This is a genomic window from Collinsella sp. AM24-1 (assembly GCF_003470325.1).
Taxonomy (GTDB): Bacteria; Actinomycetota; Coriobacteriia; order Coriobacteriales; family Coriobacteriaceae; genus Collinsella.
This window is the reverse complement of the sequence record NZ_QRHM01000008.1, coordinates 1-57,671: the sequence shown is the minus strand read 5'-3', so window position 1 is coordinate 57,671 and position 57,671 is coordinate 1. Positions and strand designations below refer to the sequence as shown.

Sequence of the window (57,671 nt, the reverse complement as noted above, 5' to 3'; positions counted from 1 at the left end):
TTGCTGCAAAGTGCGAAAAGGTGGATTTAAGGCATGTTCCAAACATTTACCGGCAGTCGGGGCAGAGACCCTCGAAGATGGTGTAGTGCGACGTGACGTGCCAGCCGATTTGCTCGGACGCCTTGGCGTCGATCTGGGCATCGAAGGGGAGCGGTACGTCGATGACGCGGCTGCACGAGGTGCAGATGATATGTGCGTGCGGCTCGATGGTGCGATCGAAGCGACTTCCGCCCGGCGTCTTGATGGAGAGAATCTCGCCGGCGTCGGCCAAGAGATTGAGGTTGCGGTAGACCGTACCGCGGCTGATTTTGTCATCCTGCGCGCGCACGACGTTGTAGATTTCGTCGGCGGTGGGATGGTTATAGCTTTGGCGCACGGCGTCAAGAACCAACTTTCGCTGCCTGGTATTCCTTCTTTGCACCGCCATGCGCCTCGCCTCTTTTCTATCAACGGTCGTAGGTAAATGATACCGTATTTAGCACACAATACTAATAACGAGGCGTGAAACCGTCTTCATTGGCAAGTGGGGCTCGGGCCTGGGCGTCTACGAGGCGAAAACGCGTACCCATGCGCTCGTAGGAGGCATGAAGCGCTTCGAGATGAGATAGGATATTTGCCGGAGCTCCCTGTATCTCCATCTCGACTGAGCCGTCTTCCATGTTACGCACCCAGCCGGTGAGCGCGCGTGCCTGCGCGAGGTTGGTGTTGGTAAAGCGAAAGCCAACGCCCTGGACTTGCCCCGCCCAGCGCAGGAAATAGCGCAGGGGAGTGTCTTGAGTGGCCTCGTCGCTTGCGAGCACAGTAAGCCTGCGGCGCAGCTCGAGCTCGACGTTTGATGGTTTTTGAGGTTCTCGACTGCCGCCGGTGACGCTGGAGAAGAACGTATCGAAGAGGCCCATCGCTATGCCTGCTTGCCTGCGTCGGCCGGGAAGGTTATGCCGGCCTGCTGGCGCACGGCATCCATGATGCGCAGCGAGACGAGCGTGACATCGCGGTAGTGGCCAAGCTCGTGGCGTCCCGCCGGGGTCTCCCAAATCTCTTCCTTAACGTTATCGATGCCGCAGATGGCGGTGATAAAGTCTGTGAGTTCGTATTCCATAGTGTTGCTCGATTTGGGCAGGTCGAGCACGCGGCCGTTGTCTCCCTGTTCGCGCGGTGCCTCGGTCGCCGAGCCGCGTACGACGTCGCCGCGATAGTCGATGCGGACTTTGCGGGGCGTGGACAGATGGTCGATCTGGATAGTGCCACGCTCGCCTTCGATTTGCGAGGGCAGCAGGTCGTTCGTAATTTTGGAGTGCGCGAGCTCGACGGAGATACGGCCACCGCCGTAGCTGGCGAGGATGGAGCCGCAGCCATCGATGGGGCCGTGCGTGAGCTGTTGCGTGGTGGGGTCGAGCAGAGTAGCCATGCTCGTAAGGCCGGAGGGCATGCCGAAAATCTCGACCATGGGCTCGACGGTGTAGACGCCAATGTCCATGAGGGAGCCCGATGCCATATTGCAGTCGAAGATATTGGTGGCGCGTCCCGCGAGAATCTCGTTGTAGCGCGAGGAATATTTGCCAAAGCGCAATGAGGCGCGGCGGATGGGGGCGATCTCGCCCAGGGCGTCCTCGATGGCGTGGAAGGCGGGATCGTGGAGGGGACGCATGGCCTCGAGGGCCACGACACCTGCTGCCTCGGCAGCGCGGAAGACTTCCAGCGCCTGCGCTTCGGTGGCGCAGAAGGGCTTCTCGACGATGACATGCTTGCCACCGGCGATGCAGGCAAGGGCCTGCTCGTAGTGAAGCGCATTGGGGCTGCCGATGTAGACGGCGTCGACGTCGTCGGCGGACGCAAGCTCGTCAAGTGCGGTGAAGTTACGCTCGCCGCCGTGTTCGGCGGTAAAGGCGGCGCCGCGCTCGGCATCGCGCGAGAGCGTGCCCACAAACGCGGCTTGGTCGTTAGCGTTGACGACCTGGATAAAGTCGTCGGTAATCATAGATGTGCCGATGGTCGCTATACGCAGCATGTATCCCCCTCGTTCCGTTCGGTTTACAGGATGAGTGTAGCGCGAGGGGGCAGGAAATAGCGTGCGAAAACGCCGTTACAGGTCGCTCTCGTTAAAGCCGGTATCGATATCGAGGTTGCTGCCGTCGGCCGCCGTGGTGGCGAGCTCATCGCAGCGCTCGTTGAGCTCATGGCCGGCGTGACCCTTAACCCAGATGAACTCAACCTTGTGCTTGCTTTTGGCGGCGAGTAGGCGCTCCCACAGGTCGCGGTTCTTGACGGGCTGCTTGTTGGCGGTTTTCCATCCGCGCTTTTTCCAGCCGTCAATCCAGTGCTTGTTGAAGGCGTTGACGACGTACTGCGAATCGGAATGGACCTCGACCTCGCAGGGGCGGTTAAGTGCCTCGAGCGCCACGATGACCGCCATGAGCTCCATGCGGTTGTTGGTGGTCTTGGCGTAGCCGCGCGAAAGCTCGGAGGTGAAGGTCTTGCCGGCGGGGTTGGTGTATTTGAGCACGGCGCCGTAGCCGCCGCGTCCCGGATTTGATCGGGCCGAGCCGTCGGTATAGATGATGACCTTCACGGGCTTCCTTTCGTTGGGTACGTTTCGTGTGAGTGACCATTGTAGCGCCATGCCCGCCGGGGGCTAGCAATCTACGATTTCTACCCCGTCTTCCGACAGTTAGTTGGCACGGATGATGCGGTTGAGCTCGTCGAGGTATTGCTGCAAGAGGGGAGAGGGCTTGCGCTCGTCGTGCATGATATAGCCTACGTGCATCGTTGGGGCGTCTGCTAACGGGATCGATGCCATACCCCATTGCATTTCATTGGAGAGGACACCGGTCGACAGGGTGTAACCGTTCGACGTGATAAGTAAGTTAGTAAGTGTTCCGCGGTCCGAGATTCGTATGTTGCGGTCGCAAAGGATATAGCTAAAAGGTTCCTCGGCGTAATAGAAGGAGCTCGAGGTGCCTTGCTCAAAGCTGTAGCGCGTATAGGGTGTAAGGTCGGCAAGGGACAGCTGCGGGCGGCGTGCGAGCGGGTGGCGCTCGCTAACGAAGACGTGGACCGTCGCGTCGAAGAGGGGATGGAAGCTTGCGCGGGCATCGGCGAAGGCCTTCTGCAGAATGCGGGCGTTAAAGTCGTCCAGATAGAGGATGCCGATGTCGCTGCGAAACGCGCGGACGTCATCGATGATCTGCGACGTGGTGGTCTCGCGCATGATGAATTCGAACTTGCTGTCCCGGCAGCGCTCGACGACGTTGACGAAGGCCTCGACCGAAAAAGCGTAATGCTGGGCCGAGATGGCAAGGCGCGCCTGGGGCGTGCCGCCGTCCTCGTAGCGGGCCTCGAGCATATCGGCCTGCTCTACGACTTGACGCGCATAGCCCAAAAGCTCGGTGCCGTCGTTGGTGAGCGTGACGCCGCGGCTGGAGCGCGTAAAGATCTCCAGATGGAGCTCCTGTTCCAGGCTTTTGACGGCGTTTGAGATGTTGGACTGAGCGGTATAGAGGCGCTGAGCTGCGGCGTTGATTGAGCCGGACTCTGCCACGGCAATCAGAAAACGAAGCTGCTGGAGGGTCATCGACGCAATCCTTTCGATTGTTATCTATAAAAACGATAACAGGTTAGCGCTTTTAAGTGATTGACCGAAGGAAATAATGCTCGTACTATTCAAAACACACAAAGGCGGTAGGTAATTAAGCCAACCACGGAACCGGGATGCGAAAGGAGGCCCGCATATGAATTGCTTACCAAGACGAATGCCGGGCTCCTGTTTGCGCCCGTTGGCGTGATCAGGAGACAGCGACTTACTTCTCTCTTTTTATTTACTTTTGTTCGATCAAGGAGATCATCATGAGCCAGTTCATCAACAACCCCGAGCACACCTTTGGTTTCGATACCCTGCAGCTTCACGTTGGCCAGGAGAGCGCCGATCCCGCATCCGACTCCCGCGCCGTGCCTATCTACCAGACCACGAGCTATGTGTTCCGCAACTCCCAGCACGCCGCCGACCGCTTTGGTCTTGCCGATGCTGGTAACATCTACGGCCGTCTGACCAACTCCACCCAGGGCGTCTTCGAGGACCGTATCGCCGCACTCGAGGGTGGCGTGGCGGGTCTCGCCGTCGCCTCCGGTGCTGCTGCCATCACCTATACCCTGCAGGCTCTTGCCCAGGCCGGTGACCACGTGGTGGCTCAGAAGACCATCTACGGTGGCTCCTACAACCTGCTGGAGCATACGCTCTCCCAGTTTGGCGTCGAGACCACCTTCGTCGATGCCCATAACCTGGAAGAGGTCGAGGGGGCCATCAAGGACAACACCACGGTCATCTACCTCGAGACGCTCGGCAACCCCAACTCCGACATCCCCAACATCGACGCCATCTCCGAGATCGCCAAGAAGCACGGTCTGCCGGTTGTCGTCGACAACACCTTCGGCACCCCGTATCTGTTCCGTCCGCTGGAGCATGGTGCCAACATCGTCGTCCACTCCGCAACCAAGTTCATCGGCGGCCACGGCACCTCGCTGGGCGGTGTGATCGTCGACGGCGGTAACTTCGATTGGAAGGCGAGCGGAAAGTACGCCCAGATCGCCGAGCCCAACCCCTCCTACCACGGCGTTTCGTTTGCCGAGGCTGTCGGTCCCGCCGCCTTCGCAACCTATGTCCGCGCCATCCTGCTGCGTGACGAGGGTGCCTGCATCAGCCCGTTCAACGCCTGGGTCCTGCTCCAGGGCACCGAGACTCTGTCGCTGCGCGTTGACCGTCATGTCGAGAATACCAAGAAGGTCGTTGAGTTCCTGACCGGTGACAGCCATGTTGCCAAGGTGAACCACCCGAGCCTGCCTGAGCACCCTGACCATGAGCTCTACAAGCAATATTTCCCCAACGGCGGTGCCTCGATCTTTACCTTTGAGATTAAGGGTGGCCAGGAGGCCGCCTGGAAGTTCATCGATCATCTGCAGGTGTTTTCGCTGCTCGCCAACGTGGCCGACGTCAAGTCGCTCGTCGTGCACCCGGCTACCACCACGCACTCCCAGCTCTCTGCCGAGGAGCTCGCCGAGCAGAACATCACGCCCTCCACGATCCGTCTTTCCATTGGTACCGAGAACGCCGAGGATATCATTTGGGATCTGAAGCAGGCCTTCGCCGCGCTGGACGAGTAAGGCGACTTGTGCAAGGACCCCTTGCGACCCGATAGGTATAACTGCATAAAATGCCTGCTCAAGGTGCCTGTGCGAACAATGGTTGCACAGGCGCCTTTTTTGCATAGAGCGGGTGCAAAAACAGGGTTTTTGACACGCTTTATGCATTCGAGTTGTGGAAAACTCCTGTTGAGAGGATGTGAGTTTTACGCAATTGACGTGCGCCTTTTGAGTAAAGCCGCAGGTCGCGATTTGCTCGGGGTACTATGCAGCGCGATTGAATCATACGCAGCTCAAACGCAGCAAAAACGCACTACGGAGGTTTCCAGCTACATGAGGATCGATTCACGAAAACCGAAAGCCGCCGCCCTTTCCGCCGCTCTGACCGTGGCACTTTTGGCGGGCGCCGGCGCAACTGATGCCCACGCCGCAACACTGTCCGATACGGTTGGATCTACACCGTCCGAGACGACGCTGGTACAGCCCGTTGACTATCGCGGCGATGGTTATGGTTCCATGCAGGAGTGGAACGCCTCGATGGAGGCTAAGCGCGATTCCCTGGAGATGCGCGCTCAGATCATCATGAACATGTACGGTGACTATGCTACCGATGACGAGCGCGCTGTGCTGCAGGGTTGTATCGACGGTGCGGGCAGTCTTTTGACGATGGAGGAGGTCGACGCGAAGTCGACCGAGCTCGATGAGCTGCGCACTGCACTTGAGGATGCCAAGCGCGAAGCGCTCGAGGTTGCTGCCGCCGAGGCGGAGGCTGCCGAGGCCGCCCAGGCTTCGTACCATAACGCCGGTTACACTCCGTCCTACGCGTCTGCCGCGTCCTACGCGAACGGATCGGGCCTGACGCGCTCTACGGGTGTCAATAACTACAACGGGCGCCGCGAGACCTATTACAGCAGCAATGTGCTTTATCACTATCGCACGGGCGAATGGACTCAGGATTCTGAGGGCTTCTGGCGCGATTCCGACGGCTACTACGTCGTGGCCGCGGGCGATAAGGCCCAAGGCTCCACGTTTACCGGTTCCAAGGGCGAGTGCAAGGTCTACGATTCGGGCTGCGCAGCCGGAACGACCGATTACTACACCGGTTGGTAATCTGTTCGCGCTATAGACATATGATGGGCGGGCGTCTTTACCGAGCTTTCGGGCAACGTAAAGACGCCCGTTTTATATATGCATTTGGGTTAACAGAACCTTTACCGTGGCGCTACGTTGGGCATATGGGCGCGGGGCACACTAAGCCATGAGAAGCAAGGTCTTTCCCGTGGAGGAAGTGGTCTCATGAACGCTCGAGATATCGCTATTGCCGTCGTCGCATTGGTACTTGGTTGTCTTGGCCCCACGGCCGCGCTGGTCGCGGGCATGCAGGGCGCGTGCGGAGCTGCTCCTATCGTTGTTGGGGCCTTAATTGCTGTCGCTGTGCTGGGAAGTGCCGGTGTCGTCCTTTGTCGTGATGATGAGGACGAGATCGTGGGGTCTTAAAGATGGCCTCAACTCTGGTTTTGCCGGAACATGTCGCATGCGCCGGGTGGTCGTATTTAGAAGAACAAACGCATGGGAACTTATGACGCGGGGCAGACCGCAAAGACGCGCGTGGGATATCCAACGCCATCGCGCACCTTGGGGAAGGTGCAGAAGATGACAGCGCCCGTGGCGGGAAGCTCCTTTCATCGGGCTTTTTGCTGATGTTAATGCGGTGCCGTGACAGCTCGATTTCTGCTGCGTTACGATACGTTCTCGATTGCGATTCCACGATGTTTCGGCTGCGTGACCATTGTGTTTCGCCTTGCCGGGGCGCTGATGGCGAAGGGAGGGGCCGTGCAATACCGCGTTGACCCCAAAAGCGGCAACCGTATCTCGGCGTTGGGGCTGGGCTGCATGAGGTTTCCCGGTGCGCCGGGACGCCCGGATGCGAAGACTGCCGACGCCATCATCTCCCGTGCGGTGGAGCAGGGGATTAACTACCTGGACACGGCCTATCTCTATCCCGGCAACGAGGCGTGCGTGGGGGCGTCGCTTGAGCGCCTGGGCTTGCGCGACCAGGTTTTGCTCGCAACCAAGCTGCCGCATGCTTCGTGCAAATGCGCGGAGGATTTCGATCGGTTCTTCGACGAGCAGCTGCGTCGCCTGCGGACCGACCGTATCGACTATTACCTCATGCACAACATTACCTCGCCCGCCCAGTGGGAACGTGTGGTGGCGTTGGGCATCGAGGACTGGATTGCGCGTCAAAAGGTGGCGGGGCGCATTCGCCAGATTGGTTTTTCGTACCACGGCAGCGCGGCGGATTTCATGACGATGCTCGATGCATATGAGTGGGACTTTTGCCAGATCCAGTACAATTACGCTGGAGAGCGATATCAGGCGGGAACAGCAGGACTCATGGCGGCCGCGGAGCGCGGGCTCGCGGTGTTTGTGATGGAGCCGCTGCTGGGCGGGCGTCTGGCGGGCAAGCTGCCGCCGCGGGCTCGCGCTGTGCTCGACGACGCCCGTGACCCGCACCTGCGTACTCCTGCCGCCTGGGGGCTTTCGTGGGTGTGGAACCATCCTCAGGTGACGATGCTGCTTTCGGGCATGACCGATACCGCGCAGGTGGACGAGAATTCGTCACTGGCAGACCTCGCGTTGCCGAATTCGATGACTGCCAACCAGCTCGACACGATTGCGCGCGTGTTGATGGAGTTTGAGAAATCGAACCGTGTGCCCTGCACGGGATGTGGCTACTGCATGCCATGTCCCAAGGGTATCAACATTCCCGGCTGCTTTGCCGCCTACAACGCGAGCTATGCGCACAGCTGGTTTACGGGGCTGTCACAATACTTTACGGCGAGTGCGGTGCGCACGAGCGAGTCCAAGTTGGTGAGCAATTGCGTCAAATGCGGCAAATGCGCGCGGCATTGTCCGCAGCACATCGATATCCCCGGGCGCTTGGACGACGTACGCCGCCGTTTTCAGCCTGGTCCCGTGACGGCGGTGCTTAAGGCCTTCAACAAAACGCGCTCCTCATGACCCTTTTATAAGTTGCGGTGGAATACGGTCTGTTTGCGCCAAAATAAGGCACCAATAGACCGTATTTCACCGCAACTGATGAGGGGGAGTTGGAGATGCTGACGATCGGGTGTCATCTTTCGACGACGAAGGGCTATCGGGCGATGGGGGAGACGGCGTTGTCCATTGGCGCCAATACCTTTGCGTTCTTTACGCGCAACCCGCGTGGTGGCAAGGCGAAAGACCTTGATATGGATGATGTGGCGGCCCTGCGCGAGCTTATGGAGCAAAACGATTTTGGCCCGCTTGTGGCTCATGCCCCGTATACCTATAACCCCTGTTCGGCTAAAGAGCGGGCGCGCGAGTTTGCCTTGGAGGCCATGGCCGAGGACTTGCAGCGTCTGGAAGCGCTGCCCGGCAACTACTACAACTTCCACCCCGGCGCGCATGTGGGGCAGGGGACTGATGCCGGCATTCAGATGATCGTCGACACCTTGTGTCAGGTGATGTTTGAGGGACAGCAGACGACGGTGCTGCTCGAGACCATGGCGGGCAAGGGTACCGAGGTGGGCCGTAGCTTTGAAGAGCTGGCGCGCATTATCGAGGGTGCTGCCGCCAGGCGTCCAGAGCTATCGGACAAGCTGGGCGTGTGTCTGGACACCTGCCATGTGAGCGATGCCGGCTACGACATCATCCATGATCTGGACGGCGTACTCGACGAGTTCGACCGCGTGGTGGGTATCGACCGCTTGCGTGCCGTACACATCAACGATTCGAAGAACCCCTGTGGTGCCCATAAAGATCGTCACGAGTGCATCGGCAAGGGATACCTTGGCAGCGAGGAGTTTGGCGGTGGTATGCAGGTTATGCAGATTATTGTATCGAATAGCCGTTTGCGTGCATTGCCGTTCATTTTGGAGACGCCGAACGAACTTGCAGGTTATGCAGCTGAAATCAAACTTTTAAGGTCGTTACAGCAGTAACGACTGTCACAAAGTGGAGTGTTCCATTCACGTTATGTGATTGTTTCAATCAGTTTTCTAATTGCAGATTCGCACTTACAGGTGCATAATAACCAACAGTTTTTGCAGACCCCTGAATCAAATGGGGTCACTGGAAGGAGACTGATTATGAAGCTCAAGAAGCTTGGTGCATTTGCCGCCACGGGCGCCATGGCGCTCGCTCTTGCACTGACGGGCTGCGGCTCGTCCAACGCCACCTCTGGTTCTGATGCCAGTTCCAGCAGCTCTGACGACGCTAAGGTCGAGAAGGTCGACGGCTCCAAGGAGTACGCGCTCGTCAAGGACGGTACGCTCACCGTCGGCACCTCTGCCGAGTACGCGCCGTTTGAGTACAAGGATGACAACGGCGACTACCAGGGCTTTGACCTTGAACTCATTAAGGCTATCGGCGATAAGCTGGGTCTGGATGTCGAGTACGTCAACAACGACTTCGACACGCTGGTTCCGGGCGTCGCTTCGGGCGCCAAGTACGACGTCGCCATCGCGGCTATCACTGACACGCCCGAGCGTGAGAAGGAAGTCACTTTCTCCGACTCTTACTACATGGACGATCAGGCTATCGTGACCAAGGTCGATAACACCGACATCACGGCCGACAACTTCAGCGAGAAGCTCAACAACGCCGACGCTACCATCATCGTCCAGTCTGGCTCGACCGCCGAGGCCTTTGCCCAGGAGAACTTCCCCAAGGCCAAGATTGTTCCCTACAAGGACGCCACCGAGTGCTTCAGCGCCCTGCAGTCCGATAAGGGCGACGCAGTAGTCACCAACCGCTCCGTTGCCAGCCAGCTGACCGCCGAGCAGTTCAACACCTGCCAGACCATCAAGCAGATTAGCACCGGCGAGGAGTACGCCATCGCCATCAACCAGGGCAACACCAAGCTCAAGGACGACATCAACCAGGCCATCAAGGACCTGACCGACGACGGTGCCGTTGACGCCCTCATGGCTAAGTACAGCATCAAGTAAATTAATGCTTGATTGCGTGCGGGCCCTTTCCGTTTTGCGGAGAGGGCCTTTGCGCTTCTCTCGACGGACCGCGTTTCCGTCTTGTTTTGCCGGCAACTTCTACGATAGGAGCCACCTTGTCTCGATTGAACAAAGGGGCCACGGAGCAGCGTTTTTCACTGTCCGCCTTGCTCCAAAAGCTAGCCTGCGTCATGGCCGTGGCGCTCGCGCTGGTGTGCGCGGGGGCATATGCGCCCACGACCGCCCAGGCGCTTGAGACCGCAAAGATTACCGCCCGACCCAACACCGGTTCGGGCAGCGCTGTGGTCGGCGGCACCGAGACGCGCATTACCTGGGAAGTTCAGGCCGATGCCGACGAGGAGCTGAGCGGTCTTTCGCTGACGTTTGTCGACGGCGCGACGTTTGGTACCGATGACACGCGATTGACGATGCTCTCGGGCGAGGACCTCATGGACCGTACGCCCATGAAGCCCACGTGCAAGGCCGATGGCCAGACGCTCAAGATCGACTTTGGCGAGACGGCGCCTGCCGGCGGCTTTTTCCGTGTCGAGGTTTACGGCGTGACGTTTCCCGTCGAGGGCGGCGATGAGGCCTTCAGCGGCACCTATACGCTCGCCGACGGTTCGACCAAGAAGATTTCTAAGATTCCTTCCGTCGAGATTAAGGGCGTGACGGCATTCGATAACTTCCTGGCCGACCTTAAGGAGCAGCCGTGGGTCGAGGCGTGGAATTCCAACATGTTCCTTCGCCTGTTCCTGAACCCGGTCATTTTGGTCCAGAGCCTGCCGATCGTCTTCAAAGGCTTCCTCATGTCGCTCTCGATCGTGCTCGTGGCGTTTCCGCTGGCAATTCCCTTTGGCTTTGCCTTGTCGCTCATGCGCATCTCCAAGTCGCGCATCCTGCGTTGCCTTGCCGGCATCTATGTGAATATCATCCGCGGTACGCCGGCGTTCCTGCAGATCTACATCGCGTTCTTCGGTCTGCCGCTGGCCGGCGTCAAGGTTGACGACTATGTGCTGGGCGTCATCGTCATGGCCATGAACTCGTCCGCCTACCTGTGCGAGATCTTCCGCGCCGGTATTCAGTCGATCCCCAGGGGCCAGAACGAGGCCGCGCGCTCGCTGGGCATGAACGCCTTCCAGACGCTGCTCTACGTTATGATTCCGCAGACGTTCCGCAATGTCCTGCCTACGCTGACCAGTGAGTTCATCCTGCTTTACAAGGATACGTCGCTGCTCGCGGCCGTGGGCGTGGTCGAGATCGTCATGAACGCCCGTACCATCGTGGCCACGACGGGTTCCATTACGCCGTATGTGGTTGCCGCGCTGTTCTACCTGGTCATCACCCTGCCGCTTGCTCGCTTGGTGAGCGGTCTTGAGGCGAGGCTTCTGGGGACGGCCGAAACCAAGAAGAAGCGTCCCGCCAAGAGCGCTGGACAGGTCGTCGCGACGCCCGCCGACCACATCGCCGGTCTGTAAGGAGGTCCTATCATGAGCGAAACCAATAACTCGAACGAGGTCGTCGTCAGCATCAAGAACCTCCAGAAGGCCTTTGGCGATAACGTGGTCCTGCGCGATATCGATCTGGATGTGCACAAGGGCGAGGTCGTCGTAGTTCTGGGTCCCTCGGGCTCGGGTAAGTCGACGATGCTTCGCTGCATCAACCGTCTTGAGCATCCCACGAGCGGCTCGATTGTCGTTGAGGGTGTGGACGTGTGCGCCAAGGGCGTCGATCTTAACAAGGTGCGCACGCATCTGGGTATGGTGTTCCAGCAGTTCAATTTGTTCCCGCACCTCTCAGTCAAAAAGAACGTCATGCTCGCGCAGCAGAAGGTGCTCAAGCGCAGCAAGGAAGAGGCCGAGAAAATTGCCGTCGAGGAGCTGACCAAGGTCGGTCTTGCCGAGCGTATCGACTTTATGCCGAGCCAGCTCTCGGGCGGTCAGCAGCAGCGCGTTGCCATCGCCCGCGCCCTGTCGATGAACCCGCACGTCATGCTCTTTGACGAGGCCACCTCGGCGCTCGACCCCGAGCTCGTGCGCGACGTCCTGGGTGTCATGCGCGACCTGGCACGCGACGGCATGACCATGATCGTCGTGACGCACGAGATGGGCTTTGCCCGCGATGTCGCCGACCGCGTCGTCTTTATGGACGGCGGCGTCATTGTGGAAGAGGGTACGCCGAGCGAGGTCTTCGACCACCCCAAGAGCGAGCGCACCAAGGCGTTCTTGGGAAATATCTCGTAGCCGGTTGATGTAACTGCCGTTACAAAAGAGCGGGGGCTGGACTTGAATCCAGCCCCCGCTCTTTTGTAGGGATGGGGATGCGCTGTGATACAGGCTCTTTTGGAGGCCTGGTTTCGTTACGCGAGCTCGGCTCCGAGGGCCTTGCAGGCCGCCTCGCCCTCATCGTCGGGCGCATCGTAGCAAATGACGGAGTCCACGACGTTGACGCCGGCCTCGTCGGCGTCGGCCTTCCAGTTGTCCATCCACTCGCCCTCGGCCCACGAATAGGAGCCAAAGAGGACGACCTTCTTGTCGCCGAGGGTCTCCTTGACCTCGTCCCACATAGGCTGAAACTCGTCATACTCAAGCTCCTCGGAGCCCATGGCGGGGCAGCCGAAGGCGAAGGCATCATATTCGGCGGCCTTGTCGGCAGAGAAGTCGGCGCAGGGGATGACCTCAGTCTCGGCCCCCGCGGACGTGGCGCTTTCGGCGACGAGGTTTGCCATGGCCTCGGTATTGCCCGTGCCGCTCCAGTAGACGACGGCGATCTTGCTCATGTTTTGTCCTTTCGGTCGTGCGGCGCTTGCCGCGGCTTGTACGTTCTATCGGGTTGCCTGGGCAAGTTGCGCCAGGCTGCAGCCCTGCTGATAGATAAAAGTGAAGTATTGGGTGCAGGCACGGTAGGCATCAAACGTCGCAAGCGCCTGCTCGACATTTGCGTAGACCTTCCAGGCCCCAAAGACCTTGTAGTTCTCGCCGCGCTGGACGATAAATTCGTGCACGTCGTCGTAGGGATATCCAAGGAAGTAGCCTATTTCATGCGGAAACTCGCAGGTGCAGTCTTTGCTGCAGCTAGCTTGCTGGGGTAGTGCGCATCGAGTCTGGCTGCAGGCGCATTCCGCGACGTTATTGCTCGCGAGCGTGATGCGTGATGCCAAATGCACAAGGCATGCCGAAAGGTCTCTCGTGTCGTAGCCTTCCGAGGTGAGCGCCGTTTGGACGCGAGGGTCTGCGAAATAGGTGGTGAGGCTTTTGGCTCGGTACGCGTACACGAGCGCTCCGCAGGGCCGCCAGACCAAAACACTCAGGTGGATGCCGAGCGGGTCAAGCTCGCGATTGCACTGGGCGATAACGTTGAGCAGGCGTGCTCGGCGTTCTGCAATGGTTTCGGTTGTGGTCGAGCCGTCCCCGTGGGCGTAGGTGCCTGGATAGGTAAAGAGCGATGCCGGCTTGATGCCCGCGAGCGTGGGAGAGCAGTTGCGCACGACTGCCGCCTGAAACGTTGGGATGTCTATGGTTCGAGTCACGGCGCTCCTTACGGATCTAAACTGTTAGCCTAGGAAAACTTATACACGAAAGTAAGCCATGGTCAACAAAAAAGTTTGAAGAGGGAAACTAATTGACCGAACAGACATGATTTTGGGTTAAGATGGGGGCACCCCATGGGGGTATCTAGATAGTGCTACTTGAAAGGGGAGCGCATGAGTGACTTGCTCAACCCTGCGAATCTCATCGTGCTGGCCGTCATTGCCGTCGGCATGTTTTTTGGACTGCGTCGCATTGCCGCTTCGACACACGGGAAGAGTTGCTGCAGCGATGGTACGAGCGGCAAGAAGGCCAAAAAGGTTGTTGTGGTGGATACCGATGCGTCACACTATCCCTATAGCGATGAGCTGCTCATCGGCGGCATGAGCTGTGACGGCTGCGCTCAGAACGTAGCCAATGCCCTCAATGCGCTGGATGGTGTGTGGGCTACGGTAACGTACGCGGACCACACAGCGCGTGTGCGCTCCAAGCGGCCGATCAATCGCGGTGTCCTTGAGACTGCCGTGAGAGATGCGGGTTACTACGTCATGACGCTGTAAGCGTCGCTCTGGGTGCGCTTCCTTGGCTAGGCTCGTCCGCGCAGCTCGATGTCTTGGATGTCGTCGAAGTCGATGGCGATGTCTCGGAGCTTGAGGAGCTTGAAGGCGGGGAGCGCCTCGTCGAGGATGCCGGTGCGGCTGCGATAGCCGTATGTATCGTAATAGGTGACACGAACCAAGTCGCTACGTTTGAGACCCTCGAGTTTTTTAGAGAGCACGAGGGCTTTTTCTTCCGTGAGCTCACGTTTTGGCTCGACGGTGATTTCCTGCTTGCGCACGAGTTCGTAGTATCCCGTGAGGGCGGCAAAGGGCATAAACTGCGCGGCACGGCCGGCACGGACGGCGCCGTTGGCGGTGAGCTTGGGGTCGGCGGATCGACGTCTTCCCTCGGGGTCCGCTAGACGTTCAAAAGGCGTCGGTGGCCGCATCGGCTGTTGTTGGGACTTAGGCACGATGTCCTCCTACCTGATCGTTGCGTTCGCGCGCGGTGGCGCCGGCGGTAAAGCTTAATCCCTTGACGAGCGCGTTCTTGCCGTACTTGTCTTTCACGGCCAGGACGGCGCGCGCCAGGTCGCGCTCGCGCTCATCGGCCTCGATATCGCTGAACAGATCGATGGTGGCAAATTCCTCGGGCATGAGGTTGCCAAATCCCAGGTTGATGCGCTTGACCGGTCGTTTGGGATCGACCGTTTGTGCCCAAAGGTCATCGAAATACCCCATGATTTTCTTAAACGAATTAGTGCGCTCGGGCAGCTTTCGCGAGGCGTTGGAGTGCGCAAAGAGTGCGGCATAGCCACCACGCGGTTTGCCGCCATGCTCTCCCACAAAGATGCCATCGATTGCCTGCGCTTCGCGCACCAGGCGACGCCTTTCGTCATCGCGCTGGACGGGCTTGGGAGCACGGGGCGCGAGCTCGGAGCCGTCGGTCGCTGCGGGTTCGATGCCCGAGGTACTCGAGCGCAGGTGTCCGCAGCCGTCTATATACTGCGCCGTGCCGCTGGCGTTGAGCCGGCGTATGTCGGCGCGCTCGCTTGCATAGCCCACAAAGAGCGAGATGCTGTCGCACACCACGTGCTTGTCGATCAAATCCAGCACGGCGGCATCGACCATTTCGCGCAAGACGGTGTAGGCCTGCTCGTAGGCATAGCCCTTCGAGAGCACCTGCCCCGTGGTGGTCGAGGTCGCTTGCGGGCGATAGGCTTGGATATCGGCGATGGTCGTTGGCTCGCGCCCAAAGGCGTGGTCGATAAGATATTCGGCATTGACGCCGAGCTCATCGTAAAGCAGGTTTTCGTCGAGCGCGGCGACGCCCATCAGATCGTAGACGCCGTACTTTTCGAGGCGGGCTGCCACGCCGGGGCCGATGCCCCAGATATCGGTAATGGGACGATGAGGCCAGATCTCTTTGCGAAAGGTCTCGTCGTCGAGTATGCCGATGCGGCTGGGTACGTGCTTGGCGGTAATGTCGAGCGCCACCTTGGCCTGAAATAGGTTGGGGCCGATCCCGACCGTTGCCGTGATGCCCGTGCGCGCGAGGACTTCGTCGCGTAACATGCAGGCGAACCCTTCCGCATCGGTGTGATAGAGGTCCAGATAGGGCGTCACGTCGATAAAGCATTCGTCGATGGAGTAGACGTGAATGTCTTGCGGACTCACGTATTCCAGATAGATGCCGTAGATTTTCGCCGACACCTCCATGTAGTGCTGCATGCGCGGTACGGCCTTGATGCAGTCGATGCCGTCGGGAATCTCGAACAGACGGCAGCGATTGTGTATCCCGAGGTCCTTCATAGCCTGTGTGATGGCGAGGCAGATGGTCGTGCGCCCGCGCGATTCGTCGGCAACGACCAGGCACGTAGTGAGTGGGTCGAGTCCGCGGTCGACGCACTCGACACTGGCGTAAAACGTCTTAAGGTCGATGCAGATATAGGTGTGACGCTCGTGCCCCACGCGTCCTCCCATCAAACACATGTTCTTATCGAATACATGTTCGATAATACCTGCTTGCGCGGACATCGTCAAAACCTGTCCCTCTTTGGCGGGTATGGTCGTGCGGTTGCATCGGGTTTTTTAACGCAGCTCTAAAGAGCGCGAAACAGCTCGGAAAACCTCGCTTCGTAGCATGAGCCTAACGATTGATACCGCCTATACGCACGGAAGGGTTGTGGGGATAATGGTCAACTATGGGTTTGGTATGCCGACGCGCTTGGTTGCGGATGGGGATGTGGCTCGCTGGTGCGGACGATTGGTCGCTCACTACGGTGGCACCAAGGCGCTGGTTGTGCTGGGCGGTGACAAGCATACGCGCGATGAGCTTGTCTCGGCGGCACTTGGCTCGCTTGATCGAGCCCTACTCGAGCGTGTGCTTTTCCGCTGCGGCTCGTTTGAGGGCGACGGGGGAGACGAGCTGATCGACGAAGCCGTGGCCCTGGCGACCGACGAAGGCGTAAACTTTGTCCTGGCGATTGGCGATGCCGATACTGCTGGCTTTGCGCGCGAGCTCGCGCGTCGCATGGCGGCGCTCGATGCCGACGAAGACGGCTTTGTGCCTTATGGATGCATTGTCTCGGAGGGCAAGGTGCCTGCTGTCGTGGGCACCGGCGAGGTCCCCGTTTTTGCCATTATCGCGCCCGAACTGCTGGAGGACATCGGGTCTCCTCTGCGTGAGTTGCTCGGTAGCGTCTGCGCTGCGGCCTAATATTTGCCATAAAGGGACGGGTTATTTTTGGTTGGTAAAGCGTTTGACCTGCCAAAATAAACCTGTCCCTTTTTGTTCGGTTGCCGTTTGGGGGCCGATTGGCAACGCTCGCTGATTGTAGTCTTGACCTGCGCTAGAATAGTGGCATCTGAATGTCCGGGCGCATGGAGGCGTGCGCCCGTATGCTGAGGAGGACTCTATGGCAACTGTTGCCGCACCTATCGATGCTACGTCGACTGCCGCTTGGAAGGCACTCGAGGCTCATCAGGAGAAGCTTGAGGCCGAGGGCATCGACCTCAAGGCCTGGTTCGCCGCTGACGCCGACCGCGTGAATAAGTTGAGCTTTGACGCCGGCGACCTTCACTTCGATCTGTCCAAGAACCTGGTGACCGATGAGACCGTCAAGCTGCTGTGCGATCTTGCCCGCGAGGTGAAGCTCGAGGAGCGCCGCGACGCCATGTTCTCCGGCGAGCACATCAACACCACCGAGGACCGCGCCGTCCTGCACACCGCGCTTCGCCGCCCGGCAAGCGAGAAGGGGCAGCTCATCGTTGACGGCCAGGATGTCGTCGCCGACGTGCACGAGGTCCTCGATCGCATGTATGCCTTCGCCGAGCGCGTGCGCTCCGGTGAGTGGAAGGGCGTTACCGGCAAGAAGATTGAGCACCTGGTGTCCATCGGCATCGGCGGCTCCGATCTGGGCCCGGTGATGGCTTACGAGGCTCTGCGCCCCTATGCCGACGCCGGTATCGACTGCCGCTACATCTCCAACATCGACCCCAACGACCAGGCCGAGAAGCTCCGCGGCCTGGATCCCGAGACCACGCTCGTGATCATCGTCTCCAAGACCTTCACCACGCTTGAGACCCTCACCAACGCTCGTGAGGTCAAGACCTGGATGCTCGAGCAGCTCAAGGCTCAGGGTGCCATCGACGGTTCCGATGAACAGAACGCCGAGGCTGTGGCAAAGCACTTCGTCGCCGTTTCCACCGCACTCGAGAAGGTCGAGGCTTTCGGTATCGACCCGGCCAACGCCTTCGGTTTTTGGAACTGGGTCGGCGGCCGCTACTCCGTCGACTCCGCCGTGGGCCTGTCGCTGATCGTCGTGCTCGGCCCCGAGCGTTTCCAGCAGTTCCTTGAGGGCTTCCACGCCATCGACGAGTACTTCTGCAACACCCCGCTCGAGAACAACGCCGTCGCGCTGATGGGTCTGCTCAACGTCTGGTACGTCAACTTCTTCGGTTCCAAGAGCCACGCCGTGCTGCCGTACTGCCAGTACCTGCATCGTTTCCCGGCCTACCTGCAGCAGCTCACCATGGAGTCCAACGGCAAGCATGTCCGCTGGGACGGCAGCGCCGTGACCTCCGACACCGGTGAGATCTTCTGGGGCGAGCCCGGCACCAACGGCCAGCATGCCTTCTACCAGCTGCTGCACCAGGGCACCGTGGTGGTTCCGGCCGACTTTATCGCTTTCGCCAACACTGCCAACCCCGCAACCGACAATGGGCAGGATGTCCACGAGCTGTTCCTGGGCAACTTTCTGGCCCAGACCAAGGCGCTCGCCTTTGGTAAGACGGCCGACGAGGTTCGTGCCGAGGGCACGCCCGAGCGGATCGTCCCGGCTCGCTGCTTTGAGGGCAACCGTCCGACGACCTCGATTTTCGGCGACACGCTGACCCCGTTCGCACTCGGCGAGCTCATCGCCCTGTACGAGCACATCACGTTTGTCGAGGGCACGGTCTGGGGCATCGACTCCTACGACCAGTGGGGCGTCGAGCTGGGCAAGCAGCTTGCCAAGCAGATCACCCCGGCCTTCCACGACGACGCCGCCAAGGCCGAGCAGGACGCTTCGACCCAGGCGCTCATCGAGTTCTACCGCGCTCACCGCAAGTAGTTTTTACGGCCGAGTTGGCTTATGGCTGAAAGGGGCCCGTATCCGTTGGGATACGGGCCCTTGCTATTTGGATAGGATGGAATGTATCGGGAGGCGCCTCGACGGGCATCGCAATCGTCGAAGGCGCGCCGTTCATGTTCGGGACAATATGACTTTTTACCCGTTGCAGACAGCGCCGCCGTGGGTGTTCTGTATGATGGCTCAGACAAGGTTGTTCAATGATAGGGAGGCATATATGGCAATCAAAGCCATCGCAATGGATATCGACGGTACACTCACCAACGACCAGAAGGTGATCAGCCCGCGTACGCGCGAGAAGCTGCTCGCGGCGCAGGAATCGGGTATTAAGCTCATCTTGGCTTCGGGTCGTCCCGCCTGGGGTCTTCACGCCTTGGCGCAGGAGCTCGACCTTCAAAACCATGACGGTCTGTTAGTTGCCTTTAATGGAGCGCATGTGGTCGACGCTCAGACCGATGAGGTCCTTTTTGACCAAGCCATGCCGGCTGACGAGCTGCACCGTCTGATTGATCATCTGCGCAATTTTGACGTGATCCCTATGATTTCGCTCGGTCGCGATTTGCACGTCGAGGACTCGTACCATTGCATGATCACGCTGCCTGACGGCTCTCAGAAAAACATCGTCAAGTATGAGCGCGATGCGTGCGATCTTAAGATCCGCGAGGTGGAAAGCCTGCATGAGGTCGTTGATGCTTATCCCGTGGACAAGCTGCTGACGGCGGGCGATCCGACCTACCTGCAGGCGCATTACGCGGAAATGTATGCGCCCTTTACCCAGACGCTTTCGGGCATGTTTACGGCTGACTGGTACTTTGAGTACACGGCGCCCGGTATCGACAAGGCCCGTGCGCTCGAGGGTGCCCTGCCCAAGCTCGGCATCGATGCCAGTGAGGTCGTATCGTTTGGCGACGGCCAGAACGACAAGTCCATGATTGAGTGGGCCGGCACCGGTGTTGCCATGGGCAACGCCGTCGATGAGGTTAAGGCTGTGGCCCAGATGGTGACCGCCAATAACAACGAAGACGGTATTGCGGTGGCGCTGGATAAGCTGCTGGGTTAGAATCGCCGATAATGCATGGTTCGGGCGCCTGCTTACAGGCGCCCTTTTGTTAGGGAGGGTGCCGTGTCTGCATTTCCGTTCGACGCCGTTATCTTTGACATGGACGGTGTCATTGTCGATACCGAGTATTACTACCTGGGCGAGACTGCCGCGTTTGCCAAGGAGCTTGGGTTGAACCTGACTCAAGAGGAGTTGAATGGGCAGGTCGGTACCTCGCATCAGTTCTTCCTGCATATGCTGGTCGATTGGTTTGAGCGTGCCGGTAAGGGGCATTTCACTGGCGAAGAAGCGTTGGCCCGTTGGGACGAGTGGGCGCATAAGCGTCTGCGTGACTACCAGGCTTTGATTAACCCGGGCGCTGTGGATACGATTCGAGAGTTGCCGCGCCGTGGCGTTCGCGTGGCGCTTGCCAGCTCGTCTCCCGTGGATAGCATCGAGGAAGTGCTCAACGCGTGTGGGTTGTCGGATGCCTTTGAATATGTGGTGAGCGGCGAGCAGTTTAAGGAGAGCAAGCCCGAGCCCGATATCTACTTGCATGCGCTGGACTTGCTGGGGCTGCCCGCGGACCGCTGCTGCTGCGTTGAGGATTCGGTGCCTGGCATCACTGCCGGCAAGCGAGCCGGCCTGACAGTCATTGCCAAGCGCGAGGAGCGCTTCGGCTTTAGCCAGGATGCCGCGGACAAGATCATCGACCAGCTGCCGGAGCTGCTCACGCTTTCTTAGGAGCGCGGTAGTTGCGCGTTTTTCGGGTCTGATGAGTAAATAGCCGACATTTTGGTGCGACACCTAGCATACTTTAAGCTAATGCGGGCTTAAGGACTTGTTGAATGCCCCTAAGTCCGTTTTAGACTTAATTGTGCTTGGAGAGGGTATATGCCACCGACTGAAGGGCTAACTGACGGTAAAGCAGCGATACCGCTGTACCAACAGGTTATCGATATCATCAAAAACGAAATCAACTCCGGTGCCTACAAGGCAGGCGCGCGGATACCCAACGAATTCGAATTGGCTGAGAGCTATAAAGTTGGCCGCGTTACCGTGCGACGCGCTATTGAGGAGCTCGTCCAACAGGGCTATCTAACGAAGCGACAGGGGAAAGGCACGTTTGTCAATGCCCCCAAGCTCAAACGCAAGATTCGCCAGAAGGATGACGTCCAGAGTTTTTCGGACGCATGCCGCGTAAACGGAATGGAACCGGGGGCGCGTGTCATTTCGAGAAAGATACTGCCGGCGGATTCCACCGAAGCACAGTTCTTTGGTGTTCCCGTTGGAACTGACTTGATTTGCGTTGAGCGCGTGCGTACTGCCGATGGCGTCCCCGTCATGCTCGAGAACAACATATATGTTTACGAGGACAACGCCTATCTATCAACGGCACCTCTATCTAACCAATCCATTTTTGAGTTCGTGCGCAACCGGACGGGTCGCACGCCCGCGTTTACCGACCCATGCACGCTTGAGATCGCGTGCGCGTCGCCCGAGGTCGCTCGGTTGTTGGCAGTTCCCGTTGGCGAACCCTTGTTTTATATGGAAGCCTTCTTTTTCGATGAGCAGCGGCGGCCGTTTATCATCGGTCGTCAGCGGATCGTTGGGTCTCGTTACGTTTTTGACATCTAGGACATTGCGAATGGAAACGCCCGGTGGATCATCTCACCGGGCGTTTCCATACCGTTCACAGCGCAAACGCAACCGTTCAACCGCGTTGCGGCAATCAGTTTGAAATTATCTTGATGACGAGAAAAGCTGCTGGTAACCTATAGAACGTCATAGAACGTTTGCCTTGTGCAAACGTTGAAGCGAGATGCGATGCAGTCTCGAGTTCTTTGGAGGTATCTATGTCAGATACGAAGGCGAAGAAGACAAACAGACGTTTTAAGTTCAAATTACCGCATGTCTATACGATCATGTTCTTGCTGATCGTTGTCTTTGCGGTCTTGACTTGGATCGTTCCCTCTGGTCAGTATCAGCGCAAGACGATTTCGACAGCGGCGGGCGAGCGTGAAGTCGCCGTTGCTGGAACCTATGAACAGGTCGATAAGAACTACACCGATTCCGAGACCGGCGAGACCATCAATTTGGGGCAGGATATCTTCGCGGTCCTGCAAGCGCCCACTAAGGGCATCCAGGAGGCTGCCGACGTCGTTGCGTTCGTCTTATTGATTGGCGGGTCGTTCGCAATCATCACCAAGACCAACGCTTTGAATGCCGGCATGAGCCGTGTGATCAAAAAGCTCAAGAACAAGGATATCCTCATCATTCCCATCACGATGACGTTGCTGTCCATTTGCGGCACCACGTTTGGTATGTCTGAGGAAGCCCTGCCGTTCTATGCCATCTTCATTCCCATCATGATGGGTATCGGTTATGACTCGATGACGGCATTCATCATCTGCTTCCTTGGTCCTAACCTGGGATATTGCGCTTCGACCATCGATCCGTTTAATGTTTTGATCGCCCAGGGCATCATTGGCATCGAGGGCAATCCGCAACTGTGGCTGCGCGCCGTTTCTTGGGTCATCTTCACTGCCGTCGGTATCGCATGGGCCATGCGCTACGCCATGCGCGTCAAGAAAAACCCCGAGTCGTCCATTACGTACGAGGACGATAAGCTCAAGCGTATCGAGTTTTCCGTGACCGATGCCTCCATCGAGGAAGAGTTCACTACCCGTCAGAAGCTCGTGCTTATCGATTTTGCTTGCGGTATGGGCATTATCGTCTGGGGTCTTGTTACCCAGGGTTGGTACATGAATGAGATTTCCGCCGTGTTCCTTGGCATGGGCTTGCTTGCCGGTATCCTGGGCGGTCTTGACCAGCAGACGATTGCTGAGGAGTTCGTTAAAGGTCTCGCCGACTTTGCGTACGCCGCCATCGTTATCGGTATCGCTCGCGGTATTCTGGTCATCGCCGAGGGCGGCATGATCATCGACACCATCCTCCAGGCGCTCGCTACTGCGCTCGCCGGTGCACCCGCCGCCGTCTACACCACGTTTATGTATATCGTCCTTGGCCTGCTCTCTTTGCTGGTTCCTTCGAGTTCTGGCCTGGCGGCACTCACCATGCCCGTTATGGGCCCCCTGACCGAGCTCATGGGCCTCAATCCCGAGGCGGCCGTTACCGCGCTCCAGTTTGCCAACCAGACCATCAACACCATCAGTCCCGTGGCGGGCATGACGGTTGCCGGCCTTGGCGTGGCTAAGATTTCGTTTGGCCAATGGTGGAAGACCATTTGGAAGTTCTTCATCTTCATGGTCGTCTTTGGCCTGATCGTAACTGCAATTTCTGGCATGCTTCCGGCGTAGGTGGTTGTGATGTCTGATCGTTTGACGGTCCTGACGTCTAAGAGCGTCTTTACCGGTACGGGGGACCTGCCGTTTGAAGGTTTCGTAGCGGTCCGTGACAATCGAATTGAGGCGGTTGGCACCAAGTGTGAGGCAGCTTCGTATTTGACCCAGGCGGACGAGGTAGTTGACCTGGGCGACCGCACCGTCATGCCTGGCCTGATCGATGTACATACCTTCTATACAGGCTGGGCGCTGCGGACGTTGGGGTCTGATCTGTCCGGCATCGCCGATGCCAAAGAGGCCGTGTCGCTCTTGCGTGCATGGAAAGAAGATCATCCGGATTGCGCGGCGGCTTTTGGCCGCAACCTGCCCGAAACGTTGGCATCGGATGCCGAGAACGCAGATACGTCAGCTGTGTTTGACGATTGTTTTGGCGATATCCCTGTCGTCTGCTTTACACCGGGTGCGGAGACCTGCGTTCTCAATGCTGCCGCCAGTGCGCGATACGGCTTCACACCCCAGGCGTGCTATGCCGAGAAGATCTGGCGCATGATGAGCGATTTCCTCGCGCTGCCCGAGGTACGTGCGGGGTATTCGGACTACATGAGCATGCTTAACGAGCGCGGCGTTACCGCCATCAAGGAGATGGCGTTTGATGACTACTACGGTTTTGCCGACGAAATGGCTCGCCGTGAGGAATCTGGTGAGCTGACGGTTCGCGTCTCTATGATGTCGCAGCCGGTGGGTGCCGGTGCAAATCTGTCGTATGCTCGCGAGGCACGAGAGCGCTTTCGGGGACCGTTCGTTCGTTTTTCTGGCTTCAACCGTATGACCGATCGCGGCGTATGGGCGGGGCTTGCCGAGATGATTGACCCCTATGAGGACACGGCCGATGCGGGAGCTGCCGGCAAGACGGTTGTCGAGGAGCCCGAGTGGGATCTGATTGAGAACGAGCTGCGCGCAATTGATGCTGACGGCTTCCGATATTCTTTGCATTGCCAGGGCGATGGCGCCGTTCGTCGCACCGTGGCGCTCTATGCCTCGCTGCCTCGAGACGAGCATGGACGGTTGCTTCGCCGCCATGCGATTACCGATCTCGAGAACTCTGACCCGACCGATCTTGTCGAGTTTGGCAAGATAGGTGGAATTTGCGAGGTCTATCCGCAGATTCTGACGCTGGACCGGCGCGAGGATTGCCTGTCGATGATGCGTCGACAAATTGGCGAGACGCGACTTTTGCACAGCTGGAATCGCCGCGGCATGGAAGATTCCGGATGCACGGTGTGCTGTGGTACGGATTTGCCACTGCTGATTCCGAGCCTGGGCGAGTCAATCTACAGCGCGTGCGGTGGATACTTCGACGATGGACTGCCCGTGAATGAGGCCAACGCGCTGACGCTTGTCGAGCTCTTGCGTGCTTGGACTGCCGGGGGCGCGTACGATCTGATGCGCGAAGACGAACTGGGTACGCTTGAGGTCGGCAAGCTTGCCGATATCTGCGTGCTCGATCGGGATGTGTTCGACCTTGATTATCGCGACGCACGCGATCTTTCGGTTGATATGACGATGTCGGACGGACAAATCGTGTTCGATCGAAATAAGGAGGCATAAGATGTCTGAATCCAAACCGACGCTGCGCCGCGAACAGATTGCGGGCATGAATATCCACTACATCATGTGGTCGCTCGATTACTTCCTTGATGTGCAGCAGCGTTTGGGCTTTGAGTCCATTGAGCTGTGGTGTGCGGAGCCGCATGTGACGCTCGACCACACGGGCTACTTTGAGGCTGAGGTCCTGGCGAAAAAGGCTGCAGGCCGTGGGCTTAGGTATCGTACTCTGTGCCCCGAGAATGTTGTCTATCCTTGGCAGTACTGCGCACGCAAACCGCTGCATGAACAGCGCAGCCTGGCGTACTTTAAGCACGGCATTGAGCTTGCCGAGGTACTTGGGTGCGACCGTATGTCCGTCAACTCGGGCTGGGGCGACTGGGACGAGGACCGCGAGGAAGCCTGGAAGCGCAGCCGCGAGCACTTGTCCATTCTGGCGGAGTATGCCGGTGAGCACGGTCTGGTGCTTACGATGGAAAGCCTGCGTCCCGAGGAGAGCAACCTTGTAACGACGGTTTCCGATGCGAAGCGCATGATTGACGAGGTCGCGAGCCCGTACTTACAGCCCATGGTTGATACAACCGCGATGGGCGTTGCGGGCGAGACGCTCGAGGACTGGTTTGCCGCCTTTGGTGATGGGGCAATTCACGAGATGCACTTTATCGACGGTGACCCGTATGGCCATCTGGTGTGGGGCGATGGCAAGCACGATATGGACGCCTTCGTCGCCACGCTTAATGCCCATGGTTTCGATGGCATGCTGGGCCAGGAAATCACGGACGGGCGTTACTACGATGACCCGGCGGCGGCAGATGCCAAGAACATGGCCGCATTCGAGAAATATCTGATTGACTAAAACAACTATCGGCCACGCAGCCAACGTCATTGATTGCGGACCAAACAAGAAAGGAACTGGATATGAACGCACACGATCTGATCAAAGAGGCAATTGCCGAGAAGGGCAAGTTCGACAGCGTCTACTGGATTGCTTGCGGTGGCTCCATGATCGATTTGATCCCGGCTCATGAGCTTCTGCAGCGCGAGGCAACCACCTTCACTTCGTATATCTATACGGCTCGCGAGTTTGATATCATGCGCCCGCGCCGCTTGGGTGAGAAATCCCTGGTCATTGCTTGCAGCCACAGCGGCAACACCCCCGAGGTCGTCGAGGGCTGTGAGATTGCCCTTGCTGCCGGCGCTACGGTGATCGCCCAGACCGACAACGCTGGATCCAAGATTGACTCCGGCAAGTGGACCACGTGGGTCTACCCGTGGGGCGAGGGCGTGCCGCAGGCCGAGGTCCCCGCTGGCATTTCGCTGTCGCTTGCGGCCGAGCTGCTCGATCAGCAGGAGGGCTACGCCGATCTTGCCGATATGTATGCCGGTATCGCCGAGATGGATAAGATTCTTCCCCCGGCACGTGAGAAGGTAAATGCCGAGCTAGGCGATCGTTTTGCCAAGCTTTGCCAGGAGCACGAGTTCTTCTACATTCTGGGCAGCGGTCCCAACTTTAGCCAGACCTACGGTTTCGCTATCTGCTCTCTTATGGAGATGCAGTGGCAGCACTGCAGCTACATCCACTCTGCCGAGTACTTCCACGGCCCCTTCGAGGCTACTCAGGATGGCGTTTTTTACTTCCTGCAGATGGGCTCCAGCGAGTGCCGTGCTATGGACGAGCGCGCCCTTGCGTTCCTTAAGACGCATACCGATACGCTGATGGTGCTCGATGCCAAGGAGTACGGTATGGAAGCCGTGCCGGCGAGCGTCCGTGCCTATCTGGACCCGGTGCTGTTCTACGCCATGAACTGCGAGCTGCGTGCTGCGCGCGGCAAGGTGTTTGATCACGATCCCGATTTCCGTCGCTATATGGGTGTTGTCGAGTACTAGAAGGGGCAAAGGCCATGGCATTTAACGTTAACGCGCTCGGATTTGGCGACAACGTCGTCGATCGCTACGAGCATATCCACACCATGTATCCCGGCGGCAATGCGGTGAACTTCGCCGTTTATGCCAAGAAATGCGGTGCCGCACGCTCTGCATACATGGGCATTTTTGGCAATGACGCCGCTGCCGAGCATGTCATTGCAAGCCTCGAGGATGAGGGTATCGAGCTTGACAAGTGCGAGCAGATGATTGGCGAGAACGGAGCGGCTCGCGTGACCGTCGTTGACGGTGACCGTGTCTTCCTCGGTTCCAACGAGGGCGGTATCCGTGGCGATGCGCGCTATGTTCTCGATCGCTTTGACCTTTCGTACATGAAGCAGTTCGATGTGGTTCATTCGGGCAACTATTGCTTCACCGAGCGCGAGCTGCCCAAGTTGAAGGCTGCGGGCGTCACGGTCTCTTTTGACTTTTCGGACGACTCCACCGACGAGTACTACGAGCAGATTGCGCCCTACGTCGATTTTGCTTTCTTTAGTGCGGCGGATGCCGCGAGTGAGGACGAGATTCGCGAGCGTCTGGCATGGGTGAAGGGTCTGGGTCCGCGTTTTGTGTCGGCTACGGCGGGCGCCGAGGGCTGCATCGCTTACGACGGCGAGCGTTATTACCGCCAGCTGGCTAAACCGGTAACGGACATGAAGGACACCATGGGGGCGGGCGACTCGTTCCTCACCTCGTTTTTGATGTGCTATCTCGATTCCGTCAAGCGTGGTGAGGGTGGCGCCGAGGCCATCGAGCGCGCGCTCGACTTTGCTGCCGGGTTTGCCTCGACCGTGTGCGGCATGGAAGGTTCTTGGGGCCACGGAGCACCAATCGTCGAATAGCTTAAGAAAGCGTACGGCGGTCTGGCTATGAGGCCTTGGACAGCCGATGCAAAACAATAAGCGAAACGCGAAAAGGGGGCTCGCCATGTGGTGGGTCCCCTTTTGAACATTGGAGAAGACCATGGGTATTAAAGCGTGTGCGGCTGGTTTTTGCTGTGCGGACGTCTATCAAAACATCGGCGTGTTCTATCCGACTGGTAATGGCATTGACTGGGGTATCCATCTTGCACGAATGGGCGTTTCGGTATCCGCCGTGTCGGTTGTCGGCAAGGACGAGTACGGAGACAAGATGGGAGAGGCGCTGGCCGCCGAGGGGTTTGATATCTCTCATCTGCGGGTGGAGGATGGCGACACCTCGGTGATGCTCCTGGCATTGAAAGACGGCGTCGATCGCGTGCATCTCGAGGCGATCGATGGCGTAATGGAGACATATCGTCCGAATGAAGATGACCGGGCGTTTATCCTAGAGCATGACATCATTCATACCGACCTGTTTGGCAATTGTTTGGACCTCCTGCCCGAATGGCATGATGCGGGCAAGACGGTGGTTATGGACTTCTCGGTGTTCAGCCAGGATCCCGAATATGCATGCGAGGCTCATTTTCCTTACGTAGATTATGCGTTCATGTCGTTTGAAGAGGACACTCCGGAGCTGCGGGACTGGGTACGCCACGTGCAGGAATTGGGACCGCGCGTTGCGGTTGCCACGCTTGGCGAGAAGGGGAGCATTGCCTATGACGGTGAGCGCTTCTATGAGTGCGGGATCGTACCGGCGGAGAGGGTCGTTAATACCGTGGGTGCCGGCGATTCGTATATTGCCGGGTTTACCAAGGGCGTGATCGATGGTCTTGATATTCCGGCGTGTATGAAGACGGGCGCTGAGCTGTCGTCCCGAGTGATTGGTTCGTTTGAGCCGTACTAGGGTCAAATGCCTGGAAAGGAGTACGAAATGGTTATCGACATGTTGGTCCAGCCCATGCTCTACGGCGAGATCTGTACGCCGGGTGATGAGCCTGATGGATTCGGTTTTTGGTCACGAGAATTTGGTATGGGGCATATGGGCCCTATGGATTGGGATGAGCTTCAAGTCGAGATGGACGTCTGCGACGTGCAGAAGAGCGTGCTCATGCCGCTCGATGTAACCACGGCATGCGGAGGGCGCTTTGGCACCAATGACCAGATTGCCATGCTGGTTGCCGCACATCCCGATCGTCTGTGGGGATTTGCGAGCGTAGACCCGCAGGTGAGCGGTGCCGCAGACGAATTGGAGCGCGCCTTTACCGAGTTGGGGGCAAAGGGGCTTTGCCTGCATCCTGCAAAGCAGGGTTTTGCCCCCGATGATGCTGTGGCCGAGCCGCTTTACGAACTGTGCGAGCGCTATAACAAGCCGGTGGTTTTCCATGCCGGTATGTCTTGGGAGCCGGGCGCAGAGCTCTCGCGCAGTAACCCGCTTGCATTTGAGCACACAATCGCAACGCATCCAAATGTGCGTTTTAGTTTGACCCATTTTGGCTAGCCCTGGGTGCGCGAGACCGTGGCGATGCTGCTCAAGTATCCCAACTGCTACGCGGACACCTCTATCACTTACATCGATTCGCCCGAGGAGATGATGCAGCGTCTTTTCACGGTCGATATGGGGCCGCTGTGGTATGAGCGCGCGCTATCGCACCAAGTGATGTTCGCCAGCAATACGCCGCGCTTCCGTGCATTCAAACTCAAGCGGGCGCTCGATACCGTGCCCATGCGCGATGATGCGCGAGAAAGGCTCTACTGGGGTAATGCCCTGCGTTTTCTTGAAGGGGATGAGTGAACACGGTGACGCTCGAGACATTGAGCTATCTATCGACTGCTCCGGACCAGTTCATCGATATTACCGAGGACGTGCACGCTGTCATCGAACGCAGCTCGGTGACCAATGGCTTGGCGGCGATTATTTTGTCGCATACGACCTGCGGAATCGTGGTAAACGAGGGGCTGCCCTGCGTGGAGACGGATCTTATGGAGACGCTTGATCGCATCGCCCCACTCGATGCCCCCTATGCGCATGCACACTTCCTGCCGAGCTATGGAGCCACCGGTAACAACTCCTGTGGGCATATCAAGAGCATGATTTGTGGAAACAGTTGCTTCTTTCCCGTCCAAGATGGCCACATCGTGTGCGGAAGTGCCCAGAACATCTATCTTGCGGAGTTTGACGGTCCGCAGAAGCGAAAAGTGTACGTCGAGGTGCTGGGGGAGTAACGTCCCTGCAATAACCCTATGAAGGAGCACGTTATGTCGTTTCTAACTTCGATGTTCAAGAACGAAAAGCCGGTTATCGGAATGCTGCACCTGCGTCCTCTGCCGGGCGATCCGCTGTATTACCCGGGCGGAAGCGTATCGCAGGTCGTGGAAGCCGCCAAGCGCGATCTCGAGGCGTTGCAGCAGGGCGGTGTCGATGGCATTTTGATTACCAATGAGCTCTCGATGCCCTATGAGCAGCATGTTTCTCCCTCAACCCTTGCATCGATGGGCTATGTAATCGGGGCTCTGTCCCATGATCTGTCGACTCCTTGGGGAGCTGAGGCAATTTACGATGGTGATGCCACAATCGAGCTGTGCGCTGCCGTCGACGCGCAGTTCACGCGCTGCAATTTTTGCGGTGCCTGGGCCGGTGATCTCGGGCTGATTAACCGAGATTTCGCTCACACCATGCGTCGCAAGGCGGCGCTGCGCTTGGACGACCTCAAGCTTTTTCACTTCATCACGAGCGAGGGCGAGGTTTATCTCAACGACCGCACGACCGCGGACATTGCCGATTCACTTCTCTTTAATTGCCTACCGGATGCGATGGTCATCGGCGGTTCGGCTGCCGGTCGTGGCGCTTCGGGCGAGCTTGCCGACGAGGTCCGCGAGCGTGTTGGCGAAGTGCCCGTGGTATGTGGCACCGGTTGTCGCGAAAATACCGTGGCTGACGTATTTGCTCACTACGATGGCGCGTTTGTCGGCACGTGCTTAAAGCGCGACGGAAAGCTGGATGCCCCGATTGATGTTGAGCGGGTGGTTCGTTTTATGGCTGCCGCTCGTACGGCGCGAGGGGAGTAGGCACCTATGGCGCTCTATCTGGGTATTGATATTGGGACAAGCGCCTCTAAAGGCGTTTTAATCGATGATCGATGCAACATCGTTTGCCAAGCCTCTTGTGGACATGAGACGGACAACCCGTGTGATGGATGGTACCAGCATGATGCTGAGGCAGTTTGGTGGGGCGATTTTTGCCGCTTGTCGCGCGAGCTGGTGATGCGATCGGGGGTTAACGCGGCGCAGATCGGATGCGTGGGCCTTTCCGCATTGGGTTGCGACTGTGTGCCGGTCGATACCGAGTGCAACGCGCTGGCGCCCGCGATTTTGTATGGAGTCGATGCACGTTCGAAGCCGCAGATTGACGAGCTCCTTTCCGAATATGGGTCAGGTCGCGCACGCGAACTTTTCGGGCACGATCCCTGCTCATCAGATATTGCTCCTAAGATCTTATGGTTTAAGGAGAATATGCCCGAGGTGCACGAACGTGCCGCGAAGTTCCTGACGGCATCATCGTTTCTATGCGCAAAGTTGACGGGGCGTTTTACGGTGGACCGTTACTTGGCGGAGGATTTTCTTCCCCTATACGACCGCTACACTTGGAGGGTTGATGCTCGGGAATGTGCTCGTTTCTGCCGGCCTGACCAGATGGCGGAGGTAATGTCGGCTACCGATATTGCCGGGGTGATTACGCAGCGCGCGGCTGAGGCGACAGGGCTCGCGGCAGGGACACCTGTCTTAGTGGGAACGGGCGACTCTGGTGCCGAGGCCATTTCGACGGGTGTATTTCGTCCCGGCGATATGATGGTTCAGTTGGGGAGCACGGCGTATTTCATCTACCTAGCTGATCATATGGTCGATGATGCCCGCCTGTGGCCAGGGACGTTTATCATTCCCGGAACTTACGGGATCTGCGCGGGGACCAATACGGCGGGTGCACTCACATCGTGGCTGCGCCAAGAACTGTATCGCGACGCCGTGGAGGCCGAGGGCCACGGTGGCCCCGATGCATATTCGGTCATGGCGCATGATGCCGCCGATGTGGCGCCGGGTGCCGATGGGCTCCTGTGCCTGCCGTACTTTGCGGGGGAGCGTACTCCGCTCAACGATCCCGAGGCGCGTGGCGTCTTCTTTGGCCTGACCGGAAGGCATACGCGAGCCCATATGGTTCGCGCCGCCTTGGAAGGCGTCGCGTATACCGTTGCATCCCATGTCGACATTATCGAGCGAGAGCATGGACTGCCAATTGGGCGCATTATGCTTGTCGGAGGTGGAACCAAGAATCCAGTTTGGATGCAGGCTATCGCCGACGTATGCGGGCGCGAGGTCTCGGTTGCCAAGGTTACGGTGGGCGCATGCTTCGGTGATGCCATCATGGCAGCTCTCGCAGGTGGCGCCTATGCATCATGGGATGAACTCGCCCAAGTCCTTGGCGTTGCACAAACAATCGTGCCCGATATGGCTGCCCACGAGCTATATGCGTCGCGTCGTCATATCTTTGACGAATTGTATGCACGCAACCGTGATCTCATGCACGAATTGGTGTAATGCTGCCGAATTGTACTGCCTGCCAATAGGGACTGCGTTGTGCGATTCGCATGTCCCTTGGCATTTTTGCCCACAGGGGTTAGCGAAGGTCAAAAACAGAGTGCGCAGTTGCTAAAACTACCGACTCGATGCGCTTTGCGTCACAGTTTTTGAGTGAGGCAATGTGCATCGAGGTCCTTGCGAGCGATCTGATGAGCGATTGCACACTTGTTTCTGTGTTTGGCTCGGCCGGCGCATCGGTCTCGAGCAGTAGACGGTCGAGTGTAATCTGTCGGGCATATTCGCGACCGCGCTTGGTGGCGAGCATACGCTCGTTCACGGAAAAATAGCAGCCTGCGTTTCGCGCGCGGACGAGTTCGTCCGAAGTGCCGCTAAACCAGTGGAAGATGATAACGGGGGAGTCGGAGTTTGGGATGAGTAGTCCATGCGATTCGAGGACGTTCAGTACGGTTCCCGCCGAACGAACGGCGTGAATTGATATCACGCGCCCGGTAAGAGGATGCTGCACGAGCGCATCGCAGAGCCGGTCAAATGCCTGTATTTGTAGCGGCTCACTTCCAGCAAAGCGCGCGGAAAAGTCGAGTCCGACCTCGCCGATCAAGCGTTCTTGTGCGGCGACTTCGCAAAGCAGATTGATTTCAGCGTTGCCACATCGTCCGTCGGCGAGCCACCAGGGATGGAGGCCGATGCCGGCAAAGATATTTGAACGGCCGCAGGTGCGCTTCTTGGCGCGTGCAAAGTCGTGCGGATCGACGCCGCAGTCAAATAGAACCAGGCCAAGCGCCGTTGCCTCATCGGCAACGGCGTCCGGGTGAGCCATTAGATCAAGATGGCAGTGTGCATCAAATAACCGGGGCTCCATCTCGGCGCGCTCCGCTAGTCTAGGCGCTGGCCATCGGCGCGCACGCGCTCGGTGCCGCGGCCACTGATCTGACGGATAACCTCGCCGGCGATCATCTGGCCCATGATGGGCGGCATAAAGCTGGCGGTTCCCAGCTCGGTGCGCTCGTGGATGTTGGAAGGATCGCGGGGCTGTGTCTTAACCGATTCCTCGCAGCTAAACAGTACGTGTAGGCTCTTGATTCCGCGCTTCTTACATTCTTTGCGCATAATGCGGCTCATGGGGTCACGTACCGTATCGAAGATGTCGGCAAAGCGGAGGCACTCGGGATGGAGTTTGTTGGCCCCGCCCATGGAGCTAACCAAACGGATGTCATGGTCCTGAGCATATTTGGCAATGGTGAGCTTGGCCGAGATGGTGTCGATGGCGTCGACGACGTAGTCGAGCTTGCCACCCGTCTGCTCCAAAACGCCCGCGAAGAACTCGTCGATGTTGTCGCTCAGCAGGTATTCGGTGCGCTTGATAACGCTGGCGGCGGGATTGATGTCGTGGATCATGGCTTCCATCACGTCAACCTTGCGCTTGCCGACGGTGCTGTGAAAGGCGATGGCCTGGCGGTTGATGTTGCTGGGCGCGATGATGTCCTTGTCCAGGATCACAAAATGACCGATGCCGCCGCGGGCGAGCGCTTCGCAGCAGTTGGATCCCACGCCGCCACAGCCCAGCACCAGCACCGTGGCGTTGGCAAGTTTATCGAGCGCCTCACGGCCCATGATGATCTCGAGCTTGGTGTCGCGTGTCTCGACGGGAGCTGCGGCTGCGGTTTCGGTCATAGATGTCCTCCGATGGGGAAGCGGATCGTGTTTGGGCTATCGCCATTATAGGGATTATCACGATTCCATTTGAGCCCTAGGGGCTTGTTGAAATGAGATCGGGATTCGCATAAGATGAAGCAGATGGCACCCGTTGCAGCGGGTTGGCCGACTCCAAAACACGTTTGTAGCGTGAGAAGTGGCCGTCTTCGCATTACGCGGAGGCGGCTATTTTTTTGAGTACAAGATTAGACAGTTAGACAAACATCTAAATATCGAGTATAGTGTGCGCGTCATGAGAGATGATGAGAGGAGGTCTTATGCCGGGAGAGGGTTTTAAGGCGCTTGCCGATCCAACGCGACGGCGCATTTTGGAGTTGCTGCGCGAGGGCAATTGCACGGCGGGGGAGCTTGCCGAGCATTTCGATATCAGTAAGCCGTCGCTAAGCCATCACTTGGCGACGCTCAAAAATGCCGGGTTGGTGACCGACGAGCGCCATGGCCAAAACATCGTATACAGCTTAAACACCACCGTCATGCAGGATTTAATTGGCTGGTTTATGGGCTTTACAAACACTGAAGGTGATAAGGATGAATAACGAAAACAAGGGCATTCACCCCACGGGGGTATCGTCGCGCGTGTGGATTGCGCTGGTCGCTCTGTGCGTCGCCAATGTCGTAGCGCACCTCATGGTGATGCCGAGCTTGCCTGCGCAGATTCCCACGCACTGGGGCGCGAACGGCGCCGTCGACGGTTGGGGTCCTAGCTGGATGGCCTCCGCGCTCGGCGCGCTGCCTCTGGCGCTTCTCGCAATGTTCTGCGTGGTGCCGCGCATCGACCCCAAAGGCGAGGCATATCGAACCTCGGGCAAGTTCTATCAGGGCTTCGTAATCGCCTTCACCTTGTTCATGTGCGCCATAAGCTGGCTGGGAGAGCTTACGGTCTGGGGCGTGGTGCCGGCGGTCGGTTCGGTTAACGTGCTGATTTCCGGTGTTGTCGGTTTGCTGTTCATCGGCGTAGGCAACTACTTGCCGCGTGTGAAGCAGAACTATACGCTCGGTATCAAGACACCTTGGGCGCTTGCCGATCCCGAGAACTGGCGCCGTACGCAGCGTTTTGGCGGCGCCTGCTTTATGGTGCTGGGTATTGGCCTGATTGTGATGGGCGTGGCAGGCAGCGTGCTTTCGAGTGAAGTCGTCGCCGCGGTGATTGCGGTTCTGGCGTTTGGTTCGGTTGGAGCCGTCTACGTCTACTCGTATCTGTTGTGGCGCAAATCGCAGCGAGCCGCTCGTTAAGGTTGCGGAAAACTAGCGTACGCAGTTCATAGTATGTTCCGGGGGACTTTTCCCAGGTAGTATTAGGGGGTGTGGGCAACCATGCCCCTTTTTCGTTACGTTTCAGAGCTGGTTTCCTCATTTCGTTTCTACTAAAGCGAATCAAGAATAGGGAAACAGCAGGTAGAAAGGATAGAACAGGCAAATGGCAGAGTTTATCTACCAGATGTATCAGGCTCGCAAGGCCCATGGCGACAAGGTAATCCTTGACGACGTGACCCTGAGCTTCTACCCCGGTGCCAAGATCGGCGTCGTGGGTCCCAACGGCATGGGCAAGTCGACCCTGCTCAAGATCATGGCCGGCATCGAGGAAGTTTCCAACGGCGATGCCAGGCTCACCCCCGGCTACACCGTGGGTATCCTGCAACAGGAGCCGCCGCTCGACGACGACAAGACCGTCATCGAGAACGTGCGCATGGCGTTTGGCGACATGATTGCCAAGGTCGATCGCTTCAACAAGATCGGCGAGGAGATGTGTGACCCGGACTGCGACATGGACGCCCTCATGGCAGAGATGGGCAAGCTCCAGGACGAGATTGACGCCGCCGACGGCTGGGATATCGATTCCAAACTCGGCCAGGCCATGGACGCTCTGCAGCTGCCCGATTCCGACATGCCGGTCAACGTGCTTTCCGGCGGCGAGCGCCGCCGTGTGGCCCTGTGCAAGCTGCTGCTCGAGGCTCCCGACCTTCTGCTGCTCGACGAGCCCACGAACCACCTGGACGCTGAGTCGATCCTGTGGCTCGAGCACTTCCTGCACAACTACCAGGGCGCGGTGCTTGCCGTCACGCACGATCGCTACTTCCTGGATAACGTTGCCGAGTGGATCTGCGAGGTCGACCGCGGCCACCTCTATCCCTACAAGGGCAACTACTCCACGTATCTGGAGACCAAGGCCGCGCGTATCGAGGCGCAGGGCAACCGCGATGCCAAGCTCGCCAAGCGCATGGAGGCCGAGCTCGAGTGGGTACGCAGCTCGCCCAAGGCTCGCCAGGCCAAGAACAAGGCCCGTCTGGCTCGCTACGAGGAGATGGAGGCCGAGGCCCGCGCAAGCCAGAAGCTCGACTGGACCGACATCCGCATCCCTGTGGGCCCGCGTCTGGGCAACAAGGTGCTCGAGGCCCATCACCTGCACAAGGAGTTCGATGGCCGCGTGCTCATCGACGACCTTTCATTCACCCTGCCGCGTAACGGCATCGTGGGCGTCATCGGCCCCAACGGTGTCGGCAAGACCACGCTCTTCAAGACCATCGTGGGTTTGGAGCCGCTGACTTCGGGCGAGCTCGAGGTGGGCGAGACCGTCAAGATTTCTTACGTCGACCAGAACCGTTCCGGCATCGACCCCGATAAGAACCTATGGGAGGTCGTCTCGGACGGCCTGGACCACATGATGGTCGGCGAGACCGAGGTTCCGAGCCGCGCGTACGTGGCGAGCTTTGGCTTTAAGGGCCAGGACCAGCAGAAGCGCGCCGGCGTACTCTCCGGTGGCGAGCGCAACCGTCTGAACTTGGCGCTCACGCTCAAGCAGGGCGGCAACCTGTTGCTCCTCGACGAGCCCACGAACGACCTCGACGTCGAGACGCTGTCCTCGCTCGAAGCGGCGCTGCTCGAGTTCCCGGGCTGCTCGGTGGTCATTAGCCACGACCGTATGTTCCTAGACCGCGTTGCCACGCACATCCTGGCGTGGGAGGGCACCGACGAGAACCCGGGCAACTGGTATTGGTTCGAGGGCAACTTCGAGGCCTATCAGGCCAACCGCATCGAGCGCCTGGGCGAGGACGCAGCCCAGCCGCATCGTATTCACCGCAAGCTGACGCGCGATTAGTCGAGCTCAGGTGACCTAATGAGAAAGGGACGATAACCTTGAGGGTTATCGTCCCTTTTTGTTACTTGGTAGAAGGTTCGACTTTATCGATGGTCCAGGCGGCTCCGAGACCGCCGGTGGTGTTGCGGCGGATGCGCACGGCAACCTCGCGACGCTCGCCGGCCTGCGTGTGGCGCAGGGGGAAGCTTGCGCGGTTTCGCGCGGCCTCGATGGTACCGCGCTCGCGGGCGATCCAGTAGTACTCGCCGACGATGCCGAGCGTGTCGGCGCCGTAGGGGAGATAGGTCGACAGCTGGTGCAGAAGCGGGCCGGGGCAGAAGACTTCGGTTGCGAAATCGATGGGGAAGTCCTCGGGGATGGTCGGTGCTGCGGGTGCGGGGGTTGGGGCCGCTGCGGGTGCCGAAGCCGGTGCGGATGCGGGTATTTGGTCGCAAGCAGCGACGGGCACGGATTCGATGACGGGTGCGGGCTCCGGCGTTACTTCCGGCTTGATCTCGGAATCTGCGGGCTTCACGGTGACGGGCGCGTCTGCAACTGCGGTTTCAACCTCAACCTGCGTCGCGTTCTCGTTCTCGACGCTCGGCTTTGCCTCGATGGGCGTGGATGCCATGGTGGTGATGCCGGCGTTGGCGTTCTCGGGGTCATAGACGACCGTAAGCGAGATGGCAGGCTGCGGCGTCTCGGGTTCCAGCGTCGACTCGGTAGCGTCTTGATCGGCGGACTCGTCGGGTTGATCGTCCTCGGCCTCGTCGCCAAAGACATCGCTGTTTTGGAACGCAGGCGTCTCGGGTTGGTTGGCGGCCTCTTCGGTTGTCGACTTGGGAGCCTCGTTGAGCTCCGCAGTGGCTTCCTGCTCTGATATGACTTCGGGATCGGTCGTGGCGGCGATTTCGGTTTCGGCTTCTGCTGTTACCTCAATAGCGACTTCGATCTCTGTCTCGGGCTCGGGCCCCGGCACAGCTTCAACCGCGGCTTCTGGTTCGGGACGCTTAACGTGCTTGGGGCGCACAGCCTTGAGGTCCTTCTCACTGCGCTTTTTCTTTTTGTAGGACTGCTTAGCGCCCTTGGCGGTCTTGGGCTTGTCCTCGCCCTTGGCAAGTGCGACATCCCAGGCCTCGTTGGCGATGACGGTGGCATACAGGCGACCGCCCTTAAAGACGGTCAGCTTAATGCAGTCGTCAAGCTCTTCGAGCAGCTCGCGCGTGGATTCGAAGCCCAGGTCATAAGCGGTCATGTCGCCAGCGGTGAGCGCCTCCTCGACCTGTGTCATAAACGTTTGCTTGCCACACCCAATCGCATCGCGCAGCAGGCGATACAGATAGATGTGGTTGCCCAGCGATAGCGTGGGCCTAACTATTGTCTTGCTCATGGCAAATCTCCTCTTTACACATGTAAAGCATCTTACCATCGCATGGCACTCGCCATGGCGGCGCCCAAGGCAAACGGGCGCGAACCGCTGTCGGTTCGCGCCCGTTGTACAGGTTGCCTATCTGGGGATGCAGTGCCTAGTTGCCCGATGTCGTGCCTTGGCTTGAACTGTCAGATGCCGTGCCGGACGCGGTTCCGCTCGAGCTGTTGGTGTTGCTGTTGTCGGTAGATCCCGTACTCGGTGTATTGCCATTCGCCTGGTCGCCCGTGCTCGGTTGAGAGCCGTCAGTCGTTTGGCTTGAGTCAGTCGTGCCGGATTGCGTGCCGCTGTTGTTCGCAGAGGAATCGACGCCCTGCGATTGGTTTTGGGTGTTCGAGGACGAATTGGCAGAGGTAGAACTGTCTTGCGTATCGTCCGTCTGTGCCTGCTGATCCTGCGACTGGGTGTTGCCATTTGCATCGCTCTCGGTCGTGCGCGACGACAGGATTGGCTCGGGACGCTCGCCCAGACCCTCACCGGCAGTGGTGATAAGGATGGCGCCGGCGCAGGCGATGACCGCGACGATGGCGATAGCGATCGAGAAGACGATGACCTTCTTTTGCGTCTGGCTGCGCTCAGCCGCCGCCTTGGCGCGCAGGCTGTTGGGAGCGACGCGCGCCGTGGTCGCGCGTCCCGCAACCTGGCGCATCTCCTGCGTGGTTGCGGCGCCACCTAGGTGCTCCTCGACATTGGGCTCAACGGGCTCGTAGGCGCCGGTAGGGTAGTCGACAGCGGCATGCGTGCCCTTGATTGCTTCGGCGCTGGCGGAGATAAAGTGGCGATAGACCTGCGAGGACACAACAGTGATGACTGAGCTCACAGCGGCACCAATCACCGAGCCGGCAATGCCAATCTTTGAAGCGAGCGCGACACTCGTGGCGGCTGCCGCGGCACCGGCGATGATTTGGGGAATGGAAATGTCATCAAAGAGTTTTTTCTTGGGCGCAATGGCCATGGTCTGGCCGATGGAATGGTTCTCGTGAACGCCGTTGTTGAGTGCGGCCGGCGTCATGACACGCGTGCGCGGCGCGTCGGTGTACTTGGTTGTCATACGGGGTCCTCCCGATGTAAATCTGCTTCGTTTCGTGTAGCCATCAGGGTACCCACCAGATGTGAATCGTACGTGTCATTTAACAGATACCATCAACTCATCAAGGGGGCCTGCTGTCTTTGGTGCAATAGCTTGATGCTAAACTGGATTTACTATTGCGAGGTGGTTTACGTGATGTACCCGTATATGACATTCGAAGATGGTACCGAGGTCATTCATTCTGACCTGATTACAGATGGCGATATCGAAAAGGTTATCGTGCATTTTGAGCGACCGACGGCAGAGGGCTTCGACTCCGCTCGTTGTGAGTTGCCTTCCTGTTCGTGGACTGACTGGGAAGGGCATTTTACTCAGAGTGAAAAACGAGCTTTCGAAGAGTGTCTGAGCAAATAATTTAGATTAGTTCGAGTTTAGTTCGAATAAAGAAGCTGAATGCGATGACCTAAAGCGTATGCATTTTTAGTATTAGATGCGTATGAAATGGAGGATGTGAATGGATGAGCTAATAGACTTTAAAAAACGATTTCTCAAGAATGGCGAGCTGGTTTCAATTCCAAAAAAGGAAAGCTATAAAAGAATCATGCTGCTATGGGCCGTCTCTTTCTTTGAATTAAATACAAGTTATACGGAGCTTCAGGTTAATCGTGTGCTGTCACAGCTCTATCCTGATTATGCCGTGTTGAGGCGGTACTTGGTTGATTATGGATTCCTATTAAGGGATGAACGAGGCCTGAAATACGAGGTTAATCGTGATGTTCACGGTATTGAGAGCTAGCCGTCCGGTTCGGGTCCTATATATTGCTAGAGGGATAAGCGAAATAGGCAATTGGTGTGCGAATATTGCTTTGCCAATGCTGATTTACGAGGTAACTCACGATGTTTCTGCAACTGCTTTGATGGTCTGCTGCAGATTTGCCCCCTCTCTGTTTTCAGTTGCGCTCGCGCAGCTGCCTCAGAAGATGGGTATCGGGACACTGCAGGCCATGAGATTGGCAGACTTAATTCGCGCGGGATTATTCGTTTGCTATATTTTTGTTGATAGTAAATGGAGTATGTTTGCTATTACGTGCGCGGTATCGCTTTGCCGAACGGTAGAAATGCCCTGCTTTTACTCGTTGTTAAGAGCCAATACGAATAGTATCAATCGCGACGTAATTAATAATTCGTTTGGGTTCCTGCAGAATTTGATGATGGTCCTGGGGCCAGTTGCCGGCGGTTTTGTTGTCGCTCAATTTGGGGCGGAGGCTGTTCTTGCATTAGACGCGCTTTCTTTTGCCGCGTCGTTCTGGTTGCTGCGAGATGTTCCGTCGGTTATCGAGGTTAATGATAAAGAGGGAATAAGCAAAAATGAAAAAAACAGGACTGCATTTAGTGATCTTAGCGCGAAGCACTTGGCAATTGGTTTCCTATTAATCGATATTTCTAGTGGCGTGGCATTCGGCTCTCTGAATTCTCTTTTGCCAGCTATAGCGCAATTGCAATTTGACTCGTCATCGATACAATATGGATTCCTTCAGAGTAGTCTTACAATCGGACTGTTGTTCGGAAATACAATATACGGTCGTTTAATCAGTGGTTCCGATTGCGTTAAATCATATTGTTTTGTGACGTATCTTGCGCTCGGTGCGTATCTGGCGTTTGGCTATCGCTATGCGTCTGGGATATCGTTTATTTTCCTTTTTATCGTCGGTGCCGGAAACGCCATTCAAGATGTGCTTCTCATAACATCGCTGCAGGATTTGGCGAGAGACGGATCTGAATCGATAAGCCTGTTTTCAATTAGGGAGTCTTTGCAATCGGTTGCTGTTGTTATTTCAACACTTCTTGTTTCGCTGTTCACGAGCATCGCGATGTTCTCAATTCTCGTTACAGGACTTGGTGTATTTTCAATTATGATGGTAGTTGTGTTTCAATTGAATTATTTGCGAAAGATGTGACGTTGATATGCCTAAAACGCTTTTAGTATTTCCCCCAGGATGGAGTCCAGTGGGGCCGTATCTTGCCTTGCCTGTTTTGAAGTCATATCTTCAAGAGGTTGAACAATACAAAGTTGACATTGTTGACTTAAACGTGGAATTTTACGATGACCTCCTATCTTTTAGACATGTCGAAGAGTGCTGTAAAAGGTATCGGGAATCAAAGGATTCGTTTAGTTCGAATGTTCAATTAACAATCGAGTTGATACAAAAGTCGGCACTTAATGTTGACGAGGCAAAAGATATTTTCAGATCGAAGAGATACTTTAATCTAAAAGAAAGACAATATGCTGAAAACATTTTTAGAAATGCACTCTATATCATAAATCACGTCTCATATGGAGTTAAATACACGTTCAACTCCATAGATCTGCCCTATGATTATTATTCGACACCAGAAATAATGAAATCGCTTGCGGATACCTTGCATAATCCGTTTATTTCCTTCTATGAAACTGCCTTTCTTAAGCGTATTCAGAGGGAAAAAATCGAGTTTATTGGGATTTCGGTGAGCGGCTGTTTCCAATTGATTTCTGCAGTTACGTTAGCGAAACTGATTAAAGAAGAATGTCCATCTGTTAAACACGTCTCATTGGGCGGCAATTACATTACTCGTTTAGCAGATGACTGCATGAAAGAATGGCATCCCTTTTTTGAATACATTGATTCGATAATGATGTATGACGGCGAAGAGCCGCTTGCACGTCTTCTTGAGGCTCTTGACTCTGGTGATGACAATCTCGACTGTGTTCCAAACCTTTGCCATGCTAAAGGTGGAAAGATATATAAAAACCATCGGATTGAGCAAACATTTATCAACGATACAGTTCCCGATTTCGATGGCTTCGCCCTTTCTAAATACTTCATGCCTGAGCTAATATTGCCGGTTTATTCCTCTAGGCAGTGTTTTAATCATTGCGCCTTCTGCACCATTCCCGGTGCTACCGGTGGTTGTTACCGAAAGATGCCTATATCGAGAGTATTTGAAATAATGTGTCGGTTAAATGAAAAATACGGCACGAGAGTTTTCTCTTTTGTGGATGAAACATTCGAAGGCAAAAGAATGGAGCAACTCGCGGATGAAATAAACGCATCGGGAAAAACGTTTTTCTGGCATGGAGAAACGAGGTTCTCTCCAACCCTAAGTACAGACGTTTTTAACAAGATATACCAAAGTGGATGTAGGCAGATTCAGTTTGGCCTCGAGTCATACAACCAAAGAGTTCTTGATCTAATGAAGAAGAACACGAGAGTTGATTGGATTGATCGCAATATCCATGATTGTCTCAATGCGGGTATTCCTGTTCATCTATTTTTTATGATTGGCTTTCCGACCGAAACTAAAGAAGAGGCTCTGAACACCTTAGCTTATACAGAGAATGTTTTGAATTATTCAAAACAGGTATGTGGTGTTCCATATTCCACGAGAGGATTTACGAATTTTGGTCTCGTTATGGGGTCGGATGTTTGGAATCATCCCGATAAGTATGGTGTCTCTGTAATGCCGAAGTCCCAATATGAGGATTTGCGCCTCGAAGTGGATTATGTTTCAGGCACTGGTTTAACTTTAAATGAAGCAAAATCCTTATCTGATGAGCATCATATTGATTTTTATATGCAAGAGGTCATAAACGGTAGTGACACAATTGACTTGCCCCAGCGGCTTCATATTTCAGAGGTGACCTGGATCCTAGATTCTATTCACGCTGTCAGGTATAAGGGACATTTGACCAAAGTAAAGCGACGGCTAACTAGTCTAAATCCAGCTGATCGAATCTGGCTGGATTCCAAGACCTCTGTCGTGCTCGTTGAGCCATTTGCCTACTTCTATAATTCTGAATACCATCATGTCTATGCTGTTTCCCAGTTGGTATACCTTAAGTTGGCCCGTTTATTGGAGGCCGATTGTAGCATTTCTCTTATTCTTGATCAGGGCGACCTCGAGCTGACAAGGGCGATAGAAGAACTGTTGCATTATGGATTGCTGAATACAAATATCGATGCCGATTATGTAATGCACGATAATGGTTTTCAATTGGTTAAAAGTTCGTTTGTTAAAGAAGTCGGACGCTCAAAAGAGGGGTTAAGAGTACTGCTGAGTTGTGCCACCCATAGAATGTGTGCGGTTAATGATTATTCGTTCGCTTTGCTTTCGTTGTTTGAAAAGCCGATTACTAAGAACGAGCTGCGCGACATTTTGAAAAAAGAGGGACTATCGGCAAACGAGGAGCAATTAAACAAGTTGGTTGATAATTGCATGAAAGCAGATATACTACAATTGATTAGATAGAGGAGGTTTCTGCATGGACGTTATTAACAAAGATCTCTTGGAGCAACTGAAAGAGTCTCAGGAAGAGGGCGTCGTGGTAGAAGTGTTCGACTTTGAGGACTACATGGATAAATTCTGCCATTAGTTTCGGAATTTACTTGCCTCGCTTAAAGGAGAAGTCGATTATCGATTTCTCCTTTTTTAATTAAAGATATTTTTGGAATACATGCTCTTAGCACAGGTTGGCGTCTCAGTAAACTGGGAGGTTGCTTTGGCTAGTTAGAGATATGTGAACGTCCGTTAGACTGAATCTCAGGGTAGAAGGGGCCTCCAGTGTCCAGATCAACAAGGCAATGCTGCGTTTCGGCTAATAAGAACGACGGCTTTTTGCGTGTGGCGGCGGCGTCGCCGCGGATTCGCGTGGCCGATGTCGAGGGCAATGCCGAGGTGGCGTTGGCTGCCGTGCGTGAGGCTGCCGAGCGTGGCGTTCGCGCGCTGGTGTTGCCCGAGCTTAACCTAACCGGCTATACCGCGGCCGACCTGTTCCATAACCGCACATTGCTGCATGCCTGCGAGGCTGCTCTGGTGCATATCCTCGATGAAACCCGCGAGCTGCCGATTGTCTTTACCGTCGGCCTTCCCGTTGCGGTGGCCGAAAACATCTACAACTGCGCGGCCGTGTGCTGTGCGGGCGAGCTTTTGGGCCTCACGGCCAAGAAGTATTTGCCCAACTATGGCGAGTTCTATGAGCGCCGTTGGTTTGCTCCGGCGCCTGCGGATCCCGTGTGGGTTGAATTTGCCGGTCAGGGTCCGGTCCCGCTGGGTTCGGGGCTTGTCTACCGTTGCTGTGATGAGGGCGCCGAGGACCTGGTGCTGGGCGTTGAGGTCTGTGAGGACCTGTGGGTGCCGGCGCCCCCTTCGACCGAGATGGCGCTTGCCGGTGCGACGGTGATTCTCAACTCGTCGGCTTCGGACGAGATTATCGGTAAGGCAGATTATCGCCGCAGTCTCATCTCCAATCAGAGTGCGCGCCTGTACTGTGCCTATGCCTACGCGGATGCGAGTGAGGGCGAGTCCACGACCGACATGGTCTTTGCGGGCGAGAACCTTGTCTACGAAAACGGCTCCAAGCTCACCGCGACCAAACTGCTTACCTGTGATATGGCCATCGCCGACGTTGACCTTGACCGCCTGGTTGCCGAGCGCCGTCGCTCGACGACGTGGACGCGCGCGGACGATGCGCCGGAGGCCACGACCGTTGAGTTCTCTTTTGAGGGCGTGCTGACAGACGAGCCTGTCCTGCGCGATGCGCTCGGCATCGACCGTGTCTTCTCCCGCGCGCCCTTTGTGCCGGCCGACCATGGTGACCTTGCCGAGCGTTGCGAGACCATCCTCGACCTGCAGACCGCCGGCCTCAAGACCCGCCTGGCCCATACGGGCACCAAGGCTGCAGTCATCGGTCTTTCGGGCGGCCTGGATTCCACGTTGGCGCTGCTTGTGACCGTGCGTGCCTTCGATGCACTGGGGCTGCCGCGCACGGGCATCACTGCCGTGTCCATGCCCGGCTTTGGCACGACGCATCGCACCAAGTCCAACGCCGAGTCGCTCGCGCGCGACCTGGGCGTGAGCTTCCGCGAGGTTTCGATTCACGCGGCCGTGGAACAGCACTTCAAGGACATTGAGCACGATCCGGCCGTGCAGGACGTGACCTACGAGAACAGCCAGGCTCGCGAGCGTACGCAGATTCTGATGGATCTGGCCAACCAGGCCGGCGGTTTTGTCATCGGCACGGGCGACCTGTCGGAGCTGGCGCTCGGCTGGGCTACCTATAACGGCGACCACATGAGCATGTACGCCGTCAACGCGAGCGTGCCCAAGACGCTTGTGCGCCATCTGGTGCGCTATGCGGCTGATGTCTTTGGCGGGCGTATTGCCGAGGTCTTGCTCGATATCCTCGATACGCCGGTGTCCCCCGAGCTTCTGCCGCCCACGGGCGACGGCGAGATTGCGCAGAAGACCGAGGACCTGGTGGGCCCGTACGAGCTGCACGACTACTTCCTCTACTACCTGCTGCGTTTTGGCTTTGAGCCGGGCAAGATCTACCGCATGGCGCTCAAGAGCTTCGAGGGCGTCTACGACGTCAAGACCATTCACACGTGGCTACGCACGTTCTACCGTCGCTTCTTTGCCCAGCAGTTTAAGCGCAGCTGCCTGCCCGATGGCCCCAAGGTGGGCTCGGTCACGCTCAGCCCGCGCGGCGATTGGCGCATGCCGAGTGACGCCAGCTCGCGCCTGTGGCTCGCCCAGATTGACGCGCTCAATCCGATGGACTAAGGTTGCCAAATTGAACCAAAACAGCGGGTGCAAGCGTTACACTTTTGCAATCTGATGGCCCGTATCGCGCGGCGCTCTTGTCGGAGCGCCGCGTTTTTCATATCGAAAGGTGGCACCATGCAGGCATCGCAGCGTCTCGACCGCTTTGGCGCGGAGGTCTTCGCCTCGCTCAACAACAAACTTCTCGCGCTGAAGGCTCAGGGCAAGACCATTTACAACATGAGCGTGGGCACGCCCGACTTTAAGCCGTACGACCATGTGGTCGAGGCGCTCACGCATGCAGTCCAAGATCCCGAGATGTGGAAGTATGCCCTGCGCGACCTGCCCGAACTCAAGCAAGCCGTGTGCGATTACTATGAGCGTCGCTTTGGTGTCTCCGGCATTACGCCGTCTATGGTGCAGTCGTGCAACGGCACGCAGGAGGGCGTGGGCCATTTGGGCCTGGCCCTGCTCGATCCGGGTGACACCATTTTGGTTCCCGATCCGTGCTACCCGGTCTTTGAGGCGGGCGCCAAAATCGCCGATGCCAAGCTCGAGTACTATCCGTTGGTCGCCGAGCATAATTACCTGCCCTATGTGGCGGGTATCGATCCCGAGGTGGCCGATCGTGCCAAGTATATGATCGTGTCGCTGCCCGCAAACCCGGTCGGCTCGGTGGGCACGCCCGAGGTCTACGAGGAGATCATCGCTTTCGCCCGCGAGCACGACCTGCTCATCGTCCATGACAACGCGTACTCCGACATCGTGTTCGACGGCGAGCCGGGCGGAAGCTTCTTGCAGTATCCTGGTGCGCTCGAGGTGGGCGTGGAGTTCTTCTCGCTTTCCAAGTCGTTTAACGTCACCGGTGCGCGTATCGGCTTTTTGGTCGGTCGCGAGGATGTGGTCTCGGCCTTTGCCAAGCTGCGCGGCCAGATCGACTTTGGTATGTTCTTCCCGATCCAGAAGGCTGCTATCGCCTGCCTGAACGGTCCGCGCGATGAGGTCGAGGCGCAGCGTCTGAAGTACCAGGAGCGCCGCGATGCCCTGTGCGACGGTCTTGAGGGCCTGGGCTGGGAGCGTCCCAACGCGCATGGCTCTATGTTTGTGTGGGCCAAGCTTCCCGGTGGTCGCACCGATTCCATGGCGTTTTGCGAGGAGCTCATGGAGAAGGCCGGCGTTGTGGTGACGCCGGGCGCGAGCTTTGGTCCTTCGGGCGAGGGGCACGTGCGCATGGCGCTGGTCCTGCCGCCCGATCAGATTGCTTTGGCTGTCGAGGCCATCCGCGAGGCGGGTCTGTATTAGAAACCTGTTTCGACTCGTCAATAGCTCGAAACCGATTTCGTGCAGTTATTTTACGAATCCTGCAAACAATTTCGGTAAACGGTCGATTTTTGGCTGCGAATAGGAGCATAATCAAAGTCCCGATTGGATGTATTGGGATTACGACAAGCCGCTCGGGTCGTTCCCGGGTGGCTTGTTTGTGGAGAGAGATGGGAGTTTCTAATGGTTAACGAGAAGAAGGTCGCTATTGTCGGCTGCGGTTTCGTCGGTTCGTCTTCGGCGTTCGCGCTGATGCAGAGTGGTCTGTTCTCCGAGATGGTCCTCATCGACGTGGACAAGAACCGCGCCGAGGGCGAGGCTCTGGATATCGCGCACGGCATGACGTTTGCCGAGCCGATGAAGATCTACGCCGGCGATTATTCCGATGTCGCCGACGCCGCCATGATCGTCGTCACCGCTGGTGCTGCCCAGAAGCCCGGTGAGACCCGCCTGGACCTGGTCAACAAGAACGTCAACATCTTCAAGTCCATTATCCCCGAGATTAAGAAGTCCGGCTTCGACGGCATCCTGCTCATCGTCTCCAACCCGGTTGATGTTCTGACCTACGCCGCCATCAAGATGTCCGGCCTGCCCGAGGGCCACGTCATCGGTTCCGGCACCGTGCTCGACACCGGCCGTCTGCAGCAGATGCTTGGTGCCCACGTTGAGGTCGACCCGCGCGATGTCCAGGCCTATGTCATGGGTGAGCACGGCGACTCCGAGTTTGTCGCTTGGTCCAGCGCTCAGGTTGCCGGCGTTCCGCTGAACACCTTCTGCGAGCTTCACGGTCATCTGGAGCATGAGGCTGCCGAGAAGCGTATCGCCGAGGACGTCAAGAACTCCGCCTACACCATCATCGAGAAGAAGCACGCCACCTACTACGGCGTCGCCATGGCCGTCAAGCGCATCTGCACCGCTGTTATGCGTGACGAGCAGACCGTTCTGCCCGTCTCCTCGCTCATGGTGGGCGAGTATGGCCTGTCCGATCTGGCCATCTCCATGCCGACGGTCGTTGGCCGCGACGGCGTCGTCTGCCGCGTCCCCGTGCCGCTGAACGATGACGAGCAGCATGAGCTCACCGCCTCCGCAAAGGCTCTCAAGGACATCATCGACAGCGTCGACTTCTCCTGCTAAATCAAGCTCGCTAGAGCGAAAAGCTACAATGAAGGCGTCCGGGTCCACACGGCCCGGGCGCCTTTTTGGTACAAGGGGGTCAGGTTACTTTGCACCATCCCAATGCGCCATAGTTGATGGGAGAGCCATGTCGGATTCGCCTAATTTTTTGACCTATGCCCAGACGGCATTTGATCCGTTTGAGGAGCGGCCGTTCTGCGCGGTGGATAGCCTGGTCTTTGCGTGGTTGTCCTATTTGCGTTTGCCGGAGGATATGGCGGAGCTGAAGAACTGGCAGGGCCTAGACGTACGCGAGCTGCTGCGTGCCGAGTGCTACCGGAGCATGATTGACGACTTGTGGGACCCAGAGGAGAGCAGAGCTTTGTTGGAGGCCGTGGCAGCAAGCCCTCGCTACCGTGGCGTGCACGTTTGCGGCTATCGTACCGTGAGTGATGCCGAGACGACGGAGCAGTTTGCGGCTATGACGTTCCGATTTCCGGCGGGGTTTAGCTACCTTTCCTTCCGGGGGACCGACAGCACGATTGTGGGCTGGAAAGAGGACTTTAACATGGCGTTCCGGTGTCCTGTGCCGGCCCAGGAATCCGCGGCGCGTTATGTGGACGAGGCAGCGGATACGATTGACGGGCCGCTTTTGTGCGGAGGTCATTCCAAGGGTGGAAACCTTGCGGTGTACGGTGCGGCGATGTGCTCCGATGTCGCCCGTGAGCGAATCGAACGGGCGTATTCCCATGATGGTCCGGGCTTCGTCGAGGAGTTTCTGAACGGCAACGCCTTCGCTGATCTATCCAGCCGAATCGACAAGACGCTACCTCGGTCGTCGATTTTTGGCATGATGTTCGAGACGCAGGAGGACTATGCCATCGTTGAGAGCACCGAGTTCAGCCTGCTGCAGCACAATCCCTTTAGCTGGGTGGTTGATGGTCGCGACTTCGTGTACTGTGAGCGCCTGTCTGCCGGTGCTCGATACGTTGATGGCTCCATTCGCGAGATGCTGCTTGCAGTGGGGCCTAGCGAGCGCGAGCGTTTTGTAGATGCGTTGTTCTCCGTGTTTGAGGCTACGGGTGCTGAGCGGTTTGCGGATATCGCTGGGAATCTGCGCGAGAGCCTGCCCGTGATGCTCCAGGCTGCGCAAGGGTTTGACAAGGATACGCGACGCTTTGTCTCGCAGACCATCGTGGCAATTCTTAAGTGTGCGCTGCTGCCCAAACGTCCCGAGTTCAGCGTGCCTTCTAGTGGTAAGAGCCTGGCAGAGCAGCTCGAGGTATGGCAGTCCGAGCTCCTGCGCTAGCCATTGGTGCAAAGCAACCTGTCCCCGATGCACCAATCTTCGATGCGCCTGGGGCGGGCTCGACCGCTATACTGGTTCGTGCTCAATTCAATCTAGAACGGAATGCCGTATATGAAAATCAATCATGCGATTCTGCATATCCTGGACTTTGACTCTGCCGTCAACGTTATGAGCCAGCGCGAGCTCGATATCGAGAGCCGTACCGTGCGCAACTTCGTGACCACGCATCTGCGCCGCGCACGTACCTCGGCCGACAATAAACGCGCCGCGTTTGCCGAGAACTCTGCGTTTGGCGGCGAGCTCAAGGGCTATTTCTTTGGCGAGCGCGAGTTCGTAGACCTGTCGCAGCAGATTGCGGAGTTCATTTCCTCCGAGCTTACCAAGGCCGAAAAAGCCGAGTCCACCGATGTGCTCGTGGCCGACTTTGACGACGATGAGGATGCCCGCTGGTTTGCCGTGATGCTGCTGGGCTCCAAGCAGGCCTTTATGCACGAGGTGGGCCGCGAGGAGGGCGAGGTACGCAACGACATCGCGCGCCACTATGCTATCCTGCCGAATCCTTCCCAAAAGGTGCCAAGCTATGCCATCGTGCGTGCGAGCACCATGGAGATCGGCTATGTGGACAAGAAGCGCAAGATTGCCGGCGAAGACCGCATGCTCATTCCCGACGGTCTGCTGCAGTGCGATACGGGCGTGTCGGGCAAGGAGGTCATCGACACCGTGACGCGCGTGGTCGAGGAAGTCGCCGAGGAGCACGGTGCCAATACGGCCGTAGCGCTCGCTAAGGTTAAGGCTGCCGTTGCCGAGAAGGTTGAGGATGACGAGGAGCTTCCGCCCTGGGATATCGTCGATGAGGTCTTTGAGGACGAGCCGGTCATCAAGGAAAGTGTGCGCGCGGCACTGACCGAGGAGAAGGTTCCCGAGCGCGTTCCCGTGGAGCGCAAACAGGTCGAGCGCGCGGCGGTGCGCAATCATAAGATCCGTACCGACACGGGTATCGAAATCAGCTTCCCGGCCGAGATGGGTTCGAACTCCGAGTACATCGAGTTTGTCAACGAACCCAACGGCCTCATCTCCATCGAACTCAAAAACATCGGCAGCATCGAGAATCGATAAGTTGCGTTACGCCTGCAGCGAGAAAGCGAAGGCCGAAGCCCCCTTGGAGCTTCGGCCTTTTTGTTTAGGGCTGAATTGCCCCGCAGGTTGAGCATAAGTCAGCGAAAACGCCCCTAGGCGAGCAAGGTGACGTGAAAGAGGAGGGAAGCGTACTTCGGTACGCGACCGACGATTGAACGTCAGATTGCCGCCTAGGGGCGCTTGCAGCGTCGAGCCGTTACGCGGTTTGGTAAAACCGCGTAACCCTACAGCTGGCGCAGGCCTTCCTCGAGACCGGTCTTGCTGTCGGTCTGGGCGTCGCGCATCTTGATGACGCGGGCGGGGACACCGGCCACGACGGCGCCGGCGGGGACGTCCTCGACGCACACGGCGCCGGCGGCGACAACAGCGCCCTTGCCCACGCGCACGCCTTCCAGGACCACGGCGTTTGCGCCGATCATGACATCGTCCTCGATGATGACGGGCGTGGCGCTGGCGGGCTCCACAACGCCTGCCAGCACGGTGCCGGCGCCGATATGGCAGTTCTTGCCCACGGTGGCGCGGCCGCCCAGCACGGCGCCCATATCGATCATGGAACCCTCGCCGATAACGGAGCCGATGTTGATGATGGCGCCCATCATGATGACGGCACGGTCGCCGATCTCGACGCGGTCGCGGATGATCGCGCCTGGCTCGATGCGGGCGTTGATGCCCTTAAGGTCGAGCATGGGCACGGCGGAGTTGCGGCAGTCGTTCTCCACATCGTAGTAATCGATGGAATCGGCGTTGGCGTCCAGGATGGCCTTAAGCTCATCCCAGTCACCAAAGACGGTCTTGCCACGACGACCGCCGTAGACGTGTGCATTGCCCCACTGGACCTTCATGCCCGGCTTTTCGCGCACGTACAGTTTGACGGGCGTCTTTTTGGGCGCGGTGGCGATGTAGTTGATAATCTCTTGGGCATCCATCTCGGCTGCGTTACTCATATGCTGTCTCTCCTTTGGGTGGATCCGGTTGATACCTGGTTAGGCAAACATGACCTGGTCGAATGTATAGAAGCCGGGTTCGCGGGTGACGAGCTTTTGCGCGGCTGCCAAGGCGCCGTTGACAAAGATCTGACGACTCGTGGCGCGGTGAGTGAGCGTGATCTCCTCGTCCTGGCCAAAGAAACTCACCTCGTGCACGCCGGCGACGGTGCCGCCGCGCAGCGAGTGCATGCCGATTTCCTGGGGGTCGCGCGCGCCGCACATGCCCTCGCGTCCGTAGACGGGGTGGTAGCCTGCCTCGGGCTCGGCCTCGACTATGGCGTCGAGCAGCAGCTTGGCGGTGCCGCTGGGGGCATCAACCTTTTGGTTATGGTGCGTCTCGACGATTTCGCAGTCAAAGCCGGGCAGCTCGCGTGTGGCCTGTGCTACCAGATGACGCAGGGCGGCGATGCCGATGGAGTAATTGCCGGAGTGCATGACGCGGGCGTTCTGACCCAGCTCGCGCAGGCAGCCCATCTGCTCGGGTGTGTAGCCCGTGGTGCCCGAGACTAACGCGGCGCCTGTACGCTTGACATAAGCGACGACGGCGTCAAAGGTCACGACGTTCGAGAAGTCGATGATGACGTCGGCTGCCGGGGCACTCTCGAGTTCGGACAGATCGAAACCGATCTGGGCGACGATGTCGAAAACGGGCTGACCGGCGGCGTCGACAACGCCCTCGGCGGTAGTGCGGATGAGCGAGCCCATGCGGCCCGTTCCCATAATGACGGTCTTAATCAAGCAGACCAGCTCCCTTCAAAGCATCGGTAAGTGCAGCGCGCGTGTCGTTGGCCATGGGGCACAGCGGCATACGGTAGTTTGCCTCGATCATACCCATCTGAGCGAGCGCCTCTTTGACGGGGATGGGGTTGACCTCACTAAAGAGGGCGTTGATGAGCGGCTGACCGGCAATCTGGATATCGCGGGCGCGCTCCACGTCGCCGCCCAGATAGGCGCGGCACATGTCGTGCACGAGCTGCGGCTGAACGTCGGCCCACACACTGATGGTGCCCGAGGCACCCAGGCTCATGAGCGGCACGGTGAGTGCGTCTTCGCCCGAGTACATGCGGAAGTCATCAGACAGCAGGTGGGCGATTTTGGCCGCGTAGGCGACGTTGCCCGAGGCCTCCTTGATACCCATGATATTGGGGTGCACGGCCAAGCGCTCCACGTTGCGCTCGCTGATGCCGCAGCCACAGCGGCCGGGGATGTTGTACAAGATGCAGGGGATGTCCACGGCATCGGCGACGGTCTTAAAGTGCTGGTAGATGCCCTCTTCGTTAGACTTGTTGTAGTAGGGGGTAATGAGCAGCAGGCCGTCGGCGCCCAGGCCCTGATAGGTGAGCGACTTGGTGAGCATGGTCTGCGTGGAGTTAGAGCCCGAGCCGGCAATAACGGGGACGCGGCCTGCAACCTGCTTGACCACCGCGGCGACAACGGAGTTGTCCTCGTCGTCGGTCATCGTGGCACTCTCTCCGGTGGTGCCCAGGGTGAGGATGGCGTCGGTGCCATTTTGCAGGTGGAAATCGATAAGGCGCTCGAGTGCTTCAAAGTCGACGCTGCCGTCCTTTTTAAACGGCGTGACAAGGGCGACGATTGAGCCCTCGAGATTGCGGATGTCCATGTTCTTCTCCTTCGCTTCCGCGATCTGGATGCGTTTGTTCCATTGGGCAGCGACTGCCAGGCGCTCGTCCTGGGCGCGACGGCGGGCGGCATCGGCGCGCGACTTAGCCAGTAGCTCTCGGCCGTACGACAGCACGTCGAGCGTGGCAAAGTAATCGCCCGGGCGCTCGGCGCGGCGGATGAGGTCGGCCGAGCCATCGGGGCGCAGCAGGACCTCGGCGGAGCGCAGGCGTCCGTTGTAGTTGTAGCCCATGGAGTAGCCATGCGCGCCGGTGTCGTGAATCACGAGCAGGTCGCCCATGTCGATATGCGGCAGCTCGCGATTGATGGCGAACTTGTCGTTGTTCTCGCACAGATTGCCCGTGATGTCGTACGTGTCCGTGACGGGCGCTGCGGTCTTGTCGGCGCCGCCCGGCTGGCCCATCACCGTAATGTGGTGGTAGGCGCCATACATGGCAGGGCGGATCAGGTCGACGGCGCTTGCGTCGACGCCGATATAGTCCTTGTAGATCTGCTTCTCGTGGATGGCCTTGGTGACCAGGCAGCCGTAGGGGCCCATCATGAAGCGGCCCATCTCGGTGCAGATGGCCACGTCGCTCATGCCGGCGGGAACCAGGATCTCGTCGTAGGCAGCGTGTACCCCCTCGCCGATGGCGTGGATGTCGTTTGCCTGCTGCTCCGGCAGGTAGGGGATACCGACGCCGCCGGACAGATTGATGAAGGCGACGTGTGCACCGGTCTCGCGCTCCAGGCGTACGGCAAGCTCAAAGAGGATGCGCGCGAGCTTGGGGTAGTAGTCGTTGGTGACGGTGTTGCTGGCAAGGAATGCGTGGATGCCAAAGCGCTCGGCGCCCTTGGCCTTGAGCGTGCGGAAGGCTTCGAAGAGCTGCTCGGTGGTCATGCCATATTTGGAGTCGCCCGGGTTGTCCATGATGCCGTTGGAGAGCTGGAACAGGCCGCCCGGATTAAAGCGGCAGCTGACCGCCTTGGGAATGGGCCCCGCAACGCGCTCAAAGAACTCGATGTGGCTGATGTCGTCGAAGTTGACGATGGCGCCCAGCTTGTCAGCGAACTCAAAGTCGGCCGCCGGCGTGTCGTTGGACGAGAACATGATGTCATGCCCCGTGATGCCCAGCGAGCGGGCGATCATGAGCTCGGTATAGCTCGAGCAATCGCAGCCGCAGCCGTATTCGTTGAGAATGGAGATGAGCGCCGGGTTGGGGTTGGCCTTGACGGCAAAGTATTCCTTAAAGCCCGGGTTCCATGCAAAGGCGTCGCGCACTTCTTGCATGTTGCGGCGGATGCCTGCCTCGTCGTATAGATGAAACGGCGTGGGGAATTGCTCGACGATATGCTCGAGCGTCTCCTTGTCCACAAACGGCTGCTTGGCCGCATATGCCTCGTTGGGGGTCAATGCCATGTCCCGTAAACCTCGCTATCCAGACGGCGCCATCTGCGCATCGAATCCGCATAGCGTGGACCCAATGTCCGGATAGCGCTCCCGCATTGCTGCAGACAGTCCTGTGGGTGTTTCCTACAGGCCCACCAGGTTGTTCGTGCCCGAAAAACCCAGTTCGGCGGGTTTCGCCTCCCCACGGGGTCAAAGCCTGCCGGCTCGCCCGCGGTTCTTCGTGCCCGCGCCTCTATCAAGTGGTAAAGACCCTACCACGTTGCACTTTACCAAACAAGAGTATTCGTATATAACGTTTAAAAAATGCAAGGATATGCTGGAAATAAGGGTGTGGCAATCTTGCGGCACAATAGATGGCAACCGACGCGCACCCATGAAAGGAACCTCTATGACCGAGCTCCAAGAACTCCGCCGCTATCGGCGCGACTTGCACAGGATCCCGGAGCTCGACTTCGATCTTCCGCAGACGATCGCCTATATCGAGGGTGTGTTGGCGCCGCTCGCCTGCGAGGTGGCCCATCCGTGTCCCAGCTGCGTCTGCGCTTTCTTCGACGCTGGCGTTGGTGCCGCGCATGCCACGGCGATTCGCGCCGACATGGATGCGCTGCCCATTGTGGAGGCGACGGGCGCGGCTTTCGCCTCGTCTCATCCCGGCAAGATGCACGCTTGCGGGCACGATGGGCACATGGCCATGGCGCTTGTCGCAGCGACGTATGTCGACCGTGCGATTCGCGAGCGGCCGGGTGCCATTAAGCGTAACGTGCTCTTTGTGTTCCAGCCTGCCGAGGAGACGACCGGTGGTGCCAAGACAGTATGCGAGAGCGGTGTGTTCGAGCGCTATGGTGCCGACCGTATCTTTGGCTTTCACGTGTGGCCCGACCTCCCCGCCGGCACGCTGGCGAGCTGTCCCGGTCCGCTGCTGGCGCGTTCGAGCGAGACGCATGTGCACATTCACGGGATGAGCATCCATATCGCCAAGACCTATGGCGTACCGGTCGAGGAATCGCACGATGCGGCGCTGGCTGCTGCCAAGTTCTTGGTTGCCGAGCGCGAGCTGATGGACGAGCTGGGCGCCGATGAGCCCTGTATCGGTAAGTTTGGCCTGCTGCAGGCCGGCACCGTCTGCAACGCCGTGGCGGGGGAGGCCCATGTGGCCGGTAGCCTGCGCGTGTTTACGGACGACATGTTCGACCGCGCGCGAGAGGGCGTGCGCCGCGTGCTCGATGAGGCGTGCGCCGCTACGGGCTGCACGTATGATCTCGACTTTGCCGAGGGCTATCCACCGGTCGATAACGACCCTGAGTTGTTTGCCCGAATCGCGCCCGCTCTGCCCGAATTGCAGCTCGTGGATGAGCCGCTGCTAATCGCCGAGGATTTCGCGTTCTATCAGCGCCATCTGCCGGGCGTGTTCTTCTTGCTGGGCACGGGCGTGCCAGAGGACCAAGACAACCCGAGTGATTCGGATGGCTGCCCCGCCTATGCTACAAGCGCCCTGCATACCGATACCATGCTTTTTGACGAGGAAATCCTGCTCAAAGGCCTCGATGTCTACAAACGACTGCTTGTGATGGAGTGACGATGAGGCGACGTCGGCAATCAGCCGTATATAGTCCGGGTGGATGCGGGTGCGGTTTGCTGCTGCTTCCGGTCATCGCTGTGAGCATTGGCGTGATGTTTGCGCTTGCCGGGCTGGCCGCAGCGGCACTCGTGTTGCTGATTGTGGCCATCGGCGTGACGGTCTGGCTGTGCCGCTCTCGCGAGCAACGCCGTGCCGATGGTAAAACCGATGTTGGATGGACCATCTTTTTAGTCGTCGCCTACCTATTGAGCATCAGCTATTTAGTTTTCTTTATCCTGTTGCTTGTGAGTACCTTTACCGGGGAATCCGTCACGTTGGGTTGATGCACTGCCAGCAGACGGTTGCGCAAAGTGCGTTTGCTCGGCGTTCGGATAACCGCATTGGCCGTTTACCGCAACTTTAGCTCTCAGCTAATGAATTCAAGTTTAATCCTTCCTACGATGTGCTGTGTGCCGGCACGGTAGCCGGATAGATGGAAGGATGCATGATGAAAAAGCTCGAAAACGAAGTGCTGCTGAGCCGTCGCGCTGCACTTGGCGCATTCGCCACTGTTGCCTTGGGGACTGCCAGTCTTCTTGCCGGTTGCGGTAGCGATAAGACGACCGTCACCGAGGACGCCGGCGACGCAGATAAGAAGGAGGAGTCGAAAAAGGAAGAGCAGCCTACGACCGACCTGGCCGTCGGCACGTCTGTTACCACGGCTGCCGGTCTTTCCGTTACTGTCGATTCCGTGCAGACCGGGCTTACTAATTTTGACGGTTCGACCATGACGGGCATTCACGTCACGTACGTCAACAATGGCGATGAGGGCGCGGATTACAATGTCTACGACTGGAAGGGCGAGGACGCCAACGGCGCCCAGCAGAACCAAGGCTATTACAGCGAAGGCTCTGACGAGCTGCAGTCTGGCACCCTTGCCGCCGGCGGCTCCGTTGCGGGCAATATTTACTTTGACGGCGACATCAAGAAGGCCCTGTATTTTGCCAACATGCTCGAAAAGACCGTGACTGCTAGCTGGGTGCTTGCTTAGCGTGTTGATGCCGTTGGGTCGTTTGGAGGTGAGGCCGCGTGCCCGATAAAAAGCTGACGGACGAGTTGCTCAACGAGCTTCTTGATGCGCCAAGTATCGATGGCTATATCAAGGAACACGACTTTGCCGCCCCGTCGCTTTCGGATTACTTAAGGCTCTGTTAGACCAGGATTGACATACATGTGTCCCC

At 57.8% G+C, this 57,671-nt stretch carries 54 protein-coding genes, 1 pseudogene and 1 riboswitch; of the genes and pseudogenes, 39 read left to right on the top strand and 16 right to left on the bottom strand.

What is annotated here, in order from left to right:
* Positions 1-46 precede the first annotated feature (46 nt).
* The 5 genes from DW661_RS04555 to DW661_RS04535 all read right to left on the bottom strand — a co-directional run bounded on the left by DW661_RS04555 (position 47) and on the right by DW661_RS04535 (position 3,571).
* Entirely contained in the window at positions 47-427 is a 381-nt protein-coding gene (locus DW661_RS04555; protein ID WP_199580532.1) for a Fur family transcriptional regulator, read from the bottom strand.
* Positions 428-488: 61 nt separating this feature from the next.
* Positions 489-899: an acylphosphatase gene (locus tag DW661_RS04550; protein WP_117583885.1), complete on the bottom strand. Its 411-nt coding sequence runs from the start codon at positions 897-899 to the stop codon at positions 489-491.
* A gap of 2 nt (positions 900-901) precedes the next feature.
* Positions 902-2,008, bottom strand: a complete 1,107-nt coding sequence (locus DW661_RS04545) for a Gfo/Idh/MocA family protein (RefSeq protein ID WP_118934807.1) — start codon at positions 2,006-2,008, stop codon at positions 902-904.
* A gap of 75 nt (positions 2,009-2,083) precedes the next feature.
* Positions 2,084-2,620, bottom strand: coding sequence for a ribonuclease HI (gene rnhA / locus DW661_RS04540; protein WP_117776457.1), 537 nt, complete (start codon positions 2,618-2,620; stop codon positions 2,084-2,086).
* Positions 2,621-2,668: 48 nt separating this feature from the next.
* Positions 2,669-3,571, bottom strand: a complete 903-nt coding sequence (locus tag DW661_RS04535; RefSeq protein WP_117776456.1) for a LysR family transcriptional regulator — start codon at positions 3,569-3,571, stop codon at positions 2,669-2,671.
* 272 nt (positions 3,572-3,843) lie between these two features.
* Between DW661_RS04535 and DW661_RS04530 the strand changes: the two genes are divergently transcribed.
* The 8 genes from DW661_RS04530 (at position 3,844) to DW661_RS04495 (ending at position 12,370) form a co-directional block, all read left to right on the top strand.
* Complete coding sequence (locus DW661_RS04530) at positions 3,844-5,154, top strand: O-acetylhomoserine aminocarboxypropyltransferase/cysteine synthase family protein (protein WP_118934806.1); 1,311 nt, start codon at positions 3,844-3,846, stop codon at positions 5,152-5,154.
* A 312-nt stretch (positions 5,155-5,466) separates the two neighbouring features.
* Complete coding sequence (locus DW661_RS04525) at positions 5,467-6,243, top strand: hypothetical protein (RefSeq protein WP_117776454.1); 777 nt, start codon at positions 5,467-5,469, stop codon at positions 6,241-6,243.
* A gap of 186 nt (positions 6,244-6,429) precedes the next feature.
* On the top strand, positions 6,430-6,630 hold the full coding sequence (locus tag DW661_RS04520; RefSeq protein ID WP_117776453.1) for a hypothetical protein: 201 nt from the start codon (positions 6,430-6,432) through the stop codon (positions 6,628-6,630).
* A 336-nt stretch (positions 6,631-6,966) separates the two neighbouring features.
* A complete protein-coding gene (locus DW661_RS04515; protein WP_117776452.1) occupies positions 6,967-8,157 on the top strand; it encodes an aldo/keto reductase in 1,191 nt (396 codons plus the stop codon).
* A gap of 95 nt (positions 8,158-8,252) precedes the next feature.
* Complete coding sequence (locus DW661_RS04510; RefSeq protein WP_117776451.1) at positions 8,253-9,119, top strand: deoxyribonuclease IV; 867 nt, start codon at positions 8,253-8,255, stop codon at positions 9,117-9,119.
* Between the two features lie 147 nt (positions 9,120-9,266).
* Positions 9,267-10,127, top strand: a complete 861-nt coding sequence (locus DW661_RS04505; RefSeq protein ID WP_117776450.1) for an ABC transporter substrate-binding protein — start codon at positions 9,267-9,269, stop codon at positions 10,125-10,127.
* A 116-nt stretch (positions 10,128-10,243) separates the two neighbouring features.
* Entirely contained in the window at positions 10,244-11,605 is a 1,362-nt protein-coding gene (locus tag DW661_RS04500; RefSeq protein WP_233547453.1) for an ABC transporter permease subunit, read from the top strand.
* 12 nt (positions 11,606-11,617) lie between these two features.
* Positions 11,618-12,370 (top strand): amino acid ABC transporter ATP-binding protein, encoded by a 753-nt coding sequence (locus DW661_RS04495; RefSeq protein WP_055251428.1) that lies wholly within the window; start codon positions 11,618-11,620, stop codon positions 12,368-12,370.
* A gap of 116 nt (positions 12,371-12,486) precedes the next feature.
* Here the strand turns inward: DW661_RS04495 and DW661_RS04490 are convergent, their stop codons facing one another.
* Together DW661_RS04490 and DW661_RS04485 are read right to left on the bottom strand one after the other, a co-directional pair.
* Positions 12,487-12,906 (bottom strand): flavodoxin, encoded by a 420-nt coding sequence (locus DW661_RS04490; RefSeq protein WP_117564429.1) that lies wholly within the window; start codon positions 12,904-12,906, stop codon positions 12,487-12,489.
* Positions 12,907-12,951: 45 nt separating this feature from the next.
* Positions 12,952-13,656: a DUF3793 family protein gene (locus DW661_RS04485; RefSeq protein ID WP_117564428.1), complete on the bottom strand. Its 705-nt coding sequence runs from the start codon at positions 13,654-13,656 to the stop codon at positions 12,952-12,954.
* Positions 13,657-13,830: 174 nt separating this feature from the next.
* Between DW661_RS04485 and DW661_RS04480 the strand changes: the two genes are divergently transcribed.
* Entirely contained in the window at positions 13,831-14,214 is a 384-nt protein-coding gene (locus tag DW661_RS04480; protein ID WP_118934804.1) for a heavy-metal-associated domain-containing protein, read from the top strand.
* Between the two features lie 26 nt (positions 14,215-14,240).
* Here the strand turns inward: DW661_RS04480 and DW661_RS04475 are convergent, their stop codons facing one another.
* Entirely contained in the window at positions 14,241-14,666 is a 426-nt protein-coding gene (locus DW661_RS04475) for a hypothetical protein (RefSeq protein WP_233508865.1), read from the bottom strand.
* Complete coding sequence (locus DW661_RS04470; protein WP_117758551.1) at positions 14,659-16,230, bottom strand: DNA repair protein; 1,572 nt, start codon at positions 16,228-16,230, stop codon at positions 14,659-14,661. Before DW661_RS04470 ends, DW661_RS04475 begins: the two co-directional genes overlap by 8 nt.
* A 157-nt stretch (positions 16,231-16,387) precedes the next feature.
* Here DW661_RS04470 and DW661_RS04465 point away from each other — a divergent pair, with 157 nt between their 5' ends.
* From DW661_RS04465 to DW661_RS04395, 15 genes and pseudogenes are all read left to right on the top strand, one after another.
* Positions 16,388-16,912: an iron-containing alcohol dehydrogenase gene (locus DW661_RS04465; protein WP_158561608.1), complete on the top strand. Its 525-nt coding sequence runs from the start codon at positions 16,388-16,390 to the stop codon at positions 16,910-16,912.
* A 199-nt stretch (positions 16,913-17,111) separates the two neighbouring features.
* Positions 17,112-18,806, top strand: a complete 1,695-nt coding sequence (gene pgi, locus DW661_RS04460) for a glucose-6-phosphate isomerase (RefSeq protein ID WP_118934802.1) — start codon at positions 17,112-17,114, stop codon at positions 18,804-18,806.
* Between the two features lie 235 nt (positions 18,807-19,041).
* Positions 19,042-19,884, top strand: a complete 843-nt coding sequence (locus DW661_RS04455; protein WP_187364984.1) for a Cof-type HAD-IIB family hydrolase — start codon at positions 19,042-19,044, stop codon at positions 19,882-19,884.
* Positions 19,885-19,947: 63 nt separating this feature from the next.
* Positions 19,948-20,607 carry an HAD family phosphatase gene (locus tag DW661_RS04450; protein WP_316242604.1) on the top strand — a complete coding sequence of 220 codons (660 nt, stop codon included), beginning with the start codon at positions 19,948-19,950 and terminating at the stop codon, positions 20,605-20,607.
* Positions 20,608-20,757: 150 nt separating this feature from the next.
* Positions 20,758-21,501: a GntR family transcriptional regulator gene (locus tag DW661_RS04445; protein WP_117786622.1), complete on the top strand. Its 744-nt coding sequence runs from the start codon at positions 20,758-20,760 to the stop codon at positions 21,499-21,501.
* A gap of 218 nt (positions 21,502-21,719) precedes the next feature.
* A complete protein-coding gene (locus DW661_RS04440) occupies positions 21,720-23,183 on the top strand; it encodes a YfcC family protein (protein WP_117716559.1) in 1,464 nt (487 codons plus the stop codon).
* Between the two features lie 9 nt (positions 23,184-23,192).
* Entirely contained in the window at positions 23,193-24,776 is a 1,584-nt protein-coding gene (locus DW661_RS04435) for an amidohydrolase (RefSeq protein WP_118934798.1), read from the top strand.
* 1 nt (position 24,777) lies between these two features.
* Positions 24,778-25,629, top strand: coding sequence for a sugar phosphate isomerase/epimerase (locus DW661_RS04430; protein ID WP_118328647.1), 852 nt, complete (start codon positions 24,778-24,780; stop codon positions 25,627-25,629).
* A gap of 62 nt (positions 25,630-25,691) precedes the next feature.
* Entirely contained in the window at positions 25,692-26,660 is a 969-nt protein-coding gene (locus DW661_RS04425; RefSeq protein WP_022094440.1) for an SIS domain-containing protein, read from the top strand.
* 14 nt (positions 26,661-26,674) lie between these two features.
* Positions 26,675-27,538, top strand: a complete 864-nt coding sequence (locus DW661_RS04420) for a PfkB family carbohydrate kinase (protein ID WP_118934797.1) — start codon at positions 26,675-26,677, stop codon at positions 27,536-27,538.
* A gap of 121 nt (positions 27,539-27,659) precedes the next feature.
* Complete coding sequence (gene frlD / locus DW661_RS04415; RefSeq protein WP_118934794.1) at positions 27,660-28,460, top strand: fructoselysine 6-kinase; 801 nt, start codon at positions 27,660-27,662, stop codon at positions 28,458-28,460.
* A gap of 6 nt (positions 28,461-28,466) precedes the next feature.
* A pseudogene (locus DW661_RS04410) lies at positions 28,467-29,348 on the top strand (amidohydrolase family protein).
* A complete protein-coding gene (locus DW661_RS04405; protein ID WP_233547452.1) occupies positions 29,345-29,779 on the top strand; it encodes a secondary thiamine-phosphate synthase enzyme YjbQ in 435 nt (144 codons plus the stop codon). The pseudogene DW661_RS04410 and the gene DW661_RS04405 overlap by 4 nt, the downstream one beginning before the upstream one ends.
* A 33-nt stretch (positions 29,780-29,812) precedes the next feature.
* Positions 29,813-30,622, top strand: a complete 810-nt coding sequence (locus DW661_RS04400) for a BtpA/SgcQ family protein (RefSeq protein ID WP_233503156.1) — start codon at positions 29,813-29,815, stop codon at positions 30,620-30,622.
* Positions 30,623-30,628: 6 nt separating this feature from the next.
* Positions 30,629-32,146: an FGGY-family carbohydrate kinase gene (locus tag DW661_RS04395; protein ID WP_118934792.1), complete on the top strand. Its 1,518-nt coding sequence runs from the start codon at positions 30,629-30,631 to the stop codon at positions 32,144-32,146.
* Positions 32,147-32,225: 79 nt separating this feature from the next.
* Here the strand turns inward: DW661_RS04395 and DW661_RS04390 are convergent, their stop codons facing one another.
* Together DW661_RS04390 and DW661_RS04385 are read right to left on the bottom strand one after the other, a co-directional pair.
* On the bottom strand, positions 32,226-33,008 hold the full coding sequence (locus DW661_RS04390) for a TatD family hydrolase (protein WP_118934790.1): 783 nt from the start codon (positions 33,006-33,008) through the stop codon (positions 32,226-32,228).
* 14 nt (positions 33,009-33,022) lie between these two features.
* Complete coding sequence (locus tag DW661_RS04385) at positions 33,023-33,820, bottom strand: ThiF family adenylyltransferase (protein ID WP_118934787.1); 798 nt, start codon at positions 33,818-33,820, stop codon at positions 33,023-33,025.
* A gap of 299 nt (positions 33,821-34,119) precedes the next feature.
* On the opposite strand from DW661_RS04385, the gene DW661_RS04380 reads away from it, so the two are divergent.
* The 3 genes from DW661_RS04380 (at position 34,120) to ettA (ending at position 36,959) form a co-directional block, all read left to right on the top strand.
* Positions 34,120-34,398 (top strand): autorepressor SdpR family transcription factor, encoded by a 279-nt coding sequence (locus DW661_RS04380; protein WP_022094448.1) that lies wholly within the window; start codon positions 34,120-34,122, stop codon positions 34,396-34,398.
* Positions 34,391-35,095, top strand: coding sequence for an SdpI family protein (locus tag DW661_RS04375; RefSeq protein WP_117583905.1), 705 nt, complete (start codon positions 34,391-34,393; stop codon positions 35,093-35,095). Before DW661_RS04380 ends, DW661_RS04375 begins: the two co-directional genes overlap by 8 nt.
* A gap of 184 nt (positions 35,096-35,279) precedes the next feature.
* A complete protein-coding gene (gene ettA / locus DW661_RS04370; RefSeq protein WP_055251458.1) occupies positions 35,280-36,959 on the top strand; it encodes an energy-dependent translational throttle protein EttA in 1,680 nt (559 codons plus the stop codon).
* A gap of 61 nt (positions 36,960-37,020) precedes the next feature.
* On the opposite strand, the gene DW661_RS04365 is transcribed toward ettA, so the two are convergent.
* The gene (locus DW661_RS04365; RefSeq protein ID WP_118934785.1) at positions 37,021-38,328 is read right to left on the bottom strand and encodes a hypothetical protein; all 1,308 of its coding nucleotides are present in this window, start codon (positions 38,326-38,328) and stop codon (positions 37,021-37,023) included.
* 136 nt (positions 38,329-38,464) lie between these two features.
* Positions 38,465-39,418, bottom strand: a complete 954-nt coding sequence (locus DW661_RS04360; RefSeq protein WP_118934783.1) for a hypothetical protein — start codon at positions 39,416-39,418, stop codon at positions 38,465-38,467.
* A 493-nt stretch (positions 39,419-39,911) separates the two neighbouring features.
* Here DW661_RS04360 and DW661_RS04350 point away from each other — a divergent pair, with 493 nt between their 5' ends.
* The 8 genes from DW661_RS04350 (at position 39,912) to DW661_RS04315 (ending at position 50,834) form a co-directional block, all read left to right on the top strand.
* Complete coding sequence (locus DW661_RS04350; protein WP_055251466.1) at positions 39,912-40,193, top strand: DUF2087 domain-containing protein; 282 nt, start codon at positions 39,912-39,914, stop codon at positions 40,191-40,193.
* Positions 40,171-41,355 carry an MFS transporter gene (locus DW661_RS04345; RefSeq protein WP_082435530.1) on the top strand — a complete coding sequence of 395 codons (1,185 nt, stop codon included), beginning with the start codon at positions 40,171-40,173 and terminating at the stop codon, positions 41,353-41,355. The genes DW661_RS04350 and DW661_RS04345 overlap by 23 nt, the downstream gene beginning before the upstream one ends.
* 7 nt (positions 41,356-41,362) lie before the next feature.
* Positions 41,363-43,684 carry a radical SAM protein gene (locus tag DW661_RS04340; protein WP_117735774.1) on the top strand — a complete coding sequence of 774 codons (2,322 nt, stop codon included), beginning with the start codon at positions 41,363-41,365 and terminating at the stop codon, positions 43,682-43,684.
* A 312-nt stretch (positions 43,685-43,996) separates the two neighbouring features.
* Positions 43,997-45,997, top strand: a complete 2,001-nt coding sequence (locus DW661_RS04335; RefSeq protein WP_118934780.1) for an NAD(+) synthase — start codon at positions 43,997-43,999, stop codon at positions 45,995-45,997.
* A 117-nt stretch (positions 45,998-46,114) separates the two neighbouring features.
* Positions 46,115-47,278 carry a pyridoxal phosphate-dependent aminotransferase gene (locus DW661_RS04330; RefSeq protein ID WP_118934778.1) on the top strand — a complete coding sequence of 388 codons (1,164 nt, stop codon included), beginning with the start codon at positions 46,115-46,117 and terminating at the stop codon, positions 47,276-47,278.
* Positions 47,279-47,479: 201 nt separating this feature from the next.
* Positions 47,480-48,430, top strand: a complete 951-nt coding sequence (locus DW661_RS04325; RefSeq protein ID WP_006234343.1) for an L-lactate dehydrogenase — start codon at positions 47,480-47,482, stop codon at positions 48,428-48,430.
* 127 nt (positions 48,431-48,557) lie between these two features.
* A complete protein-coding gene (locus DW661_RS04320) occupies positions 48,558-49,718 on the top strand; it encodes a DUF2974 domain-containing protein (RefSeq protein ID WP_118934776.1) in 1,161 nt (386 codons plus the stop codon).
* Between the two features lie 111 nt (positions 49,719-49,829).
* Entirely contained in the window at positions 49,830-50,834 is a 1,005-nt protein-coding gene (locus DW661_RS04315) for a nucleoid-associated protein (protein WP_117583913.1), read from the top strand.
* A 245-nt stretch (positions 50,835-51,079) separates the two neighbouring features.
* Here the strand turns inward: DW661_RS04315 and dapD are convergent, their stop codons facing one another.
* The 3 genes from dapD to dapA are packed head-to-tail and all read right to left on the bottom strand — an operon-like array spanning position 51,080 to position 54,881.
* A complete protein-coding gene (dapD, locus tag DW661_RS04310) occupies positions 51,080-51,799 on the bottom strand; it encodes a 2,3,4,5-tetrahydropyridine-2,6-dicarboxylate N-acetyltransferase (protein ID WP_117790643.1) in 720 nt (239 codons plus the stop codon).
* A gap of 39 nt (positions 51,800-51,838) precedes the next feature.
* Positions 51,839-52,579 (bottom strand): 4-hydroxy-tetrahydrodipicolinate reductase, encoded by a 741-nt coding sequence (gene dapB / locus DW661_RS04305; protein WP_199577049.1) that lies wholly within the window; start codon positions 52,577-52,579, stop codon positions 51,839-51,841.
* The gene (gene dapA / locus DW661_RS10300; RefSeq protein WP_118934774.1) at positions 52,572-54,881 is read right to left on the bottom strand and encodes a 4-hydroxy-tetrahydrodipicolinate synthase; all 2,310 of its coding nucleotides are present in this window, start codon (positions 54,879-54,881) and stop codon (positions 52,572-52,574) included. The genes dapB and dapA overlap by 8 nt, the downstream gene beginning before the upstream one ends.
* Before the next feature lie 65 nt (positions 54,882-54,946).
* Positions 54,947-55,115: riboswitch (Lysine riboswitch) on the bottom strand.
* A 145-nt stretch (positions 55,116-55,260) separates the two neighbouring features.
* On the opposite strand from dapA, the gene DW661_RS04295 reads away from it, so the two are divergent.
* The 4 genes from DW661_RS04295 to DW661_RS10445 all read left to right on the top strand — a co-directional run bounded on the left by DW661_RS04295 (position 55,261) and on the right by DW661_RS10445 (position 57,645).
* The gene (locus DW661_RS04295) at positions 55,261-56,448 is read left to right on the top strand and encodes an N-acetyldiaminopimelate deacetylase (RefSeq protein ID WP_117806496.1); all 1,188 of its coding nucleotides are present in this window, start codon (positions 55,261-55,263) and stop codon (positions 56,446-56,448) included.
* Positions 56,449-56,504: 56 nt separating this feature from the next.
* Positions 56,505-56,774 (top strand): hypothetical protein, encoded by a 270-nt coding sequence (locus tag DW661_RS04290; protein ID WP_118934772.1) that lies wholly within the window; start codon positions 56,505-56,507, stop codon positions 56,772-56,774.
* A 164-nt stretch (positions 56,775-56,938) separates the two neighbouring features.
* Complete coding sequence (locus DW661_RS04285; protein ID WP_158564943.1) at positions 56,939-57,481, top strand: DUF4352 domain-containing protein; 543 nt, start codon at positions 56,939-56,941, stop codon at positions 57,479-57,481.
* A 38-nt stretch (positions 57,482-57,519) separates the two neighbouring features.
* Positions 57,520-57,645, top strand: coding sequence for a hypothetical protein (locus tag DW661_RS10445; RefSeq protein ID WP_255413578.1), 126 nt, complete (start codon positions 57,520-57,522; stop codon positions 57,643-57,645).
* Positions 57,646-57,671: the final 26 nt, after the last annotated feature.

Excerpts from the sequence above, each read along its gene's own strand:
- DW661_RS04555 (WP_199580532.1), bottom strand. The coding sequence starts at position 427 with ATGGCGGTGCAAAGAAGGAATACCAGGCAGCGAAAGTTGGTTCTTGAC.
- DW661_RS04550 (WP_117583885.1), bottom strand. The coding sequence starts at position 899 with ATGGGCCTCTTCGATACGTTCTTCTCCAGCGTCACCGGCGGCAGTCGA.
- DW661_RS04545 (WP_118934807.1), bottom strand. The coding sequence starts at position 2,008 with ATGCTGCGTATAGCGACCATCGGCACATCTATGATTACCGACGACTTT.
- rnhA (WP_117776457.1), bottom strand. The coding sequence starts at position 2,620 with ATGGCGCTACAATGGTCACTCACACGAAACGTACCCAACGAAAGGAAG.
- DW661_RS04535 (WP_117776456.1), bottom strand. The coding sequence starts at position 3,571 with ATGACCCTCCAGCAGCTTCGTTTTCTGATTGCCGTGGCAGAGTCCGGC.
- DW661_RS04530 (WP_118934806.1), top strand. The coding sequence starts at position 3,844 with ATGAGCCAGTTCATCAACAACCCCGAGCACACCTTTGGTTTCGATACC.
- DW661_RS04525 (WP_117776454.1), top strand. The coding sequence starts at position 5,467 with ATGAGGATCGATTCACGAAAACCGAAAGCCGCCGCCCTTTCCGCCGCT.
- DW661_RS04520 (WP_117776453.1), top strand. The coding sequence starts at position 6,430 with ATGAACGCTCGAGATATCGCTATTGCCGTCGTCGCATTGGTACTTGGT.
- DW661_RS04510 (WP_117776451.1), top strand. The coding sequence starts at position 8,253 with ATGCTGACGATCGGGTGTCATCTTTCGACGACGAAGGGCTATCGGGCG.
- DW661_RS04505 (WP_117776450.1), top strand. The coding sequence starts at position 9,267 with ATGAAGCTCAAGAAGCTTGGTGCATTTGCCGCCACGGGCGCCATGGCG.
- DW661_RS04495 (WP_055251428.1), top strand. The coding sequence starts at position 11,618 with ATGAGCGAAACCAATAACTCGAACGAGGTCGTCGTCAGCATCAAGAAC.
- DW661_RS04490 (WP_117564429.1), bottom strand. The coding sequence starts at position 12,906 with ATGAGCAAGATCGCCGTCGTCTACTGGAGCGGCACGGGCAATACCGAG.
- DW661_RS04480 (WP_118934804.1), top strand. The coding sequence starts at position 13,831 with ATGAGTGACTTGCTCAACCCTGCGAATCTCATCGTGCTGGCCGTCATT.
- DW661_RS04470 (WP_117758551.1), bottom strand. The coding sequence starts at position 16,230 with ATGTCCGCGCAAGCAGGTATTATCGAACATGTATTCGATAAGAACATG.
- DW661_RS04465 (WP_158561608.1), top strand. The coding sequence starts at position 16,388 with ATGGTCAACTATGGGTTTGGTATGCCGACGCGCTTGGTTGCGGATGGG.
- pgi (WP_118934802.1), top strand. The coding sequence starts at position 17,112 with ATGGCAACTGTTGCCGCACCTATCGATGCTACGTCGACTGCCGCTTGG.
- DW661_RS04455 (WP_187364984.1), top strand. The coding sequence starts at position 19,042 with ATGGCAATCAAAGCCATCGCAATGGATATCGACGGTACACTCACCAAC.
- DW661_RS04445 (WP_117786622.1), top strand. The coding sequence starts at position 20,758 with ATGCCACCGACTGAAGGGCTAACTGACGGTAAAGCAGCGATACCGCTG.
- DW661_RS04440 (WP_117716559.1), top strand. The coding sequence starts at position 21,720 with ATGTCAGATACGAAGGCGAAGAAGACAAACAGACGTTTTAAGTTCAAA.
- DW661_RS04435 (WP_118934798.1), top strand. The coding sequence starts at position 23,193 with ATGTCTGATCGTTTGACGGTCCTGACGTCTAAGAGCGTCTTTACCGGT.
- DW661_RS04430 (WP_118328647.1), top strand. The coding sequence starts at position 24,778 with ATGTCTGAATCCAAACCGACGCTGCGCCGCGAACAGATTGCGGGCATG.
- DW661_RS04425 (WP_022094440.1), top strand. The coding sequence starts at position 25,692 with ATGAACGCACACGATCTGATCAAAGAGGCAATTGCCGAGAAGGGCAAG.
- DW661_RS04420 (WP_118934797.1), top strand. The coding sequence starts at position 26,675 with ATGGCATTTAACGTTAACGCGCTCGGATTTGGCGACAACGTCGTCGAT.
- frlD (WP_118934794.1), top strand. The coding sequence starts at position 27,660 with ATGGGTATTAAAGCGTGTGCGGCTGGTTTTTGCTGTGCGGACGTCTAT.
- DW661_RS04400 (WP_233503156.1), top strand. The coding sequence starts at position 29,813 with ATGTCGTTTCTAACTTCGATGTTCAAGAACGAAAAGCCGGTTATCGGA.
- DW661_RS04395 (WP_118934792.1), top strand. The coding sequence starts at position 30,629 with ATGGCGCTCTATCTGGGTATTGATATTGGGACAAGCGCCTCTAAAGGC.
- DW661_RS04390 (WP_118934790.1), bottom strand. The coding sequence starts at position 33,008 with ATGGAGCCCCGGTTATTTGATGCACACTGCCATCTTGATCTAATGGCT.
- DW661_RS04385 (WP_118934787.1), bottom strand. The coding sequence starts at position 33,820 with ATGACCGAAACCGCAGCCGCAGCTCCCGTCGAGACACGCGACACCAAG.
- DW661_RS04380 (WP_022094448.1), top strand. The coding sequence starts at position 34,120 with ATGCCGGGAGAGGGTTTTAAGGCGCTTGCCGATCCAACGCGACGGCGC.
- DW661_RS04375 (WP_117583905.1), top strand. The coding sequence starts at position 34,391 with ATGAATAACGAAAACAAGGGCATTCACCCCACGGGGGTATCGTCGCGC.
- ettA (WP_055251458.1), top strand. The coding sequence starts at position 35,280 with ATGGCAGAGTTTATCTACCAGATGTATCAGGCTCGCAAGGCCCATGGC.
- DW661_RS04365 (WP_118934785.1), bottom strand. The coding sequence starts at position 38,328 with ATGAGCAAGACAATAGTTAGGCCCACGCTATCGCTGGGCAACCACATC.
- DW661_RS04360 (WP_118934783.1), bottom strand. The coding sequence starts at position 39,418 with ATGACAACCAAGTACACCGACGCGCCGCGCACGCGTGTCATGACGCCG.
- DW661_RS04350 (WP_055251466.1), top strand. The coding sequence starts at position 39,912 with ATGGATGAGCTAATAGACTTTAAAAAACGATTTCTCAAGAATGGCGAG.
- DW661_RS04345 (WP_082435530.1), top strand. The coding sequence starts at position 40,171 with ATGTTCACGGTATTGAGAGCTAGCCGTCCGGTTCGGGTCCTATATATT.
- DW661_RS04340 (WP_117735774.1), top strand. The coding sequence starts at position 41,363 with ATGCCTAAAACGCTTTTAGTATTTCCCCCAGGATGGAGTCCAGTGGGG.
- DW661_RS04330 (WP_118934778.1), top strand. The coding sequence starts at position 46,115 with ATGCAGGCATCGCAGCGTCTCGACCGCTTTGGCGCGGAGGTCTTCGCC.
- DW661_RS04325 (WP_006234343.1), top strand. The coding sequence starts at position 47,480 with ATGGTTAACGAGAAGAAGGTCGCTATTGTCGGCTGCGGTTTCGTCGGT.
- DW661_RS04320 (WP_118934776.1), top strand. The coding sequence starts at position 48,558 with ATGTCGGATTCGCCTAATTTTTTGACCTATGCCCAGACGGCATTTGAT.
- DW661_RS04315 (WP_117583913.1), top strand. The coding sequence starts at position 49,830 with ATGAAAATCAATCATGCGATTCTGCATATCCTGGACTTTGACTCTGCC.
- dapD (WP_117790643.1), bottom strand. The coding sequence starts at position 51,799 with ATGAGTAACGCAGCCGAGATGGATGCCCAAGAGATTATCAACTACATC.
- dapA (WP_118934774.1), bottom strand. The coding sequence starts at position 54,881 with ATGGCATTGACCCCCAACGAGGCATATGCGGCCAAGCAGCCGTTTGTG.
- DW661_RS04295 (WP_117806496.1), top strand. The coding sequence starts at position 55,261 with ATGACCGAGCTCCAAGAACTCCGCCGCTATCGGCGCGACTTGCACAGG.
- DW661_RS04285 (WP_158564943.1), top strand. The coding sequence starts at position 56,939 with ATGAAAAAGCTCGAAAACGAAGTGCTGCTGAGCCGTCGCGCTGCACTT.